The organism is Shewanella sp. MSW, assembly GCF_007636515.1.
Classification (GTDB): domain Bacteria; phylum Pseudomonadota; class Gammaproteobacteria; order Enterobacterales; family Shewanellaceae; genus Shewanella; species Shewanella indica.
Genome location: NZ_LVDR01000013.1, coordinates 1 through 48,671 on the forward strand (window position 1 = coordinate 1; position 48,671 = coordinate 48,671).

37 protein-coding genes, 1 tRNA gene and 2 pseudogenes are annotated in these 48,671 nt (G+C 53.8%); 14 read left to right on the plus strand and 26 right to left on the minus strand.

Features of this window, described 5'->3' with window-relative positions; genetic code table 11:
* From AYI96_RS14250 to AYI96_RS14265, 4 genes are all read right to left on the minus strand, one after another.
* Positions 1–283 (minus strand): transposase (locus tag AYI96_RS14250; protein WP_186300070.1); only part of this gene is annotated, 283 nt, incomplete at its 3' end.
* An 841-nt stretch (positions 284–1,124) separates the two neighbouring features.
* Positions 1,125–2,789, minus strand: coding sequence for a group II intron reverse transcriptase/maturase (ltrA, locus tag AYI96_RS14255; protein WP_144361825.1), 1,665 nt, complete (start codon positions 2,787–2,789; stop codon positions 1,125–1,127).
* A 1,122-nt stretch (positions 2,790–3,911) separates the two neighbouring features.
* Positions 3,912–5,552 carry a chaperonin GroEL gene (gene groL, locus AYI96_RS14260; RefSeq protein ID WP_039033505.1) on the minus strand — a complete coding sequence of 547 codons (1,641 nt, stop codon included), beginning with the start codon at positions 5,550–5,552 and terminating at the stop codon, positions 3,912–3,914.
* A 58-nt stretch (positions 5,553–5,610) separates the two neighbouring features.
* On the minus strand, positions 5,611–5,901 hold the full coding sequence (locus tag AYI96_RS14265) for a co-chaperone GroES (protein WP_025010152.1): 291 nt from the start codon (positions 5,899–5,901) through the stop codon (positions 5,611–5,613).
* 249 nt (positions 5,902–6,150) lie between these two features.
* Here AYI96_RS14265 and AYI96_RS14270 point away from each other — a divergent pair, with 249 nt between their 5' ends.
* On the plus strand, positions 6,151–7,515 hold the full coding sequence (locus tag AYI96_RS14270) for an MATE family efflux transporter (RefSeq protein WP_039033506.1): 1,365 nt from the start codon (positions 6,151–6,153) through the stop codon (positions 7,513–7,515).
* A 335-nt stretch (positions 7,516–7,850) separates the two neighbouring features.
* Here the strand turns inward: AYI96_RS14270 and AYI96_RS14275 are convergent.
* Positions 7,851–8,408: pseudogene (locus AYI96_RS14275) on the minus strand (FxsA family protein); the annotation flags it as partial.
* 200 nt (positions 8,409–8,608) lie between these two features.
* Here AYI96_RS14275 and cutA point away from each other — a divergent pair.
* The 6 genes from cutA (at position 8,609) to AYI96_RS14305 (ending at position 15,306) form a co-directional block, all read left to right on the plus strand.
* Positions 8,609–8,941: a divalent-cation tolerance protein CutA gene (gene cutA / locus AYI96_RS14280; protein ID WP_144361827.1), complete on the plus strand. Its 333-nt coding sequence runs from the start codon at positions 8,609–8,611 to the stop codon at positions 8,939–8,941.
* The gene (locus AYI96_RS14285) at positions 8,938–10,746 is read left to right on the plus strand and encodes a protein-disulfide reductase DsbD (protein ID WP_144361828.1); all 1,809 of its coding nucleotides are present in this window, start codon (positions 8,938–8,940) and stop codon (positions 10,744–10,746) included. The genes cutA and AYI96_RS14285 overlap by 4 nt, the downstream gene beginning before the upstream one ends.
* Positions 10,747–10,873: 127 nt before the next feature.
* The gene (locus AYI96_RS14290) at positions 10,874–12,493 is read left to right on the plus strand and encodes a cation:proton antiporter family protein (RefSeq protein WP_039033509.1); all 1,620 of its coding nucleotides are present in this window, start codon (positions 10,874–10,876) and stop codon (positions 12,491–12,493) included.
* A 202-nt stretch (positions 12,494–12,695) separates the two neighbouring features.
* Positions 12,696–13,847: a galactokinase gene (galK, locus tag AYI96_RS14295; protein ID WP_039033510.1), complete on the plus strand. Its 1,152-nt coding sequence runs from the start codon at positions 12,696–12,698 to the stop codon at positions 13,845–13,847.
* Between the two features lie 32 nt (positions 13,848–13,879).
* A complete protein-coding gene (locus AYI96_RS14300; protein ID WP_144361829.1) occupies positions 13,880–14,911 on the plus strand; it encodes an aldose epimerase family protein in 1,032 nt (343 codons plus the stop codon).
* On the plus strand, positions 14,908–15,306 hold the full coding sequence (locus tag AYI96_RS14305) for a DUF2391 family protein (protein WP_039033512.1): 399 nt from the start codon (positions 14,908–14,910) through the stop codon (positions 15,304–15,306). Before AYI96_RS14300 ends, AYI96_RS14305 begins: the two co-directional genes overlap by 4 nt.
* A 95-nt stretch (positions 15,307–15,401) precedes the next feature.
* On the opposite strand, the gene AYI96_RS14310 is transcribed toward AYI96_RS14305, so the two are convergent.
* The 5 genes from AYI96_RS14310 to fdhD form a co-directional block, all read right to left on the minus strand.
* On the minus strand, positions 15,402–15,806 hold the full coding sequence (locus AYI96_RS14310) for a hypothetical protein (RefSeq protein ID WP_039033513.1): 405 nt from the start codon (positions 15,804–15,806) through the stop codon (positions 15,402–15,404).
* A gap of 424 nt (positions 15,807–16,230) precedes the next feature.
* A complete protein-coding gene (locus AYI96_RS14315) occupies positions 16,231–17,211 on the minus strand; it encodes an NAD(P)H-quinone oxidoreductase (RefSeq protein WP_039033514.1) in 981 nt (326 codons plus the stop codon).
* Positions 17,212–17,454: 243 nt separating this feature from the next.
* Positions 17,455–17,688 carry a sulfurtransferase-like selenium metabolism protein YedF gene (yedF, locus tag AYI96_RS14320; protein WP_025010175.1) on the minus strand — a complete coding sequence of 78 codons (234 nt, stop codon included), beginning with the start codon at positions 17,686–17,688 and terminating at the stop codon, positions 17,455–17,457.
* Positions 17,688–18,902: a selenium metabolism membrane protein YedE/FdhT gene (gene yedE / locus AYI96_RS14325; RefSeq protein ID WP_144361830.1), complete on the minus strand. Its 1,215-nt coding sequence runs from the start codon at positions 18,900–18,902 to the stop codon at positions 17,688–17,690. Before yedE ends, yedF begins: the two co-directional genes overlap by 1 nt.
* 305 nt (positions 18,903–19,207) lie before the next feature.
* Entirely contained in the window at positions 19,208–20,044 is an 837-nt protein-coding gene (gene fdhD / locus AYI96_RS14330; RefSeq protein WP_071477196.1) for a formate dehydrogenase accessory sulfurtransferase FdhD, read from the minus strand.
* A 141-nt stretch (positions 20,045–20,185) separates the two neighbouring features.
* On the opposite strand from fdhD, the gene AYI96_RS20345 reads away from it, so the two are divergent.
* Positions 20,186–20,280, plus strand: a tRNA-Sec gene (locus tag AYI96_RS20345).
* A gap of 93 nt (positions 20,281–20,373) precedes the next feature.
* On the opposite strand, the pseudogene selB reads toward AYI96_RS20345, so the two are convergent.
* The 8 genes and pseudogenes from selB to AYI96_RS14370 all read right to left on the minus strand — a co-directional run.
* Positions 20,374–22,185 (minus strand): annotated as a pseudogene (selB, locus tag AYI96_RS20710) (selenocysteine-specific translation elongation factor); the annotation flags it as partial.
* A complete protein-coding gene (gene selA, locus AYI96_RS14340; protein ID WP_039033576.1) occupies positions 22,182–23,603 on the minus strand; it encodes an L-seryl-tRNA(Sec) selenium transferase in 1,422 nt (473 codons plus the stop codon). The gene selA and the pseudogene selB, both read right to left, overlap by 4 nt.
* Before the next feature lie 62 nt (positions 23,604–23,665).
* Positions 23,666–24,580 carry a formate dehydrogenase accessory protein FdhE gene (gene fdhE, locus AYI96_RS14345; RefSeq protein ID WP_039033518.1) on the minus strand — a complete coding sequence of 305 codons (915 nt, stop codon included), beginning with the start codon at positions 24,578–24,580 and terminating at the stop codon, positions 23,666–23,668.
* Positions 24,581–25,222, minus strand: coding sequence for a formate dehydrogenase subunit gamma (locus AYI96_RS14350; RefSeq protein WP_039033519.1), 642 nt, complete (start codon positions 25,220–25,222; stop codon positions 24,581–24,583).
* Positions 25,219–26,142, minus strand: coding sequence for a formate dehydrogenase subunit beta (gene fdxH / locus AYI96_RS14355; RefSeq protein WP_039033520.1), 924 nt, complete (start codon positions 26,140–26,142; stop codon positions 25,219–25,221). Before fdxH ends, AYI96_RS14350 begins: the two co-directional genes overlap by 4 nt.
* A gap of 2 nt (positions 26,143–26,144) precedes the next feature.
* Complete coding sequence (gene fdnG, locus AYI96_RS14360) at positions 26,145–29,159, minus strand: formate dehydrogenase-N subunit alpha (protein WP_144361832.1); 3,015 nt, start codon at positions 29,157–29,159, stop codon at positions 26,145–26,147.
* 895 nt (positions 29,160–30,054) lie between these two features.
* The gene (gene ssb, locus AYI96_RS14365) at positions 30,055–30,768 is read right to left on the minus strand and encodes a single-stranded DNA-binding protein (RefSeq protein ID WP_039033523.1); all 714 of its coding nucleotides are present in this window, start codon (positions 30,766–30,768) and stop codon (positions 30,055–30,057) included.
* A 33-nt stretch (positions 30,769–30,801) separates the two neighbouring features.
* Positions 30,802–32,169, minus strand: a complete 1,368-nt coding sequence (locus AYI96_RS14370) for an MFS transporter (protein ID WP_039033524.1) — start codon at positions 32,167–32,169, stop codon at positions 30,802–30,804.
* Positions 32,170–32,390: 221 nt separating this feature from the next.
* On the opposite strand from AYI96_RS14370, the gene uvrA reads away from it, so the two are divergent.
* The 4 genes from uvrA to AYI96_RS14390 all read left to right on the plus strand — a co-directional run bounded on the left by uvrA (position 32,391) and on the right by AYI96_RS14390 (position 38,621).
* Complete coding sequence (gene uvrA, locus AYI96_RS14375) at positions 32,391–35,213, plus strand: excinuclease ABC subunit UvrA (protein WP_144361833.1); 2,823 nt, start codon at positions 32,391–32,393, stop codon at positions 35,211–35,213.
* Between the two features lie 7 nt (positions 35,214–35,220).
* Positions 35,221–35,571: a hypothetical protein gene (locus AYI96_RS14380; RefSeq protein WP_144361834.1), complete on the plus strand. Its 351-nt coding sequence runs from the start codon at positions 35,221–35,223 to the stop codon at positions 35,569–35,571.
* 73 nt (positions 35,572–35,644) lie between these two features.
* The gene (locus AYI96_RS14385; RefSeq protein ID WP_260853004.1) at positions 35,645–36,649 is read left to right on the plus strand and encodes a M28 family peptidase; all 1,005 of its coding nucleotides are present in this window, start codon (positions 35,645–35,647) and stop codon (positions 36,647–36,649) included.
* 169 nt (positions 36,650–36,818) lie between these two features.
* Positions 36,819–38,621 (plus strand): DEAD/DEAH box helicase, encoded by a 1,803-nt coding sequence (locus AYI96_RS14390; RefSeq protein ID WP_144361835.1) that lies wholly within the window; start codon positions 36,819–36,821, stop codon positions 38,619–38,621.
* Positions 38,622–38,656: 35 nt separating this feature from the next.
* Here AYI96_RS14390 and AYI96_RS14395 read toward each other — a convergent pair whose 3' ends face one another.
* Complete coding sequence (locus tag AYI96_RS14395) at positions 38,657–38,863, minus strand: cysteine-rich CWC family protein (protein WP_039033527.1); 207 nt, start codon at positions 38,861–38,863, stop codon at positions 38,657–38,659.
* The gene (locus AYI96_RS14400; RefSeq protein WP_039033528.1) at positions 38,860–39,240 is read right to left on the minus strand and encodes a GFA family protein; all 381 of its coding nucleotides are present in this window, start codon (positions 39,238–39,240) and stop codon (positions 38,860–38,862) included. Before AYI96_RS14400 ends, AYI96_RS14395 begins: the two co-directional genes overlap by 4 nt.
* 771 nt (positions 39,241–40,011) lie before the next feature.
* Here AYI96_RS14400 and AYI96_RS14405 point away from each other — a divergent pair.
* A complete protein-coding gene (locus AYI96_RS14405; RefSeq protein ID WP_039033530.1) occupies positions 40,012–40,407 on the plus strand; it encodes a hypothetical protein in 396 nt (131 codons plus the stop codon).
* Positions 40,408–40,625: 218 nt separating this feature from the next.
* On the opposite strand, the gene AYI96_RS14410 is transcribed toward AYI96_RS14405, so the two are convergent.
* From AYI96_RS14410 to slyA, 5 genes are all read right to left on the minus strand, one after another.
* Positions 40,626–41,678: a c-type cytochrome gene (locus AYI96_RS14410; RefSeq protein ID WP_039033531.1), complete on the minus strand. Its 1,053-nt coding sequence runs from the start codon at positions 41,676–41,678 to the stop codon at positions 40,626–40,628.
* A gap of 9 nt (positions 41,679–41,687) precedes the next feature.
* Positions 41,688–42,242: a c-type cytochrome gene (locus AYI96_RS14415; protein WP_233962780.1), complete on the minus strand. Its 555-nt coding sequence runs from the start codon at positions 42,240–42,242 to the stop codon at positions 41,688–41,690.
* 288 nt (positions 42,243–42,530) lie between these two features.
* A complete protein-coding gene (locus AYI96_RS14420) occupies positions 42,531–43,559 on the minus strand; it encodes a DUF2955 domain-containing protein (RefSeq protein ID WP_039033533.1) in 1,029 nt (342 codons plus the stop codon).
* Between the two features lie 8 nt (positions 43,560–43,567).
* Positions 43,568–44,626, minus strand: a complete 1,059-nt coding sequence (locus AYI96_RS14425; RefSeq protein ID WP_039033534.1) for an HlyD family secretion protein — start codon at positions 44,624–44,626, stop codon at positions 43,568–43,570.
* Positions 44,627–44,636: 10 nt separating this feature from the next.
* A complete protein-coding gene (gene slyA / locus AYI96_RS14430; RefSeq protein ID WP_039033579.1) occupies positions 44,637–45,104 on the minus strand; it encodes a transcriptional regulator SlyA in 468 nt (155 codons plus the stop codon).
* 350 nt (positions 45,105–45,454) lie between these two features.
* Here slyA and AYI96_RS14435 point away from each other — a divergent pair, with 350 nt between their 5' ends.
* A complete protein-coding gene (locus AYI96_RS14435) occupies positions 45,455–47,302 on the plus strand; it encodes a methyl-accepting chemotaxis protein (protein WP_226685073.1) in 1,848 nt (615 codons plus the stop codon).
* A gap of 67 nt (positions 47,303–47,369) precedes the next feature.
* Here the strand turns inward: AYI96_RS14435 and metF are convergent, their stop codons facing one another.
* Complete coding sequence (gene metF, locus AYI96_RS14440; protein WP_039033535.1) at positions 47,370–48,260, minus strand: methylenetetrahydrofolate reductase; 891 nt, start codon at positions 48,258–48,260, stop codon at positions 47,370–47,372.
* Between the last annotated feature and the right edge of the window lie 411 nt (positions 48,261–48,671).

Here is a 48,671-nt window from a genome sequence, read left to right on the forward strand (position 1 = left end):
ATGTCTGGTTCTTTTTTACAACCTGAGGCTCGAAGGTGCCATCTCGGTCACGCGGAGTATGCAGCTCAAAGCTACCGGTAGCGGTCTTCAGTGTCTTACTGGTCTTGCCATTTCTGCGATTACCAGGCTGCTTATCTTCAAGATGTTGGTCGAGCTCAACATTGAGGGCCGCTTCAGTAAGCTGTTTAATGAGTGGTGTGAGAATACCATCTTTGCCGGTCAGGTCTTTACCTGCACGCAGAGCTTCAATGGCGGCTTCCATGTCAAATGTAGGTTTGGTCATTTGAATATCCTTTTGGGTGTATATTACTCAAATGACACAGATTTATGAACACTACCTACAGGGATGTATTCACAGCGTGTCACTGAGGTGCATATGCATAAGGCCTGCGGCAGGCAATGAGTGGCACAATCAGCCGGAAGCCATTGCAAACCCAAACCACTCCCCCGCCCTCGGCAGAAACCTCTGGAATAGAAAAGGCCCGCGTTCGATGCGTGGGCCTTTTCCTTTCCCGGAATAAACAAAAGCCCCGATGCCAAAGGTATCGGGGCTTTCTTTTTTAAGTTCTAAGCTTCTGAGCTTAAGACCGACATTGCGTCTAGCGCAGGAAAAATCGTTTTAGAGCCAGGCATCTTGCCGCGACGTTTAGTGAACTAAACGAGTGGCAAGATAACGCCGCTATAGACGATTTTAACCAGCTAGAATGTCGGGTAGCAGAGACGCATTACTGCGCCACCGCCCCCTAAGAACCGTACGTGCGAGTTTCCCCGCATACGGCTCAAGCCTTTATAAGCTTGCTTAAGAAAGCAAACCAGCAACTAATGTCTATGAGTTATAAAGTAAGTGAAGGGGTTGATCGGATTCAATTTTCACCTGGCCTACCTCACAACCATCCCAGTCAAAACTGCCATCTAGCACTGGCAGTCAGAGTCGGGGCAGCTTCAAACCCACAAGGTTATCCACGCCGGGCGCAGCCCACTCCTTCCTGCTACCTTCTTGTTTGTCCCCTCTCGGCCAAGACTACATGTGCTAGCACATATATGAATTGGAGACATTCAAAAATGCTTCCAAGGGAAACCTCCTGAATCTCTCTGGGTGACGAACATAACTTTACCTTATAAAACTAATTGCACTCAAGTGATTTCGAGTGTAATTGCCGATGACAGTTAATATGCAACATCATCAAATTCGAGCTTATGTCCGTGCCGCCATCCACTCTTCTGACGATATGGTGAATATCCCATTCATCTTCTGAGTGAAACTGCTGGTGACACACCGCACATTTGTAGTCTTGTCTCTCGACAATCTTCCATAGCTTCCAGTTACCCGACAAAGATTTCTTCAATCTTTGCATCTTCAGACGCTCAAAGTATTGTTCGTCCTCCGGTAGGTAACAGTTCACTGTTGCCCGAATTTTCACATGTTTATCGACTTTCACTTTCGCTGCACTCAACAAGCGATAGTGACCATCTTCCCCTTTCGGTTTCGGTGCGCTGAATACCCAGTTTCTATCACCCACTGTTTTAAAGTATTTTTCTTTAATCCAGCGTTTACGGCGATTCAAATGGATTCGGCGACACCACTGCCATAACATTTTCCAGATACGGTAGTCGATATACTTGAATGTCTCACTCGCACATACCCAGCGGTGGTAGTTGCACCATCCTCTGATCATCGGATTCAACTTCGCTATCACAACTGAAGCTGGCACCGTTTTATGGCTGTTGAGATAATCTCGTATACCGCGCAGAAAATTCTTCACGTTTTTCTTTGACGGCTTAATCAACATCTTGCCGTCGTATTTACGCAAATTCTGCCCGAGAAAATCGAACCCGTCGTCTATATGCGTGATCAGCGTTTTTTCTGCTGACAATTGCAACCCACGTTCTGCCATAAAGGCTTCAACTATTGGTAAGACCTTATCTTCTAGTAGCTCTTTCGAGATCCCAGTGACGATGAAGTCATCTGCATAACGCACATAGTTGACCTTAGTTTTGTAACTGGCTTTTGTGTTCTTCTTCCCGAAGTGGGATTCGAGCACCGTTTCCAGTCCGTCTAAGGCCATATTGGCGAGTACAGGTGAGATAATCCCACCTTGCGGTGTACCCGCCTCCGTCGAGTTAAACTTCCCAGATTCCATGAATCCGGCTTTCAGCCACTTCTTAAGTATCGCCTTATCCATAGGAATATTGGCGATAAGCCAGTCATGGCTGATAAAGTCAAAACACCCTTTGATATCACCCTCCAGTACCCAACGGGCACTGGCCTTGCGACTGAGGTTCACGAAACATTGTTCGATAGCATCAGCACAAGAGCGATTCGGGCGAAAGCCATAGCTGTTTCGATCCGCCGTGGTTTCCGATATGGGTTCAAGAGCTAACAGGTATAGTGCCTGCATTGCTCTATCACGCATGGTTGGTATTCCCAGCGGCCTACGCTTGCCATTAGCTTTAGGAATATAGACTCGCCTCAACGGACTTGGCTTATAGCCTTTACGCATTAGTTGGTCTATAGCTCCCCATTTCAAGGCAGGAGTGTTCCAGATTTCTCCATCAACACCCGGTGTGTTTTTCCCTCTGTTTTCAGTGACGCGCCGAATGGCTATCACCTTGGCAGCAAACGAACGAGTTAACATGCGTTGCAGTCTTTTGACCTGTCGCCAGTCAGACTTTTTCGTTGCCTTTGCGATCCGTACCTGTAGCCCTCTCACCGTACGATACATTAGTGACCAGTCGATGCTGTGCCACTGCTGTGTCTGGTGGGAGGATGCAGATACGTCAATTTGCATTGAAGTATGCACCTTGCTTTCCTCCATTAACGATAAGTTAAACAAGCAACACAAGGCGCATCTGTGCCCCATAGGGCAGAGATTTACCCTATGAGGCTTGAACTTGTTGCTGACAGTACCCTAGATCCTCAAATAGGAAAGGTAACGCCCACAATTGGACTCTGACAGTTTCGACTACCGTAAAACTTGACGGCTTTACTGATTTTCACGCAATTAAAGACCAAGCAGACGTGGGCCCCGTTTCCGGTGAAAGCACGTTGGCTTTCTATCCAGCTCATTACAAGCTGACTTTCGCTTTTTCTGCTCTCCTGTGCCCGCATCCTCAACAGCGCCTCTTACGAGTTGCCTGCCCTATTGGGGCAAAGATACGGGGTTTCCGAGTTCCGTTTTCATTACACGAGTTACTTAGGTTCTACCTATTCACCGATGGCGCATGAGTCAGCGTATCCCCAGATGTAAAAGAGATAACCGGCCATATACCTTTTGGTCAGAGCGTTGGTGACGGCTAATCCTCCCAAGGGGACAATTAATCGACACGACAATAGCGTTACGCTCGTCGCGGCTGACGGTGTTTATCAGTAGTTCACTTACGTTAACCATATAACTCAGCCTAGCCCCTAAACCGCCTGCTATTGGCGGTTGTCTTAACCTTCACTTCACAGCGAAAATTAACCACTTGCGTGGGGGTACATTGTCAGGAAGCTCCGAACACAGCGTTACCGCAGATGCACTATCCCTAGGCTACTATTGGCTGAACAACAGGTCTTACTATCCAATCACCTACCCGTCCGAGTAAGAGATTGGCTAAGACAATAATGAAAACAGCTTCGCACCGTGCAGGTGGCTCAAGCTTAAATAAGACACGAATATTCCCGTTACTTCACAGACACTAGTAGCGCTGCTTCAACGTATATCATTCGCCTAAAGCGAGGGACACAGACTTTCGCCCATGCCTAAAATCGGACCTCTTACGAGGACCGATATTCGGGCTTGGGTTCAGCCCGAATATCGGGTTTTATTTATTTGCTATTTCGGCGGGTGGGATAGTAACCACGACATAAAATTATGTGGTTACTATGGACGTAGCCCGCTCGGCTAGCTACCTACGCGACTCTCGTCGCACTACATCATGCCGCCCATTCCGCCCATACCACCCATACCGCCCATATCAGGCGCAGCCTCTTCCTTTGGCAGCTCGGCTACCATGGCTTCGGTGGTGATCATCAGACCGGCTACAGAGGCCGCGAACTGCAGCGCAGAGCGGGTAACCTTGGTTGGATCCAGGATACCCATTTCCAGCATGTCGCCGTAAGTGTCGTTACCTGCGTTATAACCATAGTTACCGCTGCCGTTCTTGACGTTGTTGGCGACAACAGAGGCTTCTTCACCTGCGTTGGTAGCGATCTGGCGCAGTGGGGCTTCCATGGCGCGCAGGGCGATAACCACACCGTGCTTCTGATCTTCGTTGCTCACGTCCAGCTCACCAATCTTGGAGGCAACGCGAACCAGGGCAACACCGCCCCCAGGAACCACACCTTCTTCAACGGCGGCGCGGGTAGCGTGCAGCGCATCTTCAACGCGGGCTTTCTTCTCTTTCATTTCCACTTCGGTAGCGGCACCGACTTTGATTACCGCAACACCGCCGGCCAGCTTGGCCATACGCTCTTGCAGTTTTTCTTTGTCGTAGTCGGAAGTCGATTCTTCAACCTGCTGCTTGATCTGGGCAACACGGGCTTGAATTTGCGACTCTTCACCGCTGCCATCGATGATGGTGGTGTTGTCTTTGGTGATAACCACGCGCTTGGCGGTACCCAGGTCTTCCAGAGTGGCTTTTTCCAACTCCAGGCCAATCTCTTCGGCGATAACAGTACCACCGGTCAGGATAGCGATATCCTGCAGCATGGCCTTGCGACGGTCACCGAAACCAGGCGCCTTAACGGCAGCCACTTTAACGATACCGCGCATGTTGTTCACTACCAGAGTCGCCAGGGCTTCGCCTTCAACGTCTTCGGCAACGATCAGCAGTGGCTTGCCAGTCTTGGCCAGGCCTTCGAGGATAGGCAGCAGCTCACGGATGTTGGAGATCTTCTTGTCAACCAGCAGGATGAATGGGTTGTCCAGTTCAACAGAGCCGGTTTCAGCCTTGTTGATGAAGTAAGGAGACAGGTAACCGCGGTCGAACTGCATACCTTCAACTACGTCCAGTTCGTTTTCCAGCGCCTGACCTTCTTCAACTGTGATCACGCCTTCTTTGCCCACTTTTTCCATCGCGGTGGCGATGATTTCACCGATAGACTCATCAGAGTTGGCAGAGATGGTACCTACCTGAGCGATAGACTTGGAGTCGGAGCAGTCCTGAGACAGGGCTTTCAGCTCGGCAACGGCGGCGATTACAGCCTTGTCGATACCGCGCTTCAGATCCATTGGGTTCATACCGGCGGCAACGGCCTTCAGACCTTCGGTCACGATAGCCTGAGCCAGTACTGTGGCGGTAGTGGTACCGTCACCGGCAGCGTCGTTGGCCTTGGAAGCAACTTCCTTAACCATTTGCGCGCCCATGTTTTCAAACTTGTCTTCCAGTTCAATCTCTTTGGCAACTGAAACACCGTCTTTGGTGATCAGTGGTGCGCCGAAGCTCTTGTCCAGAACGACGTTACGGCCTTTAGGGCCCAGAGTGACTTTAACTGCGTTAGCCAGAACATTCACGCCCGCCAGCATTTTTACGCGAGCGTCATTGCCAAATTTTACTTCTTTAGCTGCCATGTTGATTATCCTTAAATTTTTCGATTACTTTGGAAGGTCTTTAATGGTTGTGAGTGGTTTATTCCACTACGGCCATCAGGTCAGCTTCTGACAGGATCAGGACTTCTTCACCGTCAATCTTCTCTTTCTTGACACCGTAACCTTCGTTGAAGATCACTACGTCACCTACCTTCACGTCCAATGGCTTAATGTCACCGTTTTCGAGGATGCGGCCATTGCCAACAGCCAGTACTTCACCACGGGTAGACTTTTCGGCTGCGCTGCCGGTCAGTACGATGCCACCGGCCGAAGTGCTTTCAACTTCCAGGCGTTTGACGATCACGCGGTCATGTAATGGACGAATATTCATCGATGGATTCTCCTAATGATTTTTGCCCAATATGAGGCGGTTCATGGTTGATGTAAAAGGCGACCAAGCCAATTGGCTTTAGCCGCTTGATGTTGGCTTATATGGGGGCCGTATTTGGCACTTCCAAGGGGACAGCTCAAAATTTTTTGAAAATTTTTGACCCTCGTTTTTTAAAGCCGGGGCAATCCTGTTAGAATCGCGCTTCCGCACGATTTCCTTCATCCATTTCACAAGAGGCAGATACGGGCCATGAGAGACAGACACGGGCTGCTCAGTCAGCCGATAGGTCGTGTACTGCTTAATATGAGTATTCCCAACATGTTAGGGATCCTCACCGTGCTGGGCTTCAATCTGGTAGACACCTACTTCATCAGTAAGCTGGGCACAGAGGCGCTGGCGGCGATCAGCTTCACCTTCCCTGTGACCCTGGTGGTATCCAGTATTGCCATCGGCATAGGCGCCGGTGTGTCCACTAATCTTGGCCGCCTGATAGGCGCCGGGCACGCCCCCAAAGCCAAGGTGTTTCTGCATGATGCCCTGCTGCTGACCTTTATTTTGACTGCCGGGCTTTCCTTGCTGGGCAGTTTGTTTATCGAGCCGCTGTTTTCCCTGCTCGGCGCCAAAGACGACATACTGCCGCTGGTGCATGACTATATGAACCTCTGGTATCTGGGGGCGCCGCTATTGGTGCTGTTGATGGTGGGTAATCAGGGCCTGAGGGCCACCGGCGATACCCGTTCCCCGGCGGCGATTTTGTCGCTGGCGGCGCTGATTAACCTGATCCTCGATCCGCTGCTTATCTTTGGTATCGGCCCCTTCCCCAGGCTGGAAATTCAAGGCGCCGCCGTGGCGACCCTGATCTCCTGGTTAATGGCACTGTCGCTGTCCAGTTATCTGTTGGTGGCCAAACGCCATATGTTGGTGGCCGCGGGCTGGTGTTTAAGTCGCTTTGTCGATAACTGGAAACAGCTGGCCCATATCGCCCAACCGGCGGCGCTGATGAATATGATCAACCCCCTGGCCAATGCCGTGATGATGGCGATGCTGGCCAGGATAGATCACGCCGCGGTGGCCGCCTTCGGTGCCGGTACCCGGCTGGAGTCTGTGCTGCTGATTGTGGTGATGGGGCTGTCTTCCAGCCTGGTGCCCTTTATCGCCCAGAATCTGGGCGCTGGTCAGAAGGAGCGCGCCCGCGAGGCATTGCTGCTGGCGCTGAAGTTTGTGCTCCTGTTCCAGACCCTGCTGTATATTCCGTTGGCGCTGCTGGCGCCGCAGATTGCCGCCCTGTTCACTACCGATCCGCAAGTGCTGGAATGGCTCAGCTTCTATATTCTGGTGTTGCCCGCCGCTTACGGCCCTCTTGGCGTGGTGATCATAGTGGCCACCTCGCTCAACGCCTACCACAGGCCCATGGCCTCGCTGGTACTGAATCTGTGCCGCCTGTTCCTGCTGATGCTACCACTGGCGGCGCTGGGCGCCTTCCTCGGTGGGGTAAAAGGCCTAATGCTGGCGCTGCCGGTAACCAACATACTCATGGGTATTGCCAGCTATTATCTGGCCAGCAATATCAGCGAACCGCAAAAAATCAAATCCCCCTGCCCCAATGAGGGATAAGCACTTGGCAACTCCAGAAAGCTGAGAGTATGCACGGCAGTAGTTGCCGCGACAGCATCCTTAAACTGACGCCGCGGCCACTGCTACGGCGCACTCATTCAAGTGCCGCGATAGCCACTGGCATAGCGATAAATGAGTGATAAATGTTTTCCAGTCAGCGCTGCAAGTTATGAGGGGTAAATAAAAAAGACCTTCCAAGCGGAAGGTCTTTTTTATCAGTGTTTGTGCCGATCACCTGCGCTACCGGGCCGACTATCATCTTGGTCTGTTTTATCTTCCGTATCCTGCGGCTGATGGCCTTTTTCACTTTGCTGAGGGCTGTTTTCACTTCGCTGAGGGCTCTCTCCACCCGACTGATGGCTCTCTCCACCCGGCTGATGGCTCTCTTCTTCCAGCTGATGGCTCTCGGGACGCTTATCGGAAGGGTCGGCCTTGCGTTCAAACTCACCTTCAAATACATCACCGCCCTGACCTCTTTGATGAGGTGGTTCAAAGGGGTTGGCACCGGCTCTGAACTGGGCGCCGGTAACCACCTTGAGCTGCATCCGCTGATAGAAATAACGTGCCAGCGGTGCCCTAGTGATAGGGGTCAGCAGAATAAGGCCGATAAGGTCGGTAACAAACCCCGGTATAAGCAGCAGAATACCGGCCATAGCCAGCATCATGCCCTCGACTATCTCTTGCCCCGGCGCTTCACCAACGGCCAACTTTTTCTGTACCGACATCAAGGTACTCACGCCCTGGCTGCGAACCAGAGAAACACCGACCACCGCGGTGAGGATCACCAATGCCACTGTGTTCCAGCTGCCCAGGACTTCGCCGACCCGGATAAGTACCGAGAGTTCGACGACAGGGATCAGCACAAAGATGATCAACATTATCAGAAATGGCATGTAGGCCTCATTTTTTGCAGTAGTTGAAAACTAAATGGGGATAACCCGGTCTGATTTCAAGTCCGCAGCCTGCAACGGGTTTGGCGCTTAAGCTCACTGTTTCAGCAAAGCCTTAATGCAAGCCTGCGGCAAAACACGTAAAGTAGACGCTCGATTTTAATCCCCTTGGCTTAAGTCAGGTTTAATTTAACCCGCTCATTATGGACATAAAATCTCAACAAGCGCTGCTGGTTTTTTGCAGTTGCCCGGATACAGACAGTGCCAAGAGCCTGGCGGCAACCTTGGTGCGCGAGTCACTGGTGGCCTGTGCTCAGGTGAGTCAGACTGTGGATTCCTTTTATGTCTGGCAGGGCGAACTCTGCCAGGAGGCTGAAGTCAGTCTGCAGCTCAAATGTCTGGCCAGCGCCTACCCCAGGCTGGAGCAGAGACTACTCGAACTGCATCCCTATGAAGTACCTGAAATTATTGCTGTGCCCATCAGTCATGGGCTGCCCGCCTATCTGGATTGGATAAAAGACAACACTAAGCTATGAAGAAAATACTTACCCTGCTGCTAGGCAGCCTGTTGCTTCTCAGCCCGCTGGTTCAGGCCGATGGGATCTTTGGTAACAAGCAATTCGATTTTCTCAAGAGTGAACCTGAGCTGATGCCTGTGGATCAGGCCTTTGCCTTCGACTTTAGTCAGCAAGGCAATAAGGTCAAGCTCAGTTGGGTGATAGCCGACGGCTATTACATGTACCGCGACAAACTCAAGTTCAGCATAGATGGCGGTGAACTGGGCGAGATAGCCCTGCCCCAGGGCAAGGGCCACACGGATGAGTATTTCGGTGAGCAGCAGGTGTACTACTCCTTTATCGAAATTCCAGTTGCCATTAAAGAGGCAGGGGAAGCCGCCAAGTTATCCGTCACCTTTATGGGCTGCGCCGAGGGCAAACTCTGCTTCCCGCCGACCACCAGAGACGCCCTACTTAAACCTGTGGCGGCCAATGATGGCATACTGCCCGATACCGACAAGAGTGCCGATGCAAAAGCGCCGGCTCCCAAGGGCCAGGCGGTAACCCAACAGGATAACCTGCTGGACAAGCTGCTCTCCGGCGACAGCACCCTGCTCAACTATCTGACCTTCTTCGTGTTGGGGATAGGTCTGGCGCTGACCCCTTGTGTGTTCCCCATGTATCCCATTCTGTCGGGGATCATTGTCGGCCAGGGGCAGAAAGTCTCCACCGGCAAGGCCTTTACCCTGTCGATGGCTTATGTGCAGGGGATGGCAATTACCTATTCGCTGCTGGGGCTGGTGGTGGCTTCGGCCGGTCTCAAGTATCAGGCGGCGCTGCAACACCCGGCTGTGCTTATCACCATAGCCATACTGTTTGTGATACTCAGTCTGTCTATGTTTGGCCTCTATGAGCTGCGCCTGCCCGCCAGTTGGCAACAGAAGATGAACAGCCTCTCCAATAAGCAAAAGGGTGGCAATCTGCTGGGCGTGTTCGTCATGGGTGTGCTTTCGGGCCTGGTGGCCTCGCCCTGTACCACGGCGCCGCTATCGGCGGTACTTGTGTACGTGGCACAAACCGGCGATCTGCTACAGGGCTTTTTGACCCTCTATATTCTCAGCATGGGCATGGGTCTGCCGCTGCTGCTGATAGGCACCTCTGGCGGTAAGTTGCTGCCGCGCGCCGGCACCTGGATGAACATCATCAAGCATGTGTTCGGTTTCCTGCTGGTGGCCGTGTCCATCATAATGCTGGGCCGTATCTGGCCTGGATTGGTGTCGGATCTCATGTGGTCTGTGTGGGCCATCGTCTTTGTCGGCTACCTGATGCACCAGAACAAGCTGAGCCAGTTCAACTGGAAACAGACAATGCGCAGCGTGATCCTGACCCTGCTGTTGCTGTCGAGTTTCTCCTATGGTTTCCAGGCGGTAATGAGCGCCATGGGCTACCACTTCATGGGGCAGCTACAAGCCGAGCATCATACCTTCAAGCGCATCAAGTCACTTGAGGATTTCAAGACCGAACTGGCAGATGCCAAGGCCGCCGGCAAGCCGGTAATGTTGGATCTCTATGCCGATTGGTGTGTGGCCTGTAAGGAGTTTGAGCAGATCACCTTCAAGAATGCCGAGGTTAAACAGCGGATGGAACAGATGGTGCTGCTGCAGGCCGATGTGACCGCCATGGATGAAACCGATGTCGCCCTGCTGGAGGCCTATGATGTGCTGGGGCTGCCGACACTGTTGTTTATCGATGAGCAAGGCCAGCTGAAAAATGAGCTGAGAGTGACAGGTTTCATGGGCCCGAAAGAGTTTGCCGCCCACTTGGACATTTTGCTCAAAAACTAGTGCGTTAGTACTGACATTTCTGGAAAAGCGAACTTATCAGCAGATAAGTTCGCTTTTTTATTTAAATTTAATGCTCTTCTTATAGAATAACCTTCTAATAGCCATCATTTTTCCCGAAAGAATAAAAATGGAACCAGCAATTCTTGTTATTACCTTGGCCTGCGGCATGCTGGTCAACCGCATCAATTTACCACCGCTTATCGGCTATCTGGCCGCCGGCTTTGTACTCTATACCTTGGGGGTAGACAATGACAGCCTGCCAATGCTTAACGAATTGGCTAACTTAGGGGTTACCCTGCTGCTGTTTGCCATAGGCCTCAAGCTGGATATCCGCAGCCTGTTCAAGGCCGAAGTCTGGGCCGGCTCCAGCCTGCACCTGATGTTATCCATGGTGATCTTTGTCCCCATTCTCAAACTGCTGGGGCTGGTTGGCCTGGTGCAATTGACCAATCTCACGGTGGAACAGCTGACTCTGCTGGCCTTTGCCCTGAGCTTTTCCAGTACTGTATTTGCGGTCAAGGTATTGGAAGACAAGGGCGATATGCAATCCCTCTACGGCCGGGTCGCCATAGGTATTCTGATCATGCAGGATATCTTTGCGGTATTGTTCCTGACCATTTCCAAGGGGGAGTTTCCCTCGATATGGGCGCTGGCACTCCTGTTATTACCTTTAGCCAAACCCTTGATATACAGAGCCTTTGATAAGGTCGGCCACGGTGAACTCCTGGTACTCTTCGGCCTGGTGATGGCTTTGGTGGTCGGCGCCTGGCTGTTTGAATCTGTGGGGCTGAAACCGGATCTTGGCGCGCTGATCATAGGTATCCTGCTGGCAGGGCACAAGAAGGCGTCCGAGCTGGCCAAGTCGCTGTTCTATTTTAAAGAACTGTTTCTGGTGGCCTTCTTCCTCACCATAGGTCTCAACGGTCTGCCGAGCGTGACAGATATTATGCTGGCTGTGCTGCTGGTGACACTGATCCCGCTGAAAATCCTGTTGTTTGTCTATATCCTCACCCGCTTCAAACTGCGCTCGCGCACCTCTATGCTGGGCTCATTCAACCTGGGTAACTTCAGTGAGTTCGGTCTGATTGTGGCTGCCGTGGCTACCAGCAAAGGCTGGCTACCCTCTCAGTGGCTGGTGATCATTGCCGTGGCACTGAGCTTCAGTTTTGTATTGGCGGCACCACTCAACGCCATGGTGGGCAACATCTACCAGAAGTACCAACAGAAACTGGTCAAGCTCGAGAAGCACCCGCTGCACCCGGAAGACAGACAGATCCCCGTGGGCAATCCGCGCTTCCTTATTCTGGGGATGGGGCGCATAGGCTCTGGTGCCTATGATGAACTCAAGGCCAGATTCGATGGTGAGATCCTGGGGATTGAACACAAACAGGAGTTGGTGGATTTCCACCGCGAGCAAGGGCGTAACGTAGTACAAGGCGATGCTTCGGATACCGACTTCTGGGAAAAACTCGACCGGGCTCCCGGGCTTGAACTTGTGCTGCTGGCGATGCCGTATCATGCGGGTAATATGTTTGCAGTTGAGCAACTTAAAAAACTGAATTACCAAGGAAAAATCAGCGCGATTGTGCAATATGGTGATGAGGGTGTGGCGCTGCGCGAATCCGGCGTCCACAGTGTTTACAACCTCTATGAGGCCGCAGGTGCCGGTTTTGTCGAGCATGTGGTCTGTGAACTGCTGGCGGCCGAAACCGTCAAGGAAGCCGACGCCAAGAAAGCCGCATCCTGATATCTTAGTATCATTTAGCCTCACTCTGTCCGGCAGCGGGTGAGGCTTTTCCTTTCATCTTCCCGAATACCCCCTCAATCTATCCTGGAATGCAACCTGGATAAAAATCTCACTTACACCTCAGAGACAGAAATGATATAACAACAGAAAAGCAGTCATTTATGTTGCTGTTCGAGCGTTTTTTTGCGGAATCCATAAGAGCATGTCGAATCCTGCCCCCAGCGTTACCAAACTCTTTGTCAAAACCTTCGGCACCAAGCCCGATGCTTTATATCAGGCCCCCGGTCGGGTCAACCTTATCGGGGAACACACAGACTATAACGAAGGTCTGGTGCTACCGGCGGCAATCAACTTTCACACAGTCATCGCGGTCAAGCGCCGTGACGACGACAAGTTCCGCGCCGTATCAGGTGCCTTTCCCGGCATTTTTGAATGGCACTATGGCAATGAAGGCAGCATGAACGAGGATGAGGGCTGGGTCAGCTACCTCAAGGGCTTTACCTCCGCCATGGCCCAGAGCGGCCTACCTGCCCGCGGCCTGGATCTGGCGGTGATCGGCAATGTACCGGCCAACGCCGGATTAGCCTCGTCGGCCTCGCTGGAAATCGCCTTTGGCACCGCCATCAATGACACCAGTCAACTGCATCTGTCACCGCTGGCCATAGCGCAATTGGCGCAGCGGGGTGAAAACCACTATGTCGGCCATAGCTGCGGCATCATGGACCAGATCACCTGTGCCATGGCCGAAGCCGGGTCAGCGCTGCTTATAGACTGCCTGGATCTGGACTGCGAAAGCGTGCCCTTCCCCGACGATCTCAGTCTGCTGATCATCAATTCCGGCCTACCCTCCATCGCTCACAACAAAAAGTTTGGTGAGCGCCGCTTGCATTGCGAGCAGGTGGCAGGACATTTCGGTTTGGATACCCTGCGCCACTTGTCGCTCAGGGCGCTGCAAAGCGCCGAGGATGAACTGGATCCGGTTGCCTTTCGCCGTGCCCGCCATGTGATCAGTGAAAATCAACGCACCCAGAGCGCCTGCCGCGCCCTGGAGCAGGGCGATATCGCCAGGCTCAGTAAACTGATGGCCGAATCACACCGCTCGATGCGCGATGACTTTGAAATCAGCCATCCAGCGATAGATACCCTGGTGGAATTGATAACCGACGTCGTCGGCGAACGCGGCGGAGTACGGATGACAGGCAAGGGCTTTGGCGGCTGCGTCATCGCCCTGGTGGAACATGAGTTGACCGACAAGGTGATTGCCGCCGTCGAGCAGCAATACCCGGCCAAAACCGAGCTGGAGGTCAGTGTTTACCTGTGCAGCCCCAGCGACGGAGCCTGCCGCCTGGACTGAGTTGTAGCCCTAAAGCCAAAAGGAACTAGCAGATGATACGTTTCAGCGCACTCGACAGTTGGGAAGATCCCCGCGGCGGCCAAATAGAAAGGGTCAGAATCGACAATGGCATTCTGGCGCTGGAAGTGCTCAGTCTCGGTGGCATTATTCGCTCACTGTGGGCGCCGGATCGCCATGGTGAGCGCGCCAATATCGTGCTTGGCTGTGACTCTGCAGCCGATTATCTGGATCAGGACGCCTGTTTGGGCGCGGCTGTCGGGCGTTACGCCAATCGTATCAAGCAAGGGCAAATTCACGGCCTGGGCAAGACTTTTTCTCTGGACAAAAACTTCAACGGCCACTGCCTGCACGGCGGCCACGAAGGCTTTCATCGGCGCCAGTGGCAACTGGGCACGCTGCCGGATGGGGTACGCCTCAGCCTGATAAGCCCGGACGGTGACATGGGTTTTCCCGGTGAATGCCGGGTGCAATTGGACTATCGTCTGGCGGGCAACAACCTGTTTGTGGAGTTTATGGCCTCAAGCAGCCAGGACTGCCCGGTGAGCCTGACTCAGCACAGCTATTTCAATCTCGATGGCCGGGCGGATATCGCTGAGCACCATTTGCAACTCGATAGCCGCAGAGTCCTGGCAACCGATTCCGAAGGCATTCCCAGCGGCATAGTCGATACCCAAGGCAGCATGTTGGATCTCAGCCAGGGCAAGACTCTCAAAGCACTGCTGGGACAGCCGGAACTGGCCGCCGGCCAAGGGCTGGATCACTGCTTTATCAGCCGGCAACAGAAAGATGAGCTCTGGCGTGTGGGTCGTCTGAGCGCACCGCTATCCGGCCGCGGCCTAACGCTGTACACCAACCAGCCCGGAGTGCAGCTATACACAGGCGCCGGGCTAGAAGGGACCAAGGGTCGTAAGGGCCAAGCGTTGAAGGCCTGGCAGGGCGTCTGTCTCGAGCCACAAATGCTGCCGGACGCTGCCAATCAGCCACAACTGCACGGCGATCCCTGGATAGCCCCCGGACAAATTTATCATCATTTGAGCCGCTACGAGTTCGATACCCAGGCATGACCAAACTCTATTTCAACGCCGAGGATCTCGGCCAGATCAGCATAGGCGCCTTTGCCTTGTCCGTGCCCATCTCCTTTTCCGAGGAAGCCTGGATGCTGGCGGCCAATCTACCGGTAGTAAATCTGGTACTGGTGGTGGTATTGAGCCTGAGCTTTATCGCCCTGTTTGCCTATCAGAGTGTGTTTCAGGCCAACATCAAGGCCAGGGTGTGGGTGTTTTGGCTGCGGATCCTGCTGGCTTATGCCCTGACCCTGCTGGTGGTGAGTGTCGTCTTGCTGGCCCTGGATAAATGGCCATTACTGAGCGATCCCTTACTGGCGCTGAAACGCACCCTGTTGATCGCCATGCCGGCCTCTATGGGCGCCATCATAGTCGATAGCTTCGATAAAGAATAATCGGCTATCCAATAGATAATGTCAGTATTCGACTGTCCGGTATACCCGGGCCACCGCTTCAGTAAACTGAAGACGGACGGCCGGGTATAGGGATATCAGTCGTCGAAGCTGTCATCCCAATCGTCATCGAAATCATCACCCATGTTGTCGGTTTCAACCTCGACCTCAGGTTCCGGCTTGGGCTTACGCGCGGGAGCGCTGTCTTTGACGTTGTTCAGATTGACTCTGGCCTGCTGCTTTTGCATAAACTCGCTGCGGACCGCTTTGAATGCACTACCGAACTCACGCTCGGCAGCCTTGGCTTCATCCTCACCCAGATCATGCAAGTTGGGTTTAACTATATCTTCCACATATTCAATAATCGCATTGCGCTGAGAGTTGAACAGGTAGATACGTCCAGGAGATGCCTCGGGTAACTGATTGTCATGGACGACGATAGCATTGCCACGTGCGGTTCTGAGCTCGCCATACCAAACTTGTTTCTTTGCAGTGTTATACATATATGCCAATACCCTTAAATCAACACATACACCAGAGAAGTTGCCAATAAGTCGCTGCACTTTGTGCCTGGACTTGCTCGCGCCTTCCCTAAAGTTTTTCGGCCAAAGAAGCGCACTACTGCTCACTTTGCCACAATAGGTTTCCACCTTTGGAAGGTGGCGTTTTCAAGTGCGTATTCTTACAGAATCTTTCCGAGAATCAATGCTGCAAACCGTGATTTTTCCAACTAAATAACGATTAATTTTTCATGACAGCACCCTAGAGTGCTCTCACAAAGGACTTTAGCCTAAATTTTCATCAGGGCAAGTTGAATTTTGCACGCAAACGCCTTAAGGCTGCATGTTACAGCCAACCAGCGACGACGAAGAAAAAGCTGCCGAAGGAATATTCAGCAGCCAAAGGGAGTGGCGCGTCAGTAGCTACTTACTTCAGTGTCAGTACCACCTTGCCCGAGTGATTGCCGGATTCCAGCAAGTGGTGTGCCGCAATGCAGTCTTGCAGCGGGAAGCTGGCAAAGATATGTGGCTTAAGGGCGCCTTCATTCAATAACGGCCAGACCTTGGCCTTGAGCTCGGCAGCAATCGCCGCCTTGGCCGCGACGCTTTGAGGCCTCAGAGTCGAGCCGGTCCAAACAATGCGCTTGGCCATCAGGCGAAAGATATCCACTTCAGCCCTGGCCCCCCTTTGCATGGCAATAGACACCATGCGGCCATCAGAGGCGAGTACCTTGAGATTCTTGTTGGCAAAGTCGCCGCCAGCCATATCCAGCACCACTTCGACCCCCTTGCCCTCGGTCCAGTCCATTACAGGTTCGACAAAGTCCTGTCGGCGGTAATCAATCGCAAGCTCAGCCCCCAGTTGCCGACACCAGGCACATTTCTCCGGGCTACCGGAAGTCACCAGTACCCTGGCACCAAAAGCCTTGGCCAGGGCAATGGCGCTACTGCCGATACCGCCCGAGCCGCCGTGGATTAGCACTGTCTCACCTGGCTGCAACCCGGCTCGCATAAACAGATTGCCCCACACGGTAAAGAAAGTCTCGGGAATCGCTGCAGCCTCTTCCAGGCTCCAGCCCTTGGGCACAGGCAAGCAATGCCCCGCCCAGGTAAGCACATACTCACTGTAACCACCGCCAGGCACCAGGGCACAGACCGCTTGCCCATTTTGCCATTGGTCTACGCCCTGCCCCAATGCCACTATCTCGCCGGCCACTTCCAACCCCAACACGGGGGAAGCGTCTGCCGGAGGCGGATAGTTGCCCTTGCGCTGTGCCAAATCCGGGCCATTGACTCCGGCCGCCGCCACCTTGATCAACACCTGCCCCGGGCCGGGAGTAGGGATCTCGGCATCAGCCAAATAGAGCACTTCCGGTTGTCCGGGAGTATCAAAAATAACCTGTTTCATTACTGCTCCTTGATGTAGGGAAGAGCCGAACCACAGCTTATATTTGCCTTTAACTCGGTTCAGTGCAAATCTGGCATCGAGTCATGGCGGCCATCGGCGCACGACTTTCAGCTGGCTTGAAAGTCGAATGCCGCTCATATCCAGATGCCTGGCTCCCGCAATAGCCCACCATTAAACCCGCATAAAAAAACGCTGCAAAAGCAGCGTTTTATAACAATTGAAACAGCGGAAATTGATACTAATTCAGCGCTGAATCAGATAGCGGATCGTCGGGCCGTTCTGTTCTATCTCCAACACCTTGTAGCCGTGGTTTTTGGCATCCAGCGGAATATTGTTGATCGACTGTGGGCAGTCGCTGATCACTTCCAGAATTTCACCGGGCTTGAGCTGGGGCATAGCCTCCAGGGTGGCAACAGCGGGATATGGACAGGGTTCACCAACCATATCTAATTGATAATCAGGAGTATATTGGCTCATTACGCGGCCTCCGCAGTCAGTTGAGCATCCCGTTTGGCTTTACGGGCGAAGAATTGTTTTTCCCAGGCGAGCATGGCGACAAATGCCAGGCCCAGCATCAGATAGGTGGCCAACAAGCCGCCCTTGTCCCCTAAGCTGGAAAGCAGGTTGACCTTGTCCCAACTGGTGGCCAGTGGTTCGGCCAAGTCGTCCCAGTAGTAGGCCAGAATGGTGGAGCCGATAACGTTGCCCAGACCAACCCACCAGAAGTGTACCTGCCCTTCCACGGCGCGGTACATCCAACCGGTTTCGCAGCCGCCGGCCAGCACTATGCCGAAACCAAACAGCAAGCCGCCGATAACCGCGTTGGGACCGGCCCACATGATCTTGGGTGAAACCCCAAGTTGCACATAGCTGTAAATCCCTATGGCACTGACCGCCATACCTATAATGATCGCCTTAGCCATATGGGTACGGCCGGTGATCCACATGTCGCGAAATGCCGAGGTAAAGCAGATCTGTGCCCTTTCAATCAGTAGACCGAAACCGACACCGCAAAGCATGGCGATACCTAGCTTGGGCGCATTGAACAGGGTCAGGAGTCCCCAACCGACTATGCCGATAAACACCAGCATACCGATCCGAAAGCGCCGTCTGGCCTGGTTTTCATCCTGCTTGACCGAACTGGCCTTGGTGACCTTCTTCAGCGCCACCGGAATGCGGAACATGGGCAACAAGGTAAACCTGGCGCCAAAGTAGGAACCGGCAGCAGTGGCCAACGCAAAGAACCAGGCATGCAACGAGAACTGTGGGATCCCGGTAAAGAAGGCCGCCAGGTTACAACCCATGGCCAAGCGGGCACCGAAGCCGGCTATGATGCCGCCAACCAGGGCCTGCATGATAAGCACCCGACTCTGTGGCATTCTGAGCTTGACGTTATTGGCCCATAGCGCCGCGGCGATACAACCACCGAACATGCCGATAATCATCATGCCGTCGATACGATCCAGCGGCGTGCCGGCCAAACCTATCACCTTGAAATAACCCCAGGTTTCCGGCTCAGCACCAAGCATTTGCAACAAGTGCCCACCCCAGCGGGTGAATTCGCCGGTCACGGCCCAGAAGGTACCGGTAAGACCAAAATAGTAAGTGGAAAGAATACCGGCGGCGATAACCGCCGGCATGGGGGCCCAGAAACGGACCAGATATTGTTGTTTAAATTGTTGCCATGTCATGTCATTACCCTAATGAACGAGACCTTGCCAAAACGGACACGGGCGTGTCCGTCAACCATTTTGTAAGGTGCGAACAAACAGCCCACAGCAACTGACCTGTCGCACCTTATTTCATGCCTTTACGGCGATAAAACCGCTGGAGTGCAGCAAACGACCGGCTGTCTGTCATAGTCAAAGCACTAAAGACCGGCCGAAACTGAGTTCCGACCGGTCACAAGAGTGTTTAACAACGATGACGAGCAGACAGTAGACGCTGTGCTAAAGAAAGGGCGAACAAGTCCCGTGAGGACTTTGTCTCTACTTACTTAAATGGCCTTGGCCAGGCGATCGCGGCTCAACCCCGTCAGTCTGTGACCATGGGTGTAGAGCGTCGCACGACCGTTGCGGCAAAAGCCCACCAGCGTGATGTTGCTCTTCTCGGCCAACTCCAACGCCAGTGAGGTCACGGCGGACATGGCAAAAAGAATCTGAATATTGGCACTGGCAGCCTTTTGCACCATCTCGAAACTGGCTCTGCTGGTCAATAAAACCGCGATTGGCCGCTCGGCATTTTTCTGTGAAAAGGCACCGATTAACTTATCCAGTGCTATATGTCTTCCAATATCTTCATAGGCATCAATAATATGCCCATCTTTATTTAAACCCATGGCAGCATGGGTGGCACCAGTTAATTTAAAGTGCTGTTGATTATCCTTAACAAAACCCAAAGCAACCTTTAAATTATTGATATTAAACTCGGCACCATCATCAACTCGAATAACAGGTTTAACCGCTTCTTCAAGTTGGGCAACACCGCAAAGTCCACAACCGGTTCTACCGGCCATATTGCGTCTTTGTTGCTTTAATTCCATAAAACATCTTTGGGTTATCTCAATCTGAACCAGCACACCTTCTTCGGTATGCTCAAGTTCAATACCCTTGATTTCATTTATATTTCTGACTATGCGCTCCGACAGGGTAAAGCCGATAGCAAAGGCTTCGAGATCCTGCGGACTGGCTAACATTACCGTGTGGGCAATGCCGTTATAGACCAGGGCGATTCTCACTTCGTTCGCTAAGTAGTCAGTTAATTCAGAAGCCTGCCCTTGTTCCATAAGGGTGACTTGTTTCTCGGTGACAACGTCATGCGAATAATAATCCATAAGTACCCTCTGAACCTATCTAAATAATAAAAATTTACAGACTTTAAAATAAAACAAGAGCTATATCACAAACTTATAAAGTAAATAAAAACAGGGTTGCTTCAACTGAATTCATTTTCTATTATCCTTGTGTCTTTCGATGGAAGAACGTCGTCTCCGGTGAGGCGTCCGGACTTCAAATCCGGGTGGGGCTGCCAGCAGTCCCGGGTAGGTTCGACTCCTATGTTCTTCCGCCAATCTTCATGGGACCAGAAAAGTTCAGCGTCCCGGATCTCCCGACTGTTACTGCGATATTTCCTGCGGGTAAAACCGCTGCGATCGAAAAACTCCAACAGTTGGATACTCACCTTGCGGCCAAGACCTATCATCGCCTTGAACTCGGCGGTTTCCAGTTGCCCCTTTAGCGCTAAATGACCACGAATAAGATCCGCGTAGTGGCACAACTTACTGCTGAGCAGGTATCTGTCTTTCACCACTGCGGTGATAAATCCCTGTTGCACCAACTGGAAGCACAGCGGCCGCAGTTCGCCCGGATCCAGCTCAAGATATTCGGCCATCTCAGTCACCCACACAGGGGTATCTTGCTGCTCGAGCCAGGGAGATAAACGCTGCCAACAAGCTTCAGCTTGGGGATCCAAAGTCATTCTGTGTTGTGGCAACTGCAGTAAGGCGCCGCGCAGTACCATGCGGCGATCGCGACAGAGGCGCTCCAGGATCAAACTGGCAAGTGGCAAGGGGAACTTACTGTGACTCATACGCAGCAGGCGATTACGCCCCAACCCCAATTGATCCGGGTGCTGCTGATGGTATTGCTCCAATAAGGACAAATAGTGCTGCTGCTCGGCCTCAAGCAGTTCAGGTGCCAACAGGAAGCCGCCGTGGCGGCTGAGTCCGGCTTCCTGAATGAGTCGGGTCAAACCGGCTTCAGTCAGTTGCCAACGCCAAGCCAAATCAGCCACGGCCAAGGCCTGCTGTCTACCCAGGTAAGCCAATGCAGCGGCCGGAGTTTCGGCATCGGCGAGACAGCCAATAAGAGCGAGCCGCTCTTCGGTGCGTTTCTTGCGATTGGGTACAGTCAGCGCCAGCACTCTGGCGGCACCCAGGGTGTGCTTGCCACTGGCGTGACGCAGTACTATGGGGTCGTCCTGACATAATAACAACGGCTTATCCAACACCAGCTCAGCCAGGCAGTAGCCGCGCTCATCAGCCTCGGTCAACTGGGATATGCGTCCCAGGGTATGCTCGGCGCCGTGGTGGCAATGTACGCTCTGCCAGTGAGTCACAGGTTCAAAGGCACGGATCTGCACCACAGGGCGACCACAGGCATCCGGCTGTGGCAAGCTGCTGAGCCAATCGCCGCGCTGCGGCGCTCTGTGGTTATCGACACCACTGAGATTGAGGGCAACGCGGGTGCCCGGCAACGCCGTCTGCGACTCCTGTCCCTGGCAGTGAATGCCGCGGATCCTCAGCTTGTCTTTCTGACCCGAGCTGTAGAGGTTATCACCGACCTTGGCACTGCCACTGATCACTGTGCCCGTGACCACCCAACCGGCGCCCTTAACGCTGAATGCCCGATCCAGGGTCATGCGAAAGGCCTGCTGCGCGTCTGCTGCAATACAAGCCTTTTCAAGCTGCAGCTCGCTCGATGCCAGCGCCAGAATATGCTCTCTGAGCGAGTCGATCCCCTGGCCATTACTGGCCGAAACGCTAAAGACGCCGGAGGCCTTGAGGGCAAACTCGCAAAGCAGCGCCTCACTCTCTGCAACCACTTCATCGATGCGGGCCCGCTCCACCAGGTCACTCTTGGTAAGCACCAGTGTCAGGCTTTCAAGCGGCAACATGGCTAAAATTTGCAGGTGTTCACGGGTCTGCGGCATCACGCCGTCATCACAGGCCAGCACCAAGAGCGCGTGCCTGGCATGACTGACGCCCACCAGCATGTTATTGATAAACTTTTCATGACCCGGCACATCGATAAAGGCCAGCCGTTGTTCGTCGGCAAACGGCATAAAGGCATAACCCAGATCTATGGTCATGCCGCGGCGTTTCTCTTCCGGCAATCTGTCGGTATTTTGCCCTGTCAGGGCCCGAATCAGGCTGGTCTTGCCATGGTCTACATGGCCGGCAGTTACCAGGATCACAGCGATACTCCCAGGGTGCTCAGCTCGGCCAGCAGCTCGGCTTCATCGTCTACCCCGCGCAGATCCAGCAGCAGTTGCTCATTACTGATCCGGCCGATCACCGGCCGCTCGGCCTGCTTGAAATGTTGCTCAAGCTCAATCAGGCTAGCCCCCGGATTGGCGCTGAACGCCAGCGCCACCGAAGGCAGGAAGGTATCCGGCTGTGAGCCACTGCCCACCTGGGTGCGGCACTCCACCAGCTCCAGCTGATAGCCGGGGGCAAACAGGGGCTGCAACGCCTGGTGTAAACGACTGCCAAGCAGCTTGAGTTGTTGCTGACTGCGGCCGAACTTGGCCATCATAGGTAGTTCAGTATCCAGGGTTTCCGGGTTGAGATAGTGGATCAGTGTGGCTTCCAGCGCCGCCAGAATCAGTTTGTCGCAGCGCAGCGCCCGCTTGAGCGGATGGCTTTGCAATTTATTGATAAGCGACTGTTTACCGACAATCAGCCCGGACTGAGGGCCACCGAGCAGCTTGTCGCCGGAGAAGCTCACCAAATCGACCCCATCGGCCAGCATCGCCTGCGGAGTAGGTTCCTGCTTGAGCCCGAAGCGGCGCAAGTCGGTGAGCGAGCCACTGCCGAGATCCGAGATCAGCGAAATATCATGCTCGCGGCACAGGGTCGCCAGCCGCGACTCTTCCACCGAGGCGGTAAAGCCCTGAATATGGTAGTTACTGGTGTGCACCTTCATAATGGCGGCGGTGTTTTCGGTTATCGCCTGTTCGTAATCCCTGAGATGGGTTCGGTTGGTGCTGCCCACTTCTACCAGAGTAACCCCGGCCTGACGCATGATGTCGGGGATCCGGAAGGCGCCGCCTATCTCCACCAGCTCGCCGCGGGAAACTATCACCTCTTTACCTGTGGCCACCGCCGACAGCATCAACAGCACAGCGGCGGCATTGTTGTTAACCACACAGCAGGCATCGGCGCCGGTGAGGCGGTGAATGAGTGAGCTGACGGCATTGTCTCTATGGCCGCGCTTGCCGGCCTGCAGCTCAAATTCCAGTGGGGTCGGGTAACGCATCACAGAAGTGACGGCCTCTATGGCCGCCTCGGACTGCTGCGCCCGTCCCAGGTTGGTGTGCAGCAGGGTGCCGGTGAGGTTCCATACCGGCCGTAAACTATGGCGATAATCGCTGGACAGCTGATCAACCAAAATGCCATACAAGGCTTGGTGTGAGTGACACCAGTCGGGCAGGCGTTGCTCACGGCCTATCCCGGCTCTTGCCAGCCGAAGTTGTCCATCCAACGCCTGTTTGACGGCGGCCTTGCCAAAGCGGCTCAGCAGCGGAGCCAGCGCTGGCTCGGCCAGCAGGCTATCCATGGAAGGCAAAGCCCGATAGAGGTCTTTGAGGGTATCGGCAGTTTGGGTCATCATCTGTTTCATCATTGACTGAATAAAGGGAGGGCCTTAGCCCTCCCGGCTTTCTTACTAGCTGGTTACTCGCTGTCTTCCGTCTCGTGGGCCAGCAACAAAGGATTGACTGTGGTGGCACCATAGCCTTTCTCGTTGAGCTGACTGTCGAGCATCAGGGTCGCCAAATCATCGGCGGCCACATCCATCAGCGGCGACTTTTCGAGGAACATCATCTTGGTATAACCATGACAGGCCTCGCAGCTTTCGATGCGAACTTCGGCCTGATAGTCGTCCAAAGACCAGAGGGTCATCTCCTTGTCATGCCCGCAGCAAGTGCAATGGGCACGTATGAAGTGCCACTCGCTCTCACACAGGCTGCAATGCAGATAACGCAAACCGGCTCTGGGTTCATCGACTATCACGCTGGCAACCGGATGACTGCCACAAACCGGACACAGGCTCTGCTGTTTGACCTGGCGCTGATCCATGCGCTGAATAACTGCCGGCGCCCAGTGAGACCAATAAAGCCCCATGGCAGCCCACAGAAACAGACTGAACCTGGCGGGCACTGCACTCAGGTTGCCCTGACGCAGCGCCTGCCCCCAGGCACTCAATTGCTCGGGGGCCTGTTGCATCAAAAGACGCAGCACCCGGGCGACCGACTCATCCACCTGAGGCAGGAGTTCACTGAGCAGTTGCTGCAGCAAACTCTGCCAATAGCTGTCGGCACTGGGACCCAAGTCTGCGAGGGGCAACCCCTCGGACTTGTCCCAGGCGGGAGGAAGACCGAAGTCTTCCTCCGCCGCCAGTTTGGCCTGTACGGCGACCAAACGGCGACACAGCTCCAGGTAATCAGCCAGCGGCGAGTCCTTGGCCAACACTTCCAGACGCTTGGCTCTGCGCAGATAAACGCTGACAGGATCGGCGGCTTTCAGTGGTTTGAGCTCCAGCGGCGACTCGCTGCCGGGGGCCAGGGGTATCTCGGCTGTTTGACTCATTTAGTGTTTCTCCGCTTCCGAATCTTCTTCCAGCATTCTGGGGTGGTGCTTACGGCACCAGGCCTTGGAGACCTTGCCGTAAAGCATGCCCGCAACCGAACCTTCTACCCAGGTCGCCATCCAGAAGTGCACCATCACGAAAATCAGCATGATGAGAGCACAGATGGCGTGCACCAGAATCGCCCAGCCAATGGTAGTGGCTGAGAAATAAGGTGCAAAATAGGGCTGCCACATGATGAAACCAGTCACCGTCAGTCCGATGGAGGTCACCACGAAAGCACGGAACAGCACCTTTTGCCCAGGGTTGTAATGGCCGATAGGCGGGATCTTGTCCTCGTTCTCAAACATCACATCCTTGATGGACAGCATCCATTTCAGGTCGTTCTTCTCCCACTTGTTGTGATGGTAGTAACGCACCAACATCAACATCAGCGGCAAACACATAAACAACCCGGCAATGGGGTGAACGAAGCGCGCCAATTGAGGCGTGCCCGCAATAGCCCCCATCCACTGGAAGGAAGGATAAAAGAACGAAAACCCGGTCAGAAAGGTGACCAAACCTGCCGCCACAATGAACCAGTGGCAGATGCGGTCAAACAGCTTATGACGCACTATCATCTCTTGCTTGTGATGCTTGCTCATTTGCCGTCCTCCTCTTTCTGAGCCGCTTGCTGATCTTCCTCAGGCGGCTGATAACCGGGTTGATCCTCTTCGACTATGTTGCGACCAACGGTGATCTTGTGCAGACAAGCCACAGCAGCTGTTGCCAGGATCCCCACAGTACCCAGAGGCTTGACCCAGTCCTGCCACAGAGTGACAGACAGTGGGATCTGTGGATCTTCCGGCATGTTGTAGCTTTCGGGCTGAGTGACATCGTGCAATATCATCATCATCGCTGTGCCACCCACACCTTCCGGGTTGTACAACCCAGCCTTGGCAAAGCCACGCTCTTTGAGCTCGGCCACCCGCTTGTCGGCATAGAACAACATGTCTTCACGAGTACCGAAGCGCAGTGCGCCTGTGGTACAGGTCTTGACGCAAGAAGGCTCCAGTCCGACTGCCAAGCGGTCGGAACACATGGTGCACTTGTAGGCCTTGTTATCCTTGGGGTCGATTTTGGGGATATCGAACGGACAGGCACTGGCGCAGTAACCGCAACCAACACACTTGTCTGAATCGAAATCCACTACCCCGTTGGCGTGCTGGATAATGGCGCCTGCGGTCGAACACGCCTTGAGACAGGCAGGATCGGCGCAGTGCATACAAGCTGAGTGAGTGAACTGCCAGCGCAACTTGTTGCGCTCGTCCATCACCTCGTTGTACTCCATCAAGGTCCAGACCTGGCCGGAGAGTTTCATCGGGTTTTGATAACTGCCCTCGAAACTGCCCACTTCTTCACGCAGATCGTTCCATTCGGAACACGCCACCTGACAGGCCTTACAACCGTTACACTTGGTCGCATCAAACAGTTTTGCTACCTGCTTGATATCACCAATCCGAGTTTGCGATGCCGGCGTTGCCGCTGAGGTGCCTGAGCGTCGAATAATATCTTGTGTTGCCATTATCAGACCTCCGCCTTCTCAACGTTCACCAGGAACGCTTTGTACTCAGGAACACCCGTGTTGGCATCACCCATCTCTGTGGTCAGCACGTTACAGGTATATGCCTTCTTGGTGAGGGCGTTATGACTACCGTGACGTGGAATACCCAGGGTGTGTACCGTTTGACCATTGACTTGCAGTGGCTGCAAACGCTTGGTCACCAGAGCCTTGGTAAAGATGTGGCCACGCTTGGAGCTCACCTTCACCAAATCACCATTCTTGATGCCTTTTTCTGCCGCCAACTGCTCGTTCATTTCCACAAAAGTCTCTGGCATGGAGATCGCCGCCAAACGGCAGTGAGTCGTCCAGAAGTTAAAGTGTTCAGTGAGCGAGTATGTGGTACAGGCGTAAGGGAACTCCTCTTTGGTGCCTATGGTTTCTTTCACACCCTCAAACCAACGCAGCACTGGGCTGTGCACCACTTTAGGATGCAATGGGTTGGTCCCGATTGGTGATTCCACCGGCTCATAGTGCTCAGGGAACGGCCCTTCTTTCAGCAGCTTCAGGGCGAACAAACGGCCCACACCTTCTGCCTGCATGATGAATGGGTGCGCGCTGTCCTGTGGATTGAGCTTGGCGTTGAAGTCAGGCACGTCTATGCCTTCCCACTTGCCATCCTTCCACTCGACTATGGTGCGTTTTGGATCCCAAGGCTTACCGTTGACATCACAAGAGGCGCGGTTGTAGAGCACCCGGCGGTTGGCAGGCCAAGCAAATGCCCATCCCGGGGTTATCCCCTTGCCGGATGGATCATGGTTGTCACGGCGTGCCATCTGGTTGCCTTGCTCGGTCCAGGAACCGGCATAGATCCAACAGGCACAGGCGGTGCTGCCATCGTCCTTGAGTTCACTAAAGCTGCTCAGTTGACGGCCGGTGTTAACATCGTATCCGTTCAACTCTTTGGTCAGCTCCACCGAGCTTGGGTTATGCGGATCGGCATAGTCCCACTTGACCGCTTCCACAGGCTCAGGCAGTTTACCGCCCTCTTCGCGATACAGCTTTTTCATCTCCAGCAAAATGCCGGCCACAATCTCAGAGTCGGGCATGGATTCGCCGGGAGCATTGGCACCCTTGTAGTGCCACTGCATCCAGCGACCCGAGTTGACGATGGAACCTTCTTCCTCGGCAAAACAGGTTGTGGGCAGACGGAACACTTCCGTTTGGATACTGGCGGTATCAACTTCGTTGTAATCCGGCTCATGTTGCCAGAAGGTCGCGGTTTCAGATGCCAAGTTATCAAGTACAATCAAATACTTGAGCTTGCTCAACGCCTTGAGGTTCTTGTTGCGGTTAGGCATAGAGTTAATCGCGTTAACCCCCTGCACAATACAACCGTTGATCTGACCGCGATACATCATGTCAAGATAGCGGCCAAAGTCATACATCTGATCCCACTTAGGCAACCAGTCATAACCAAAGTCGTTTTCAGCTGTGGCATGCTTGCCCCAGAAGCCCTTCATTTGCGAGATAAAGAACTTGGGATAGTTTTGCCAATAGTTGGTCTGACCCGGACGCAACGGCTTAGGCGTATAGTGATCCAGATAAGTCTGCAGATTGACGTCTTTATCATTGGGTAGCTTAAGGTAGCCCGGTAGGCTCTGACACAGCAGACCCATATCGGTAGAACCCTGAACGTTGGCGTGACCACGCAAGGCGTTAACCCCACCACCCAACTGGCCAATGTTACCCAACAGCAACTGCACCATCGCCATGGTACGAATGTTCTGCGCACCCTTACTGTGGTGAGTCCAGCCCAGGGCATACATAAAGGTCGCCGCCCTGTCTTTGGTGTAAGTGCTGCCAATCGCCTCACAGACCACTTGGTAGTCGTCTACCGGTGTCCCTGTGATGTTGCTGACAGTGGCAAAGTCGTAACGTTCTACGTGCTGTTTCAGCAAGTTCCATACGCAACGTGGGTGCTCAAGGGATTCATCCACCTTGGCATAGCCGTTTTCGTCGAGTTGATAGAACCAGGATTCTTTATCGTAGTCGCCCTTCTCTTCATCAAAACCTGAGAACAGACCTTCGTGGAATTCAAAGTCTTCCCGCACCAGATAGCTGGCGTTGGTATAGGCCTTCACATAGTCGAAGTTGATCTGGTTGGTGGAGATCAGATAGCGGATCACACCCAGCAAGAACGCAATGTCTGTGCCTGAGCGGATAGGAGCATAGTGATCGGCCAAAGCAGCACTACGGTTGAAACGAGGGTCAACCACAATCAATTTGGCATTGTTATGTTGCATAGCTTCCGTGACCCAGCCGAAACCGACAGGGTGCGCTTCTGCAGCATTACCGCCCATAATGATCACTACATTAGAGTTCTTGATGTCGATCCAGTGGTTGGTCATGGCACCGCGCCCAAATGTTGGAGCAAGACTTGCTACCGTTGGGGAGTGTCAGTTACGTGCAATGGTATCGATGGCGACTAAGCCAAGAGAACGAGCAAACTTTTGAGTCGCAAAACCACTCTCGTTCGCCATACCGGATGAGGTCATCATCCCTGTAGTCAACCAACGGTTGACTGTTACGCCATCGGCGTTCTTCTCAATCAGGTTGGCATCACGATCGTCTTTCATCAAACGGGCAATACGCTTGTAAGCTTCGCCCCAACTGATGCGCTTCCATTCATTGCTACCCGGAGCGCGATACTCAGGGTACTGCAGACGGTGCGGACTGTTAACATAGTCCACCAGGCCTGCGCCTTTAGGGCAGAGCGCCCCACGGTTTACCGGATGATCGGCATCACCTTCAATATGAAAAATGGCATGTTCAGAGTTTTTGCCACCGCTGCCTTGGCTATACATAAGCAAGCCACAACCCACCGAGCAATACGGGCAGTTGTTGCGGGTCTCTTTAGCTCTGAGTAGTTTGAATTCCCGAACTGCGGCATAAGCCTTCTCGGACAACAACCCCAGCGCAGATATGGCTGAAGTTGCCGCCCCGGCAGCGCACAGTTTGAAAAACTGACGTCTGTTCATAGCGTCCTCACACTCTTGTCGTTATGAGTTTTGATGGGGGTCACCCCTTTCGGCGGCGACCTACCGAGTGCAGTAAAATTAAAGACCACACTTCATGTAGGATTATCCTTAAAGACACTCAGGATAACAAATAATGACACGAGACCAGGATCACAAAGAGATAGCTATGACATCTTGAACCATAAAATGATATAGATACAGAACTAAAACCCAACAAATAGACTTAAAATAGTTTATAAAGCCAAAACGAACAAAAAATACACCAAAAGACATTTTGTCCAAATATATAGGTAAATTTTGTCCCATTAACGAAAAAGGCAGGATGAATAGCCATTAACTGAGGTTCAATCGACGGGAAAAAGAAAAGGATAGTGCTAAAAAAGCCGACAACTAAGACAAGGGGAAATAACTGAATGAACGAATATAACAGATAAAACAAAGTATTACATCAGTAACACCTTTACACTATCTGCAGTAGCAAACCGAGGGAGCAGAATAACCGTCATCAAGTCAAATTGACCCACCGCCTAAAAAACCATCAAACACTAAACGACAGATAAGCCACTCACAAATGTAAAGATTGTCAATTTTTACCAAAAATATCCTGCCGCTATTGGCGAATCAGGCATAGCGGGCACTGACTTGAGACCAAAAGCGCATCTGTACCTAATCAGGAAAGCATCTCAGTTAAGCGTCCATGACGCCGATAATATTGCTAAAGGCCTGGTCAGGTTCAAGGAGACGGAGCCAAACAAGCAATGGCCCGCTTTCGAGCTTCAAGCTATTACCACCAAAAGAGCCGCGACTATAGCTCGAGAGGCACCAAGCAAAAAGCCACTGCAGTTGCAGTGGCTTTTTCTGGTATATAAGCACAAGTGCCTATCTCCAATAGACCTCAGAATGGGATATCATCATCCCAGCCGTCATCCAGATCCGGCGTGTAGTTCTGCTGTTGTGGCTGAGGCTGTGGTGCCGGACGCTGCTGTGGAGCCGCCTGTTGTGGCGCAGGCTGCTGTGGCTTGGGCGCATAACCTGAGTTCTGCTGCTGACCATAACTTTGCTGCTGCGGCGCGTTGTACTGCTGCTGTGGCTGCTGTGGCTGCTGAGCAGGCTTGGGCTGATAGCCGCCGGACTGCTGTGGCGCATTGTATTGGGACTGAGACTGTGCCTGACCACCGCCGTAACCACCTTGGTTTTGGTTCATACCACCTTGGTTCATACCGCCCTGGTTGCCGCCCTGGCTCATACCACCTTGATTTTGGTTACGGCCACCCAGCATCTGCATAGTACCGCCCATATCGACAACCACTTCAGTGGTGTACTTATCCTGACCGCTCTGATCTTTCCACTTGCGGGTCTGCAGCTTGCCTTCCAGATACACTTGCGAGCCTTTGCGCAGGTACTCACCGGCAATTTCAGCCAGCTTGCCGAACATGACAACCCTGTGCCACTCGGTGCGCTCTTGCTGTTGGCCCTGCTGGTCTTTCCATGACTCACTGGTGGCCACTGTGATATTCGCTACGGCGTTGCCGTTTGGCATGTAGCGCACCTCTGGGTCCTGCCCCAGATTGCCCACCAGAATTACCTTATTAACACCACGACTGGCCATCGAAATCTCCTGCGATTTTCACTTAAACTTAGCTTAATTGACAGAGCCTAACACAGCTCTGGCTCGTCTTAAATCGAATTGATCGTTCACCTTGAGGTAAGCGACTTTTTCTTCCAAAACCACTATGGCCTCGGCAACCCCCGGCAATTGAGAAAGCTCAGCGGCCATCTTCTGCGCCTGCTCTCGACCACTCACTTGAGCCTCTAGAGTGTAACTCTTGAGCAGCACAGGATTTTTCATTCCCAGGGTCAATGCCAGCCAGATAATCAGCAGCACCACTGCCACACTAAACACTCCGGCAGCGCCCATGATTTGATAGGCGCCACCACCGAGCAAACCGCCACAGAAGGCGCCGAGAAACTGACTGGTAGAATACACACCCATGGCCGAACCTTTGGCCCCCACGGGACAAAACTTGGCGATCAGGCTGGGCAGTGAGGCTTCCAAGTAATTAAAACCGGTAAAAAAGGCCACTATGGCGACCGCCAACACCCAAAGACTATGGGAAAACAGCGCCATCGCCAGCAAAGATGCCAGCATGATCACCAAAGCAAACTGAAACATCCCCTTGGTATTATTGCGCTTCACGCCAATGATGATCAGCGGCACCATCAAAAAGAAGGCGCCGACAAAGGCCGGGAAGTACAGCATCCAGTGCTTTTCTTTAACAAGACCGGCATCGACCAAGTCCAGCGGCAATGCCACGAATACCGCCGTCAGCACCAAATGCAGAATAAAAATACCGGCATCGAGGCGAAATAGCTGTGGATCTTTAAGCATATTTTTCAGCTTGCCCGGTTCCGCCATGGTATCGCCCTTGGGCGCATGAGCCACAGGGTTTGGCACCAACAACTGCACTATCAGCATTCCCAGCAACGCCAGGCCCGCCGTCAGGGCAAACAAGCCCGATAGCCCAAGATGCTGCGCCACCACAGGCCCCACCAACAGCGATAAGGCAAAGGAGAAACCTATGCACATACCTATGATGGCCATCACCTTGGTGCGTTGTTCATCCCGGGTAAGATCCGCCGCCAATGCCAGCACGGCAGCGGCAATGGCGCCCATGCCCTGCAAGGCGCGGCCGGCGACAACGCCGTAGATGCTGTCGGACATGGCAGCCAAAACACTGCCAAGAGCAAACACCAACAGGCCGCCGAGGATCACCGGTTTGCGGCCAATTCTGTCTGACAGTATCCCCATGGGGATCTGCAGTATCGCTTGAGTCAGACCATAGGCGCCGATGGCAATACCCACCCACAGAGGTGAGAAGCCTTTGAGATCTTGTCCATAGAGCGCGAAGACAGGCATGATCATAAACAAGCCCATCATGCGCAGCCCAAACACACTGGCTAATGAGAACGCGACTTTTCTTTCAGTGCCGGAAAGTCCACCGTTGGCCATAGTTTTTGCCCTGGATTAAGAATTTTTTAAGGGAGCGCATGTTACCACGAAGGTTTTGAACAGCTCAAAGAGAAAAACCCAAGTCTCCCTCAGCCCTCGGCTGAGGGCTTGCTACTGACAGTATGGTGTCAGTAGCACAAATGCGTCGCCGCTATCGGCACAAGGCAAAATATGTGATACTTGTGCTCTTTTTCTCCAGTGATTAGCCAAAGTAGAGACTGATGGACAAGATAGACATCCGCGGTGCCAGAACCCACAATCTCAAGAACATCAATCTGACCATTCCCCGAGACAAACTCATTGTTATTACAGGCTTATCTGGCTCGGGCAAATCTTCTCTCGCCTTCGATACCCTCTACGCCGAAGGTCAGCGGCGCTATGTGGAATCCCTGTCGGCCTATGCCCGCCAATTTTTGAGTCTGATGGAAAAACCGGATGTGGATCATATCGAAGGCCTGAGCCCGGCAATATCGATTGAACAAAAGTCCACTTCCCACAACCCTCGTTCTACCGTGGGAACCATTACCGAAATCTACGACTATCTCAGATTGTTGTTTGCCCGCGTGGGCGAGCCCCGTTGTCCGGTTCACGGCCAGCCGCTGGCGGCACAAACCGTCAGCCAGATGGTAGACAAGGTGCTGGAACGCCCCGAAGGCGAGCGCCTGATGCTGTTGGCTCCCGTAGTGCAGGGCCGCAAGGGTGAGCATGTCAAATTACTGGAGAACCTGGCGGCCCAGGGCTATATTCGCGCCCGTATCGATGGCGAGGTGTGCGATCTTTCCGACCCACCGGCGCTGGATCTGCATGTAAAACACAATATCGATGTGGTGGTTGACCGCTTCAAGGTGCGCGAGGATCTGCAGCAGCGGCTGGCGGAATCTTTCGAAACCGCACTGGAGCTGTCCGGCGGCGTGGCCACTGTGGCCAGCATGGAGGAAGGCAGCAATGAAGAGTTGCTGTTCTCCGCCAACTTCGCCTGCCCTCACTGTGGTTACTCCATGGCCGAGTTGGAACCCAGGCTGTTTTCCTTCAACAACCCCGCGGGTGCCTGCCCGACCTGTGACGGCCTCGGGGTACAGCAGTTTTTCGATCCCGATCGGGTGATCACCAACGACGAGCTGTCGCTGGCGGGCGGCGCCATTCGTGGCTGGGACAGACGCAACTTCTACTATTTCCAGATGCTCACCTCACTGGCCGAGCATTACGGCTTCGATGTGGAAACTCCCTTTGGCGACCTCCCCGCCAAGGTGAAGCAAATAGTGCTCTACGGCTCAGGCAAAGAGAATGTCGCCTTCCGTTATATCAACGATCGCGGCGATGTAGTGGTTCGCAACCATCCGTTCGAGGGCATCCTCAACAACATGGACAGACGCTACCGGGAGACAGAGTCCAACTCTGTGCGTGAAGAGCTGGCCAAGTACATCAGCAACCAGGCCTGTTCCAGCTGTGGCGGCTCACGCCTGCGCGAAGAGGCCCGCAACGTGTTTATCGGCAATATCAACCTGCCGGAGTTGACCACCTGGTCCATTGGTGAGGCCAGCGACTACTTCGCCACCCTGAGCTTTGAGGGGCAAAAGGCGCAGATAGCCGAGAAGATCCTCAAGGAAGTGGGCGATCGCCTGGGCTTTTTGGTCAATGTCGGCCTCAACTACCTGAGTTTATCTCGTTCGGCAGAAACCCTCTCAGGTGGCGAGGCGCAGCGGATCCGCCTGGCCAGCCAAATCGGCGCCGGTCTGGTCGGGGTGATGTATGTACTCGATGAGCCTTCGATTGGTTTGCATCAGCGCGACAACGAGCGCCTGCTCAACACCCTCACTCACCTGCGGGACTTGGGCAACACTGTGATTGTGGTCGAACACGATGAAGACGCCATCCGCATGGCGGATCATATTATCGATATCGGCCCCGGCGCCGGGGTGCATGGCGGTGAAGTGATCTGTGACGGTGACATCAACGCCATCATGGCCTGTGAAGCCTCTGTCACCGGCCAATATATGTCCGGCAAGCAAAAGATCACCGTGGCCGGAGGTCGGGTGCCCTGCGATCCCGACAAGATGATCAAGCTATTCGGTGCCAGCGGCAACAACCTCAAACAGGTAGATCTGGAGATCCCGGTCGGGCTGCTGACCTGTGTCACCGGGGTATCCGGCTCGGGTAAGTCCACCCTGATCAACGACACCTTCTTCAAGATTGCCCATCGCATGCTCAACGGCGCCACCGCCGAAGAGCCGGCGCCTTATGAGCGTATCGAGGGCATGGAACTGTGCGACAAGGTGGTAGATATAGATCAGAGCCCCATAGGCCGCACGCCGCGCTCCAACCCGGCCACCTATACCGGCATATTTACCCCGATCCGCGAACTGTTTTCGGCGACTCAGGAATCCCGTACCCGCGGCTATCAGCCGGGGCGTTTCTCCTTCAACGTCAAGGGCGGCCGCTGTGAGGCCTGTCAGGGTGACGGCCTTATTAAAGTAGAGATGCACTTCCTGCCGGATGTGTACGTGCCTTGCGATGTCTGTAAAGGCAAGCGCTACAACCGTGAAACGCTGGAAGTGAAGTACAAGGGCAAGAACATTCACGAAGTGCTGCAGATGACGGTCGAGGAAGCCCGTGTGTTCTTCGATGCGGTGCCGGCCATTGCCCGTAAACTGCAAACCCTGATGGATGTCGGTCTGTCTTATATACGTTTGGGCCAGAGCGCCACAACCCTTTCCGGCGGCGAGGCTCAGCGGGTCAAACTGGCTAAAGAGTTGTCGAAGCGGGATACCGGCAAGACCCTCTATATTCTGGATGAACCCACCACAGGGCTGCACTTTGCCGATATCCAGCTGCTGCTGGATGTACTGCACAGACTCAAGTCCCAGGGCAACACCATAGTGGTGATTGAACACAATCTGGATGTGATAAAAACAGCCGACTGGATAGTGGATCTGGGGCCGGAAGGTGGCTCGGGTGGCGGCACCATTCTGGTGGCCGGCACCCCGGAGCAGGTGGCCGAGCATCCAGAGTCCCATACCGCCCGCTTCCTGAAGCCTATGCTGTGAGGTGACTGTGACAGGCAACAGACTACTGTTATTGGCCCTGGTTATCTTTATGGCGGGTTTATTGCTGGCGGCTTTTGACCCCTTGGTAGGCAACTGCAAACGCTATTTGGGTGAAGTGGTGCATTCCGGCCCGGACGGCACCACAGTCGCCCTGCCCGATGGCCGCACGGCGCTGGTGGAACCCAGTGCTCTGCCCCCGGCGACGCTGGTCACCATAGGCGCCAAGCGTCATTTGGTGTCGGGTATTGAGGTATTCAAGCTCAAGGGCAGAACAAAGGCAGATACGCCTTCGGCCAGCCACGGCGGCAATACCCTACCGCCTAGCTATCAGGGCGGCGTGGCACAAGCCGCGAAATAAGCAGGCAAACCTGTCTCGGGGAATGGTATAAACTGCAACATAGCTTGAGTTGATTACCCTTGCCGGAGGCAGGATGCCGATGACACTCTCTATTCGCCCGCCGCTGTGGGCACTCTTATTGATATTGCCGATGCTTGTTGCCGGTTGCAGCAGTTCGCCAGAACGCTGCGGCGCTGAGATTCAACTAAACTGGGCCGAGACAAAGCAGCTGCAACAGGATGTCGAAGTACTTGCCTCGCCCAGACTGCAAGGTCGGCGCAGCGGCACCCAAGGTGCTGCGCTCAGCCGCGAGTATCTCACAGAGCGCTTTGAACAAATCGGCCTGCAGCCGCTATCTTCGATATTTCCGCCCCTGGCCGAGACTCTGAGCGGCTTTCAACACTCATTCAACTATGTCGATGGCTTTGCCGACGCTCGGGGCATCAACCTGCTGGGCTGGCTACCGGCAGCCCGGCCGACCACTGAGTGGCGCCTGCTGATTGCCCACTATGATCATCTGGGCGATCGCGGCCCGGGCTTTTATCCGGGGGCCGACGACAACGCCTCTGGTGTGGCAGCCTTACTGGCCATCGCCCAAAGAGTCAAACAAGCGCCCGGTCGCTACAACCTGCTGTTTATTGCCAGTGACGCCGAAGAGCCGGGACTCTATGGCAGCAAGGCCTTGGTGAGCGCATTACAGCAAAGCGGTTTTGCCGAGCACATCTCGCTGGCGGTCAATCTGGATATGATAGGCAGGCCCGGGCTTCCTTATGCCATCTACCTCGAAGGCAGCCGCTATTTCCGCCACTATGATGACTTCAGCGCCTATCTGATGGCGGGCACAGGGCTGTGCATTCGCCCCAGTCATCCGCGCCCCATTGGCCGCAGCGTGCAGCGCAGCGACTGGCTCAGGGCCTCGGATCATTACCCTTTTCACCGGGCGGGGCTTCCCTGGCTCTACTTCGGTGTCCCTGCCCACGCCCAGTACCATACCCGTGATGACACGCCCGACAGACTGGATTATCCTTTTATCGGCGCCGTAGCCGAAGCAGCCGATCTGCTGCTGCGACTGCCATCGGAACAGTTACAAAACCGATAGTTGGCCTACTATTTGCTTTAAATTTGCCATAAAAATACCTTTAATCGTAGAAAATAGCAGATTTCGCTGTTATAATCTGGCGTTTTCGGTGCGGGAAATCGACACGGGGTTGATTTTCTGTCTGTGAAACTTTCTGCGTCATCCAGACGCGTCCACAAGGCTACAACCCATGTCATCCAGTGAAAAAACTTTCCGAGAACTCGGCCTCTCCGAGGCGTTGCTGCGTGCTCTAGATGAGCTCGGCTACGAGAACCCGACCCCAATTCAAGCCGCGAGTATCGCCCCTCTGATGGCGGGCCAAGATATTCTCGGCCAGGCACAGACAGGTACAGGTAAAACCGGTGCCTTCGCTCTGCCTCTGCTTAATGCAACAGATCATAACCTCAACGCACCGCAAATTCTGGTGCTGGCACCAACCCGCGAACTGGCGGTACAGGTAGCTGAAGCTTTCTCCAGCTATGCCAAATTCATGAAAGGTTTCCATGTACTGCCTATCTATGGCGGTCAAAGCATGCACCAACAACTGCAGGCGCTGCGTCGCGGCCCTCAGGTAGTCGTTGGTACACCAGGCCGGGTCATGGACCATATGCGCCGTGGCACCCTCAAGCTCGACAGCCTCAAGGCTCTGGTGCTTGATGAAGCCGATGAAATGCTGAAAATGGGCTTTATCGACGATATCGAGTGGATCTTGGATCATACTCCGGCCGAGCGTCAGCTGGCACTGTTCTCTGCCACTATGCCTGAGCAGATCAAGCGGGTTGCCAACAAGCACCTGAACAACCCTGCCACCATCAGCATTGCCGCCAGCCACACCACGGTAGACTCCATCGAGCAACGCTTTGTACAGGTGTCCCAGCACAACAAGCTGGAAGCCTTGGTACGTGTGCTCGAAGTGGAAAACACCGAAGGTATCATCATTTTTGTGCGTACCCGTAACTCTTGTGTGGAACTGGCCGAGAAGCTGGAAGCCCGCGGTTACGCCTCATCACCACTGCACGGTGATATGAACCAACAGGCCCGTGAGCGCGCCGTGGATCAACTCAAGTCCGGTAAGCTGGACATTTTGATTGCCACCGACGTTGCCGCCCGTGGTCTGGACGTTGAGCGTATCGGTCACGTGGTCAACTATGACATCCCTTACGATACCGAAGCCTATGTACACCGTATCGGTCGTACCGGCCGCGCCGGTCGTACCGGGATGGCGATTCTGTTTGTGACCCACAGAGAGATGCGCATGCTGCGCACCATTGAGCGTGCCACCAACAGTCGTATTTCCCCGATGAAGGTGCCAAGCCCTGAAACTGTGGCTGAGCGCCGTCTGTCTCGCCTTGGCGAACAGGTTGCTGCCACCATAGCCAACGAAGAGCTGGACTTTATGAAAGGCGCTGTGGCTCAGCTGTGTCAGCAGTTGGAAGTGGACACAGATATTCTGGCGGCCGCACTGCTGCAACAGGTACAGCAAGAGCGTCCGCTGCAGTTGCCTCCGATCCAGGAGCGTCAGCGTGACAGCCGTGATGAGCGCAGCTCACGCGACGATCGTGGTTCACGGGAAGATCGCGGTTCGCGTCGTCGCGACTCTCGTCCGGTTCCCGGCGATCTCGGCAAGGCCGAATCCCTGAAGGATAACCCGGATCTGCAGATGTGCCGTTACGTGCTGGATGTGGGTCGTGAGCACGGCGTGGGTGTGGGCAATATCGTAGGTGCCATCGCCAACGAAGCCAGCATAGACAGCCGTTACATAGGCCAGATCCAACTGTTTGACTCTCTGACTACAGTCGATCTGCCTGCCGGTATGCCTAAAGACGTACTGGCGCACCTGAAGAAAGTTCGGGTATGCGGCAAGCCTATCAATATCCGTGAAGCCGGTAGCCAGAGCTTCGAAGGTGAACAGCGTCCAGCTCGTCGCCCTCGCAAGCACTCAGGCGAACGCCGTCCGGATCGTAAGCCCCGTCGTCGTGATGACCGCAGCTGATCCTGCGGATTAAATAGACTCGGTAAAAATGCCGCTCACTCATGGTGAGCGGCATTTTTCTTTATATTGATTAAGCAGTGTCGGCAGATACAACTGTGCTTGGGAATATCCCGCAGCGCCAGTTCCAGGTAACTGAAGTCGGCCTTCATGCACCAGCAAAGCGCAGGATCGGTACCGGCCGCCATGGCGCATTGGTTGGCTTGTTGGCATACAGGACAACGAGCGGCGGACTTTTCGGTCATGAAGCCTCCCTGTCAGCAGGATGATTGATGCCATCCATCACGGGAGCATCCTTGAAAGCAAAGGGATCCAACTCGTCAATGCACCCCAGATTAACGCCATACTCCTGTGGATTCGAGCGCCTTTGATGATGAGTATAGATACCGCAGCGACTACAGAAATAGTGTTTCGCGGTATGGGTATTGAACTGATAACAGCTGGTGAGCTCTGCGCCACTCACCAGCTTGAGATTAGCCAAGGATACAGAGGCTACCGGCGCACCACGGCGGCGACACATGGAGCAATCACAACGGCGAACATTGTTCACTCCTTCGGGAAAAGTGAGCGCCAACTGAACCCCGCCACAATGGCAACGGGCAATATAGTGAGTCTGAGTCATGACAATCCTTGTAATCCTGATTGAACGGGCAAGCTTAATTAGGGAAGGTGCGAACAAGTCCCATGTGTGCTCTGCGTCGGCTTATGGGCCTGGATGCAAGGCATGGTTCGCAGCAAATGGCCATAGTCCTTTGCAAGAAGCACAACACAGCAGGCAGGCCTGTAATCTGGGCTTTCACAGCAAAACGGCATACGGCCTATTTCATCTTGCCCCAAGGTACACAGCTTGCCAATAGACAGAAGCTGAACTGCCAAGCCAAAGAAAGTAATCACCCTGACAAAGAGTAAGCATTTCCCCCGATATTGCTGCAGCCAATAGCCAAGACTCCCCATCATAATGGAGCAAACTGCGGCCCACATCTGCTGCGCCCCCTGCTCAAGCCAATGCCGAATTTCAACCCCAGAAGTCGGTGATAAGGCGCAGCGACCACCGCCTCAGTATAACGCTAAGCATAGTAACCCAGGGACTTTCCGCCCCTATCACAGCGAGGATTTGTCATCAGCGCTAGAGAGTTGCCAACGAGTGTTTCTGATCGCGAACAAAGAACCTGTCACCGGACAGAAACAACCAATCTCATTGATTAGCTGAGTTTTTAATTTATTTTTAAGGAAGCATTTTTCAGTTATAACCCTATGGATCCCATGCCACAAAATAGGTAGACTGGCCCCGGTTTACCTCCTTGGAAACAAACCAAGGGATATGATTTGGGGGCGTAAATCGGTTGCTTGAGTAGCCAGTACGCGCTCTCCTCAACTTATAGAGAAGGAAATAATGGGTTTACAAGAAAAACAATGGAAGCGCTCTATCGAAGAGCAGTATGTGGTTGAGTTCAAACAGGACATGAAGAGCATTCTGGATGCCGACCTGGACGTAACCTTTGACTGGGACAGTTTCGACAGCGCCAAAGAGATCATGTACGTGCCCACCTATGCACTGGATCGTGTCAAATCCGCGTTTAAAGAACTCGCCAACGACCAGGATGCCAAGGAAGAGATTGTTGCGCAGATCAAGACCCTGCATATAAAGAACATCAACGACAATGCCGAAGAAGCCAAGAATATGCGTATCGGCGATGGCGTTTTCGCTCTCGAAGTCGGTTTCGGCGGCAACCACGCCTGTGTCTTCAACGACACAGCTATCCGCCAGTACCTGGAAAATAACCTCTGATCATCCGAGCAGAGCGTGATGCTTAGGCTCATCTCCGTTTGAGCCCATCAGTATCCAAGGCCGGTCCTCCCCTGAGACCGGCCTTTTACTTTTTAATGGCTTCAGTCAGTCAATTACCTCCCCCGGGCCAAAACCACAGAGTCAAGTTCCCAACCCTGTACTACCAAATAAAAAAAGCGCGCCTGCTATGGCGCGCCGAATAGATTAAGGCTCTTGCCTTACGACTTCTTGGGGAAGATGGGATAAGCCTCTTTGCCCAGCAAGGTACCCTTTACCTCTTTACCGTAGTAACCGGCATGCTTGTGATACTTGCCTTGGGTTTCCTCGAGCTTTCCTTTGAAGCGGGGATCCTGAGGGCGTTCATGGGAGTTGATATAGGCGGCTACATCCCAAGCTTGTTGAGTGGTCAGCTGCATACTCTTGCCCAGTGGCATATTCTCGTGGATAAAGAAGGCAGCCGTGTTGACCCTATGCATTCCGGCGCCCCAGTTAAAACTCTGCGGTCCCCAAAGCGGTGGCAAGGCATACACACCGGCTATCGCTTGCCCCTGACCATCGGCGCCATGACACGCCTGACAATGGGCCTGATAAACCTGCTCACCGCGGGCCGGATCATAAGCCAATTCAGGTTTGGGTATTGAAGGATAACCCCGGCCCGGCAGATTGGCGCGTTGATCTACCGTCAACTGCTGCTTAATGGCTTCAGGGATGGGGAAGTCTTCCCGTTTGCCGCCCTTGATAAGCTCGGCATCGGCCAGTTCAGGCACTTCGCCTTTGACACCGTATTGATCCATCAAGCCACCTACCCCAAGCCAATAGGCATAGGCAGACAGGGCCACCAACTCAGGGCTGCCGCTCTCTGGCGCCTTGCCATTCATTGAATAGGTAAAACAGCCCTGAATACGCTCTTCGAAGCTGTTGACCTTATCGTTCTTCTTTCGATAGGCAGGATAAGCGAAATAAGCGCCCCAGATAGGAGAAGCGTTGGGCTTACGACCGGCATCCATATGGCAATTGACGCAGTTCAGCTCATTGCCGACGTATTTGTCGCGCAGTTGCTGAGTATTGACGAACAACTGATAGCCCTTGCGCACCTTATCACCAAAGGCACCGGCCGGAATCGCATCCAACGGTCTGGGGATCAGATATTCCTGCCCTTGTACCTTAGGTGATGATGGCAGTTGCGCCTGGCGATCGGGCAGATTCTCGGCCTGGGCCTGAGCTGTCATTGCGGCCACAGCACCCATGATAAACAGAGTAGATTTTTTCATGCTGCGTCCTTACTTGAGATTGGCAAAATAGCTGGCAATAGCATCGATTTCGGCGCTGTTGAGCTGTTTGGCAACATGCTCCATCATGCCATCGACATCGCCTTTACGGCTGCCATCCTGCCAGGCTTGCAGTTGAGTCTTGATATAACTGGCTTGCTGACCGGCAAGCCTGGGGAAAGTGCCACCACCCAGGCCGGAAGGGCCATGACAAGTCACACAAGCGGGTAGGTTCCGGGTCCAGTCGCCCTGGTACACCAGTTTTTCGGTCGGATCAGCAAATACCACCTGCTCACCTCTGAGCTGGGGTTTGACTTCAGCGACGCTCTGGGCCGCGAAGTAATCCGCCACCTGGCCGATAACCTCATCCCCTTGCAGGGTCATGGCCATGGGCGTCATGGTAGCGTTTTGGCGGGTTCCAGCCTGAAACAGCTTGATTTGTTGTTGAATGTATTGGCTGGAAAGTCCGGCGAGCCTTGGGCCCAACGGCTCTACGCCCTGTCCCTGAGGGCCGTGGCAACTGCCACAAAGCGCGGCCTGCGGTGGCATAGCCGGCTCTGCTGCCATGGCTGTCCCTATGGACTGAGCCAACAGCAACAGACCACCTGCGGCGAGCGTGATTGATTTCATCTGTTATCCCCCAAAATGAGTAAGTGCTATAGCATAGATCCAAATCACATATATGAGAAGTTTGCGATAAATATCAAAAAAGCAGCGAAAACGGCCATAATCCAGATGTCATAAGGTTTGCAGCTCAAATAAATCTTCGGCTTTGAAATATTTGCTTACGATTTGAGTTTTATAAAAAACCCTTTTCTAACAATGTATTGGATAACGATTCTCGTTTAGAAGTCATTACTCTCCAAAGCGGGTCGTCTCAAAGCTATTGAGAAAATGATGTAATAGATAACAGGCCAACAAGGTGCCGACTATGGCCACCAGAATGCTACTCACCCGATACAGGGCACTGAAGATCAGATCATTGCCCGGAGTCAGATATTGGCCGAACAATATTCCCAGAGTGGTCATGGCACCAAAGCCCACCGCCGAGCCACTGGCCTCTTTGACATGGGCCTGGGCAAACAACAAAGTACCGAACCAGAGCATAGGTACGACCAACAAAAGCACACCGGACCAGTCATACAGCAAGAGTTGCACCGCCATCCCGTATACCACCCCGAGCACAGTACCCATAGCCCGTTTGCGGGCATAGTCGAGGGCACCGTTCCAATGCATGGGAAACAGCAACAACAGTGTAGTAGCCTGCGCCGACATGGAGTCGCGCAGATCAAAGGCCTGGAATATCAGAAACGACAGGGTTGCAACGCTGGCCCCCATCAAAGCTTCATGGCGCATTCTGTGGGGCTGTTTGGGCCCGGGGACATAAGCATTGCGAGGTTCAACATCCGGGATCAGCACTGTCATCAAATAAGCTATCAGCACAGACAGCACACTGGCCCAAAAGTTACCGAAGATGAGGTCGTTCAGGTCGGTATCAGGATAGCTGGCAAAATGCAGCATAATGCTGAGGCTGATCACTCCATTGGCACCAAACAGAAACAGGGCGCCACGGGACATACAGGCAAAGCGATACAGAAACAGCACAAAGACAATCAAGGTCATCAGTGCCGGATGACTGCCAAACAAACCGCCTATGATGCCCACCTCAACCCCACAGACAACAGCCGCGGCCAGTAACTGGCGCGCCGCATGGCCGTTCATCACTGGCACCAGTCCCAGCAACAACATGGGGATGACAGTATAAAACACCCCGTAATTCCAATTCATCAGCTTACAGATCAGAAAGCCGAGGCTGGCGCCGGTGGCGATGCGCAGGCACTGGCGCAGCTCATTCTGAGTCAAGGGGTGGTGACGCAGGATCATCGGCCACCTCAATAGATGTAGTGCAGCAGGCTGACTGCCTTGATCTGCAGCTTGGCCATGAAACGATAGAAACTATTGTCCGGCAGCAGTTGTACGGTGGCTCGGGAACCGGCCGCCAACCTGGGGTATTCTTCACTCTGGAGTTCAAAGTGCAGTCGCAGACGCTGAGCGTCCCGCACCCAACGATCTGACTCGGTCGGCGTCGCCAGCATGCCGTTGGCATCGAATTGTCCAGCGCTGACACCGGCATCGCGGCTGCTGACTCTGGCAGGGTAGAGTCTGCCTGGCTCGGCATCGAACGCCACCCAGGCTTCAGTGCCCGACTCAACTCCCCTGAGGGTTTTCTCGCGAAAATCGGCAATGATATCCATCTGCTCCGACACCAGAGCCAATACGGGTTGGCCCTTGTTGGCCATGCTGCCACTGGCCAGTTGTAGGTTGGTGACTATGCCTTCGTGTTCTGCCAGCACCTTGGTGTAACTCAGATCCAATTCTGCCTGAGCCAAACGGCTGCGGGCCTGGCGCAACTTGAGGTTCTCTGTCCCGGCTGTTCCCCGGGAAACCTTGAGTTTAGCCAGTTGTGCCTTGGAGGCTGCCAACTTGGCTAACGCCGAGCTGGCATCAGTATCGGCCTGATCCTTAAGCTGGCGTGACACACCATTGCTGGCATAGAGGGCATCCAGGCGCCTGGCCTCACGTTGTTTCTGTTGCAACATGGCCTCATTGGCGCTGACATCTGCGGCGGCGGCCTCTATGGCTGCATCCAGCTCGGCGTTATCCTGCACCGCCTGCTCCAGCGCCAATTTGGCCTGCTCCAGCGCGAGCTCAAAAGGAGCCGGATCTATGGCGAAGAGTAACTGCCCGGCCTCTACATGTTGATTGTTGGCTACAGCCACAGATTGCACCGGGCCACTCACTTGGGGCGCTACCTTGACCACAGTGCGGGTCGCCATCGCCTGTGGCGTCAGCGGCATCTCCAGATCCGCCAACATGAAATAGGCAAAGACCAGCACAAAGCCCACCATGGAAAATTTAACGAGTCTGGCAAATTGTTGATCTGGCGTCATAAAGTCTCTCTCATTTCGCTTGCTCTTGCTGCAGCTGATGTTGGGCGTTATCGCAAATCCTGGTGATCACGGCTTCAAAATGAGCCAGCTCATCCGGATCTATGCCCGCCAACAACTTGGCCCGTACCTGGATGATCCTGGCCTCCATGGAGCGAATAACTTCCTCACCTTGGGCCGTCATGGAAACGATGCGCGCCCTTTTGTCATGCTCGCAGCTGTGGCGAGTGATCAACCCCTGCTGCTCCAGCTGACCCAGGGTCCGCATCAAAGAAGGCAATTCAATTTCCAGCGACTCGGCCAACTGCTTTTGACTGATATGGTCGCCCATGCGTCTCAGCTTCCATAGCACGGTCCAACGAGGATGGGTCAGCCCCAAAGGCGCCAATTCATTGTCGGCGACCATGCGCCATAAACGGTGTAAACGCCCCAAGCGCTCTCCCAGAGAGGTCTCTGTCAGCTGTTCTATATATTTGTGCATCTTGATTAACTGGTTACTTAGCAGGCTAAGCATTTTACTTATTTAGCCTGCTAAGTAAATAGCTAATCGGGAATAAACCCGATCTGCCTCGCACATCTGTTCAGTAAGTAAACGGATCTGGACAAAAATTTGTCATAAGTCGCAATTACTTAACACTAGTAGCACTATAATTATTCAACCTTGTTTGACCCTGGGAAGGTACAATGAGCCCGGCGCAAGGTCGTGGCGATCACCAGGCCACGTCAAGCCGCCGCACTCGTTTCATCCCCCCATGCCTGGAGGCTAACTTGTTCTCACATCTAAAAATCGGCACTCGAATCGTGCTGGGGATCTGCGCCGTACTTATCGCCATGATGAGCTTTATCATGCCCTTGGTATTGTCGGAATTTTCCAGCCAAATTGATAATGCCGAGCAGCGTGAACTGCATAAGCTGTATCAAACCGCGATTGCTGAAATAGACTCTTCAGGCAGATTGGCCGAGGCATTGGCTACTGTGGTGGCCAATACCCCGGAAATGCAGCAGGAATTCGCCTTCGGCGACAGGGATTCACTCAACAACCGCAGCCAACAACTGTTTGTCCCGTTGAAACGGGATTTTGCCGTGCAGCAGTTTCAATTCCATCTGCCACCGGCCACCTCCTTCCTCAGGGTACATAAACCGGAAAAGTTCGGTGACGATCTCTCTGGGTTTCGCCAAACCGTAGTGCAGACCAACAACAGCAAGCAGCCGATAATGGGGCTCGAGAAAGGGGTGGCCGGCCTCGGGATCCGCGGCCTGGCTCCAATGACTTATCAGGGACAACACACAGGTTCGGTTGAGTTTGGCATGTCATTCGGTCAACCTTTCTTTGATGCCTTCAAACAGAATTATCAGGCCGAAATTGCCCTGCTGACACCTGACAGCAGCGGTTACCGCCGTTTTGGCGGAACCTTTGAAACCGCGGCTTTCAAAGACACGGCGCTGCTGCAGAAAGTACAACAGGGAAAAGCTGACAAGTCTTTGATAAGTTTGAATAGCAATAGTCATGTCCTCTACCTGCATCAGGTGACTGACTTTTCCGATAACCCCATTGGCGTACTGGCGATCGCCATGGATCGCAGCCACTCGGAAGCCAGCCTCTGGTATATCAAACTCAAGTTGGTGGCCATTGGTGCCATAGCGCTGTTGGCGGGCGCCGTTATCGCCTTCTTTATCGCCCGCAGCATCACCCGCCCTATCGCGCAAACCACCAGCGCCATGGAGGATATCGCTCAAGGGGAAGGCGACCTGACCAAGCGTATCGAAGTGAGCAGCAAGGATGAAATTGCCGATCTGGCACGGGCATTCAACCTGTTTGTCGCCAAAATCCAGCAAACTATTCAGCAGGTGACTCAAGCCACTGACTCACTGGCAACCTCAGCCGAAGAGATGTCCGGCATCACCAGCGACAGCCGCCACAGCGCCGAGCAGCAGCAAAGGGAAACCGAACAAGTGGCTACCGCCATGAACGAGATGGCCGCCACGGTTCAGGAGGTCGCCCAAAATGCCACAGTTGCCGCCGACTCGGCAGAGCAAGCCGATGCCGCCACAGATTCAGGTAAACAGGTGGTCAACAGTGTGGTTGAGCTGATGGCCGGGCTGGAGTCAGAGATCCGTGGCGCCGCGGCTGCTATCGACAAACTCGAGCAGGACAGTCAGGCGATAGACTCAGTGTTGGAAGTGATCCGCAATATTGCCGATCAGACCAACCTACTGGCACTCAATGCCGCCATTGAAGCAGCCAGGGCCGGCGAACAAGGACGGGGTTTTGCCGTGGTAGCCGATGAAGTACGCACCCTGGCGAGCCGCACTCAGGCATCGACAACCGAAATTCAGCATATGATTGAAACCCTGCAACAAGGGGCGCAGTCAGCCGTCGGTGTGATGCAAAGCAGTAATCAAACCATGGATAAGTGTGTCGCCGAAGTGCAAAACGCCGATGCGGCTCTCAATGAGATCCGCGCTGCAGTTTCCGCTATCACCCAGATGAATATCCAGATAGCCAGTGCCGCCAACGAGCAGTGCGCCGTCTCAGCCGAGATCAATCGCAATCTCAACAATATCAATGATGGCGTGGCTCAGGGCAGTGAAAGTGCTGCCCAGATAGCCGTCGCCGGTGAAGAACTGGCACAGCTATCGGTACGCCTCAAGCAGTTGGTCAGCCAATTCAAGGTTTAACCCACTAAAGACAAGCCCACCTATTGGTGGGCTTCGTTTTTATCCGCTTAGCCGTTATCAAAGGCCTTCACTTGCCGGGACGTACTCCCAGTGTATGGCAGATGGCATAGGTAAGTTCGGCGCGGTTCAGGGTATAGAAGTGGAAATCTTTCACCCCTTCACGGGAAAGCACCTTAACCATGTCGATGGCCACGTTGGCACCCACCAGCGCCCGGGTACCGGGATCGTTATCCAAACCTTCAAACTGGCGGTGCAGCCATCCAGGCAAAGACACATTGGTCATGGCGGCAAAACGCTTGAGCTGGTTGAAGTTGCCCACAGGCAATATCCCGGGAACAATTTCCACATCGATGCCGGCGGCCACACAACGGTCGCGGAACCTGAGATAAGACTCCACATCGAAGAAAAACTGGGTGATGGCACGGCTGGCACCGGCCTCAATCTTGCGTTTCAAGTTGATAAGGTCAGCCTGGGCATTAGCCGCATCCGGGTGCACCTCTGGATAGGCGGCTACCGAAATATCAAAGTCGGCGACCGAGCGCAGCAAACGCACCAGATCCGAGGCGAAACGTGTCGGCTTGGGACTGCCTTCCGGCAGATCGCCTCGCAGCGCCACTATGTTACGAATACCGCTGTTCCAGTAATGACGTGCCAACTGCAGTAACTCTTCATCACTGGCATCCACCAACGTCAGGTGCGGCGCCGCCACCAGCTCGGTTTCCTGCTGGATCCGTTCGATCACGCTGTGAGTGCGATCCCGCACCCCTGAGTTGGCACCATAGGTGACAGAAACAAACTTGGGATTCAGTGGCTCCAGGCGTTGAATTGAGTTCCACAACAAGGTTTCCATCTCAGGCGTTGAGGGCGGAAAGAACTCGAAAGAAACATTGATGTCGCCGTTGAGCTCAGACAAGCTCTGGTTCAGCGAGTGCGCATGTTGTGCGTGATGAAAAGCCATTGAAAATTCCCTCAACTATCTATCTGGACGTTTGGACGTCTATATGTCCACATACTAGAGAAACTGTCCTTGAAGTCAAGCCCAAAGATGGCTTCAAAGGTGTATTTATCTTAATCGGTATAAAAGCCACTAATGAGTGTTTCTGCAAAGCCTCGGCTTTGCGCCTGAGGAGTGCTTTCGCACAGGTGATCCTGTGACTGGAAAATAGGCGTATGTCTGCAAATCGCTCAAATATTTCAAGCTGCTCAGGACTAACAGAGTTGCACCGATTCCCCCTCGGTGTCGCCGAAAGCCGTTGGCGCAAATAACGTGGCTGAGGGCGAATGCTCGCCGGTGGCGAGTGTGCTTATGAGCGCGAGCCAAGGAAGGCGAGCTGGCCTTTATCCATGGAAGGATTTGGATGCCGAAGCA

Excerpts from the sequence above, each read along its gene's own strand:
- ltrA (WP_144361825.1), bottom strand. The coding sequence starts at position 2,789 with ATGCAAATTGACGTATCTGCATCCTCCCACCAGACACAGCAGTGGCAC.
- groL (WP_039033505.1), bottom strand. The coding sequence starts at position 5,552 with ATGGCAGCTAAAGAAGTAAAATTTGGCAATGACGCTCGCGTAAAAATG.
- AYI96_RS14265 (WP_025010152.1), bottom strand. The coding sequence starts at position 5,901 with ATGAATATTCGTCCATTACATGACCGCGTGATCGTCAAACGCCTGGAA.
- AYI96_RS14270 (WP_039033506.1), top strand. The coding sequence starts at position 6,151 with ATGAGAGACAGACACGGGCTGCTCAGTCAGCCGATAGGTCGTGTACTG.
- cutA (WP_144361827.1), top strand. The coding sequence starts at position 8,609 with ATGGACATAAAATCTCAACAAGCGCTGCTGGTTTTTTGCAGTTGCCCG.
- AYI96_RS14285 (WP_144361828.1), top strand. The coding sequence starts at position 8,938 with ATGAAGAAAATACTTACCCTGCTGCTAGGCAGCCTGTTGCTTCTCAGC.
- AYI96_RS14290 (WP_039033509.1), top strand. The coding sequence starts at position 10,874 with ATGGAACCAGCAATTCTTGTTATTACCTTGGCCTGCGGCATGCTGGTC.
- galK (WP_039033510.1), top strand. The coding sequence starts at position 12,696 with ATGTCGAATCCTGCCCCCAGCGTTACCAAACTCTTTGTCAAAACCTTC.
- AYI96_RS14300 (WP_144361829.1), top strand. The coding sequence starts at position 13,880 with ATGATACGTTTCAGCGCACTCGACAGTTGGGAAGATCCCCGCGGCGGC.
- AYI96_RS14305 (WP_039033512.1), top strand. The coding sequence starts at position 14,908 with ATGACCAAACTCTATTTCAACGCCGAGGATCTCGGCCAGATCAGCATA.
- AYI96_RS14310 (WP_039033513.1), bottom strand. The coding sequence starts at position 15,806 with ATGTATAACACTGCAAAGAAACAAGTTTGGTATGGCGAGCTCAGAACC.
- AYI96_RS14315 (WP_039033514.1), bottom strand. The coding sequence starts at position 17,211 with ATGAAACAGGTTATTTTTGATACTCCCGGACAACCGGAAGTGCTCTAT.
- yedF (WP_025010175.1), bottom strand. The coding sequence starts at position 17,688 with ATGAGCCAATATACTCCTGATTATCAATTAGATATGGTTGGTGAACCC.
- yedE (WP_144361830.1), bottom strand. The coding sequence starts at position 18,902 with ATGACATGGCAACAATTTAAACAACAATATCTGGTCCGTTTCTGGGCC.
- fdhD (WP_071477196.1), bottom strand. The coding sequence starts at position 20,044 with ATGGATTATTATTCGCATGACGTTGTCACCGAGAAACAAGTCACCCTT.
- selA (WP_039033576.1), bottom strand. The coding sequence starts at position 23,603 with ATGATGACCCAAACTGCCGATACCCTCAAAGACCTCTATCGGGCTTTG.
- fdhE (WP_039033518.1), bottom strand. The coding sequence starts at position 24,580 with ATGAGTCAAACAGCCGAGATACCCCTGGCCCCCGGCAGCGAGTCGCCG.
- AYI96_RS14350 (WP_039033519.1), bottom strand. The coding sequence starts at position 25,222 with ATGAGCAAGCATCACAAGCAAGAGATGATAGTGCGTCATAAGCTGTTT.
- fdxH (WP_039033520.1), bottom strand. The coding sequence starts at position 26,142 with ATGGCAACACAAGATATTATTCGACGCTCAGGCACCTCAGCGGCAACG.
- ssb (WP_039033523.1), bottom strand. The coding sequence starts at position 30,768 with ATGGCCAGTCGTGGTGTTAATAAGGTAATTCTGGTGGGCAATCTGGGG.
- AYI96_RS14370 (WP_039033524.1), bottom strand. The coding sequence starts at position 32,169 with ATGGCCAACGGTGGACTTTCCGGCACTGAAAGAAAAGTCGCGTTCTCA.
- uvrA (WP_144361833.1), top strand. The coding sequence starts at position 32,391 with ATGGACAAGATAGACATCCGCGGTGCCAGAACCCACAATCTCAAGAAC.
- AYI96_RS14385 (WP_260853004.1), top strand. The coding sequence starts at position 35,645 with ATGCCGATGACACTCTCTATTCGCCCGCCGCTGTGGGCACTCTTATTG.
- AYI96_RS14390 (WP_144361835.1), top strand. The coding sequence starts at position 36,819 with ATGTCATCCAGTGAAAAAACTTTCCGAGAACTCGGCCTCTCCGAGGCG.
- AYI96_RS14395 (WP_039033527.1), bottom strand. The coding sequence starts at position 38,863 with ATGACCGAAAAGTCCGCCGCTCGTTGTCCTGTATGCCAACAAGCCAAC.
- AYI96_RS14400 (WP_039033528.1), bottom strand. The coding sequence starts at position 39,240 with ATGACTCAGACTCACTATATTGCCCGTTGCCATTGTGGCGGGGTTCAG.
- AYI96_RS14405 (WP_039033530.1), top strand. The coding sequence starts at position 40,012 with ATGGGTTTACAAGAAAAACAATGGAAGCGCTCTATCGAAGAGCAGTAT.
- AYI96_RS14410 (WP_039033531.1), bottom strand. The coding sequence starts at position 41,678 with ATGAAAAAATCTACTCTGTTTATCATGGGTGCTGTGGCCGCAATGACA.
- AYI96_RS14415 (WP_233962780.1), bottom strand. The coding sequence starts at position 42,242 with ATGGCAGCAGAGCCGGCTATGCCACCGCAGGCCGCGCTTTGTGGCAGT.
- AYI96_RS14420 (WP_039033533.1), bottom strand. The coding sequence starts at position 43,559 with ATGATCCTGCGTCACCACCCCTTGACTCAGAATGAGCTGCGCCAGTGC.
- AYI96_RS14425 (WP_039033534.1), bottom strand. The coding sequence starts at position 44,626 with ATGACGCCAGATCAACAATTTGCCAGACTCGTTAAATTTTCCATGGTG.
- slyA (WP_039033579.1), bottom strand. The coding sequence starts at position 45,104 with ATGCACAAATATATAGAACAGCTGACAGAGACCTCTCTGGGAGAGCGC.
- AYI96_RS14435 (WP_226685073.1), top strand. The coding sequence starts at position 45,455 with ATGATGAGCTTTATCATGCCCTTGGTATTGTCGGAATTTTCCAGCCAA.
- metF (WP_039033535.1), bottom strand. The coding sequence starts at position 48,260 with ATGGCTTTTCATCACGCACAACATGCGCACTCGCTGAACCAGAGCTTG.